General features: G+C 64.4%; 52 protein-coding genes and 1 tRNA gene (2 of these 53 cut by a window edge). 24 read left to right on the top strand and 29 right to left on the bottom strand.

All coding sequences use genetic code 11. The features are described from left to right. The 5 genes from ACEN2S_RS03075 to ACEN2S_RS03055 form a co-directional block, all read right to left on the bottom strand. Window positions 1-1,331 carry the 5' portion of a beta strand repeat-containing protein gene (locus tag ACEN2S_RS03075; protein WP_441862225.1) on the bottom strand. It extends 2,965 nt beyond the left edge of the window, so only the first 1,331 of its 4,296 coding nucleotides appear in the window; it begins with the start codon at window positions 1,329-1,331; its stop codon lies off the left edge, out of view. A gap of 145 nt (window positions 1,332-1,476) precedes the next feature. Further along, window positions 1,477-1,552, bottom strand: a tRNA-Thr gene (locus ACEN2S_RS03070). Between the two features lie 44 nt (window positions 1,553-1,596). Further along, window positions 1,597-3,120, bottom strand: coding sequence for a heme biosynthesis protein HemY (locus tag ACEN2S_RS03065; protein ID WP_441862222.1), 1,524 nt, complete (start codon window positions 3,118-3,120; stop codon window positions 1,597-1,599). A gap of 10 nt (window positions 3,121-3,130) precedes the next feature. Next, window positions 3,131-4,336 carry a COG4223 family protein gene (locus tag ACEN2S_RS03060; protein WP_441862219.1) on the bottom strand — a complete coding sequence of 402 codons (1,206 nt, stop codon included), beginning with the start codon at window positions 4,334-4,336 and terminating at the stop codon, window positions 3,131-3,133. A gap of 70 nt (window positions 4,337-4,406) precedes the next feature. Continuing rightward, on the bottom strand, window positions 4,407-5,138 hold the full coding sequence (locus ACEN2S_RS03055; protein WP_441862216.1) for a uroporphyrinogen-III synthase: 732 nt from the start codon (window positions 5,136-5,138) through the stop codon (window positions 4,407-4,409). A gap of 75 nt (window positions 5,139-5,213) precedes the next feature. Here ACEN2S_RS03055 and tsaD point away from each other — a divergent pair, with 75 nt between their 5' ends. The 5 genes from tsaD (at window position 5,214) to ACEN2S_RS03030 (ending at window position 8,959) form a co-directional block, all read left to right on the top strand. After that, on the top strand, window positions 5,214-6,308 hold the full coding sequence (tsaD, locus tag ACEN2S_RS03050; RefSeq protein ID WP_441862213.1) for a tRNA (adenosine(37)-N6)-threonylcarbamoyltransferase complex transferase subunit TsaD: 1,095 nt from the start codon (window positions 5,214-5,216) through the stop codon (window positions 6,306-6,308). Then, window positions 6,305-7,264: an NAD(P)H-dependent glycerol-3-phosphate dehydrogenase gene (locus ACEN2S_RS03045; RefSeq protein WP_441862211.1), complete on the top strand. Its 960-nt coding sequence runs from the start codon at window positions 6,305-6,307 to the stop codon at window positions 7,262-7,264. The genes tsaD and ACEN2S_RS03045 overlap by 4 nt, the downstream gene beginning before the upstream one ends. 3 nt (window positions 7,265-7,267) lie before the next feature. Then, a complete protein-coding gene (locus ACEN2S_RS03040) occupies window positions 7,268-7,537 on the top strand; it encodes a YciI family protein (RefSeq protein WP_441862208.1) in 270 nt (89 codons plus the stop codon). Continuing rightward, window positions 7,537-7,956, top strand: coding sequence for an EVE domain-containing protein (locus ACEN2S_RS03035; RefSeq protein ID WP_441862907.1), 420 nt, complete (start codon window positions 7,537-7,539; stop codon window positions 7,954-7,956). The genes ACEN2S_RS03040 and ACEN2S_RS03035 overlap by 1 nt, the downstream gene beginning before the upstream one ends. 289 nt (window positions 7,957-8,245) lie before the next feature. Beyond that, window positions 8,246-8,959 (top strand): sirohydrochlorin chelatase, encoded by a 714-nt coding sequence (locus tag ACEN2S_RS03030; protein WP_441862206.1) that lies wholly within the window; start codon window positions 8,246-8,248, stop codon window positions 8,957-8,959. On the opposite strand, the gene ACEN2S_RS03025 is transcribed toward ACEN2S_RS03030, so the two are convergent. Continuing rightward, window positions 8,938-9,735: a TIM barrel protein gene (locus ACEN2S_RS03025; RefSeq protein ID WP_441862204.1), complete on the bottom strand. Its 798-nt coding sequence runs from the start codon at window positions 9,733-9,735 to the stop codon at window positions 8,938-8,940. The two genes, ACEN2S_RS03030 and ACEN2S_RS03025, sit on opposite strands and share 22 nt — an antisense overlap. A gap of 156 nt (window positions 9,736-9,891) precedes the next feature. Here ACEN2S_RS03025 and ACEN2S_RS03020 point away from each other — a divergent pair, with 156 nt between their 5' ends. Further along, window positions 9,892-10,983 carry a LacI family DNA-binding transcriptional regulator gene (locus tag ACEN2S_RS03020; RefSeq protein ID WP_441862201.1) on the top strand — a complete coding sequence of 364 codons (1,092 nt, stop codon included), beginning with the start codon at window positions 9,892-9,894 and terminating at the stop codon, window positions 10,981-10,983. A 3-nt stretch (window positions 10,984-10,986) separates the two neighbouring features. On the opposite strand, the gene ACEN2S_RS03015 is transcribed toward ACEN2S_RS03020, so the two are convergent. The 3 genes from ACEN2S_RS03015 to ACEN2S_RS03005 form a co-directional block, all read right to left on the bottom strand. Further along, window positions 10,987-11,682 carry a fumarylacetoacetate hydrolase family protein gene (locus tag ACEN2S_RS03015; protein ID WP_441862198.1) on the bottom strand — a complete coding sequence of 232 codons (696 nt, stop codon included), beginning with the start codon at window positions 11,680-11,682 and terminating at the stop codon, window positions 10,987-10,989. Then, window positions 11,679-12,566 carry a ribokinase gene (locus ACEN2S_RS03010; protein WP_441862195.1) on the bottom strand — a complete coding sequence of 296 codons (888 nt, stop codon included), beginning with the start codon at window positions 12,564-12,566 and terminating at the stop codon, window positions 11,679-11,681. The genes ACEN2S_RS03015 and ACEN2S_RS03010 overlap by 4 nt, the downstream gene beginning before the upstream one ends. Before the next feature lie 66 nt (window positions 12,567-12,632). Then, window positions 12,633-14,900, bottom strand: coding sequence for an NADP-dependent malic enzyme (locus ACEN2S_RS03005; protein ID WP_441862193.1), 2,268 nt, complete (start codon window positions 14,898-14,900; stop codon window positions 12,633-12,635). A gap of 126 nt (window positions 14,901-15,026) precedes the next feature. On the opposite strand from ACEN2S_RS03005, the gene mutS reads away from it, so the two are divergent. Both mutS and gloA2 read left to right on the top strand, forming a co-directional pair. Continuing rightward, entirely contained in the window at window positions 15,027-17,675 is a 2,649-nt protein-coding gene (mutS, locus tag ACEN2S_RS03000; protein ID WP_441862191.1) for a DNA mismatch repair protein MutS, read from the top strand. Beyond that, the gene (gene gloA2, locus ACEN2S_RS02995; protein WP_441862189.1) at window positions 17,672-18,064 is read left to right on the top strand and encodes an SMU1112c/YaeR family gloxylase I-like metalloprotein; all 393 of its coding nucleotides are present in this window, start codon (window positions 17,672-17,674) and stop codon (window positions 18,062-18,064) included. The genes mutS and gloA2 overlap by 4 nt, the downstream gene beginning before the upstream one ends. Before the next feature lie 51 nt (window positions 18,065-18,115). On the opposite strand, the gene ACEN2S_RS02990 is transcribed toward gloA2, so the two are convergent. Beyond that, complete coding sequence (locus tag ACEN2S_RS02990) at window positions 18,116-18,658, bottom strand: nucleotide exchange factor GrpE (RefSeq protein ID WP_441862187.1); 543 nt, start codon at window positions 18,656-18,658, stop codon at window positions 18,116-18,118. Window positions 18,659-18,663: 5 nt separating this feature from the next. Beyond that, on the bottom strand, window positions 18,664-19,728 hold the full coding sequence (gene hrcA / locus ACEN2S_RS02985; protein WP_441862185.1) for a heat-inducible transcriptional repressor HrcA: 1,065 nt from the start codon (window positions 19,726-19,728) through the stop codon (window positions 18,664-18,666). 158 nt (window positions 19,729-19,886) lie between these two features. Between hrcA and rph the strand changes: the two genes are divergently transcribed. From rph to ACEN2S_RS02960, 5 genes are read left to right on the top strand one after another with little or no spacing between them, the layout of a single operon-like run. Then, the gene (gene rph, locus ACEN2S_RS02980; protein ID WP_441862182.1) at window positions 19,887-20,597 is read left to right on the top strand and encodes a ribonuclease PH; all 711 of its coding nucleotides are present in this window, start codon (window positions 19,887-19,889) and stop codon (window positions 20,595-20,597) included. Beyond that, a complete protein-coding gene (gene rdgB, locus ACEN2S_RS02975; protein ID WP_441862179.1) occupies window positions 20,597-21,208 on the top strand; it encodes an RdgB/HAM1 family non-canonical purine NTP pyrophosphatase in 612 nt (203 codons plus the stop codon). Before rph ends, rdgB begins: the two co-directional genes overlap by 1 nt. Continuing rightward, window positions 21,208-21,591: a RidA family protein gene (locus tag ACEN2S_RS02970; RefSeq protein ID WP_441862176.1), complete on the top strand. Its 384-nt coding sequence runs from the start codon at window positions 21,208-21,210 to the stop codon at window positions 21,589-21,591. The genes rdgB and ACEN2S_RS02970 overlap by 1 nt, the downstream gene beginning before the upstream one ends. A 5-nt stretch (window positions 21,592-21,596) precedes the next feature. After that, on the top strand, window positions 21,597-22,751 hold the full coding sequence (hemW, locus tag ACEN2S_RS02965; protein ID WP_441862174.1) for a radical SAM family heme chaperone HemW: 1,155 nt from the start codon (window positions 21,597-21,599) through the stop codon (window positions 22,749-22,751). Then, window positions 22,752-23,105 (top strand): YbaN family protein, encoded by a 354-nt coding sequence (locus ACEN2S_RS02960; protein WP_441862171.1) that lies wholly within the window; start codon window positions 22,752-22,754, stop codon window positions 23,103-23,105. Here the strand turns inward: ACEN2S_RS02960 and ACEN2S_RS02955 are convergent, their stop codons facing one another. The 7 genes from ACEN2S_RS02955 to hemJ all read right to left on the bottom strand — a co-directional run bounded on the left by ACEN2S_RS02955 (window position 23,106) and on the right by hemJ (window position 30,532). Beyond that, window positions 23,106-24,002, bottom strand: a complete 897-nt coding sequence (locus ACEN2S_RS02955; RefSeq protein ID WP_441862168.1) for a ParB/RepB/Spo0J family partition protein — start codon at window positions 24,000-24,002, stop codon at window positions 23,106-23,108. Next, window positions 23,999-24,823, bottom strand: a complete 825-nt coding sequence (locus tag ACEN2S_RS02950; protein WP_441862165.1) for a ParA family protein — start codon at window positions 24,821-24,823, stop codon at window positions 23,999-24,001. The genes ACEN2S_RS02955 and ACEN2S_RS02950 overlap by 4 nt, the downstream gene beginning before the upstream one ends. Continuing rightward, complete coding sequence (rsmG, locus tag ACEN2S_RS02945) at window positions 24,816-25,442, bottom strand: 16S rRNA (guanine(527)-N(7))-methyltransferase RsmG (protein WP_441862163.1); 627 nt, start codon at window positions 25,440-25,442, stop codon at window positions 24,816-24,818. The genes ACEN2S_RS02950 and rsmG overlap by 8 nt, the downstream gene beginning before the upstream one ends. Continuing rightward, a complete protein-coding gene (gene mnmG, locus ACEN2S_RS02940; RefSeq protein WP_441862160.1) occupies window positions 25,442-27,304 on the bottom strand; it encodes a tRNA uridine-5-carboxymethylaminomethyl(34) synthesis enzyme MnmG in 1,863 nt (620 codons plus the stop codon). Before mnmG ends, rsmG begins: the two co-directional genes overlap by 1 nt. Window positions 27,305-27,315: 11 nt before the next feature. Then, on the bottom strand, window positions 27,316-28,599 hold the full coding sequence (mnmE, locus tag ACEN2S_RS02935; RefSeq protein ID WP_441862158.1) for a tRNA uridine-5-carboxymethylaminomethyl(34) synthesis GTPase MnmE: 1,284 nt from the start codon (window positions 28,597-28,599) through the stop codon (window positions 27,316-27,318). Window positions 28,600-28,644: 45 nt separating this feature from the next. Next, a complete protein-coding gene (gene rho, locus ACEN2S_RS02930; protein WP_441862905.1) occupies window positions 28,645-29,916 on the bottom strand; it encodes a transcription termination factor Rho in 1,272 nt (423 codons plus the stop codon). Window positions 29,917-30,082: 166 nt separating this feature from the next. After that, window positions 30,083-30,532, bottom strand: a complete 450-nt coding sequence (gene hemJ, locus ACEN2S_RS02925; protein ID WP_441862156.1) for a protoporphyrinogen oxidase HemJ — start codon at window positions 30,530-30,532, stop codon at window positions 30,083-30,085. A gap of 411 nt (window positions 30,533-30,943) precedes the next feature. Between hemJ and ACEN2S_RS02920 the strand changes: the two genes are divergently transcribed. From ACEN2S_RS02920 to dnaQ, 4 genes are read left to right on the top strand one after another with little or no spacing between them, the layout of a single operon-like run. Continuing rightward, on the top strand, window positions 30,944-31,534 hold the full coding sequence (locus tag ACEN2S_RS02920; protein ID WP_441862153.1) for a Maf family protein: 591 nt from the start codon (window positions 30,944-30,946) through the stop codon (window positions 31,532-31,534). Then, entirely contained in the window at window positions 31,531-32,373 is an 843-nt protein-coding gene (locus tag ACEN2S_RS02915; protein WP_441862151.1) for a shikimate dehydrogenase, read from the top strand. Before ACEN2S_RS02920 ends, ACEN2S_RS02915 begins: the two co-directional genes overlap by 4 nt. Next, entirely contained in the window at window positions 32,370-32,975 is a 606-nt protein-coding gene (coaE, locus tag ACEN2S_RS02910; RefSeq protein ID WP_441862149.1) for a dephospho-CoA kinase, read from the top strand. The genes ACEN2S_RS02915 and coaE overlap by 4 nt, the downstream gene beginning before the upstream one ends. Beyond that, window positions 32,968-33,666, top strand: coding sequence for a DNA polymerase III subunit epsilon (gene dnaQ / locus ACEN2S_RS02905; RefSeq protein WP_441862147.1), 699 nt, complete (start codon window positions 32,968-32,970; stop codon window positions 33,664-33,666). The genes coaE and dnaQ overlap by 8 nt, the downstream gene beginning before the upstream one ends. A 58-nt stretch (window positions 33,667-33,724) precedes the next feature. Here dnaQ and xylA read toward each other — a convergent pair whose 3' ends face one another. The 5 genes from xylA to ACEN2S_RS02880 all read right to left on the bottom strand — a co-directional run bounded on the left by xylA (window position 33,725) and on the right by ACEN2S_RS02880 (window position 39,686). Continuing rightward, window positions 33,725-35,026 carry a xylose isomerase gene (xylA, locus tag ACEN2S_RS02900; RefSeq protein ID WP_441862145.1) on the bottom strand — a complete coding sequence of 434 codons (1,302 nt, stop codon included), beginning with the start codon at window positions 35,024-35,026 and terminating at the stop codon, window positions 33,725-33,727. Continuing rightward, window positions 35,023-36,459: a xylulokinase gene (gene xylB / locus ACEN2S_RS02895; RefSeq protein WP_441862143.1), complete on the bottom strand. Its 1,437-nt coding sequence runs from the start codon at window positions 36,457-36,459 to the stop codon at window positions 35,023-35,025. Before xylB ends, xylA begins: the two co-directional genes overlap by 4 nt. Beyond that, a complete protein-coding gene (locus ACEN2S_RS02890) occupies window positions 36,459-37,220 on the bottom strand; it encodes an ATP-binding cassette domain-containing protein (protein ID WP_441862141.1) in 762 nt (253 codons plus the stop codon). Before ACEN2S_RS02890 ends, xylB begins: the two co-directional genes overlap by 1 nt. An 11-nt stretch (window positions 37,221-37,231) precedes the next feature. Beyond that, complete coding sequence (locus tag ACEN2S_RS02885) at window positions 37,232-38,551, bottom strand: sugar ABC transporter permease (protein ID WP_441862138.1); 1,320 nt, start codon at window positions 38,549-38,551, stop codon at window positions 37,232-37,234. Between the two features lie 112 nt (window positions 38,552-38,663). Next, window positions 38,664-39,686, bottom strand: coding sequence for a substrate-binding domain-containing protein (locus ACEN2S_RS02880; protein WP_441862136.1), 1,023 nt, complete (start codon window positions 39,684-39,686; stop codon window positions 38,664-38,666). A 209-nt stretch (window positions 39,687-39,895) separates the two neighbouring features. Between ACEN2S_RS02880 and ACEN2S_RS02875 the strand changes: the two genes are divergently transcribed. Together ACEN2S_RS02875 and ACEN2S_RS02870 are read left to right on the top strand one after the other, a co-directional pair. Then, on the top strand, window positions 39,896-41,176 hold the full coding sequence (locus ACEN2S_RS02875) for an ROK family protein (protein WP_441862134.1): 1,281 nt from the start codon (window positions 39,896-39,898) through the stop codon (window positions 41,174-41,176). Continuing rightward, window positions 41,173-42,690, top strand: a complete 1,518-nt coding sequence (locus ACEN2S_RS02870; protein WP_441862132.1) for a CRTAC1 family protein — start codon at window positions 41,173-41,175, stop codon at window positions 42,688-42,690. Before ACEN2S_RS02875 ends, ACEN2S_RS02870 begins: the two co-directional genes overlap by 4 nt. Window positions 42,691-42,750: 60 nt before the next feature. Here the strand turns inward: ACEN2S_RS02870 and ACEN2S_RS02865 are convergent, their stop codons facing one another. Then, window positions 42,751-44,070, bottom strand: coding sequence for a cytochrome-c peroxidase (locus ACEN2S_RS02865; protein ID WP_441862130.1), 1,320 nt, complete (start codon window positions 44,068-44,070; stop codon window positions 42,751-42,753). Beyond that, window positions 44,067-45,101 (bottom strand): L-glyceraldehyde 3-phosphate reductase, encoded by a 1,035-nt coding sequence (gene mgrA, locus ACEN2S_RS02860; protein ID WP_441862128.1) that lies wholly within the window; start codon window positions 45,099-45,101, stop codon window positions 44,067-44,069. The genes ACEN2S_RS02865 and mgrA overlap by 4 nt, the downstream gene beginning before the upstream one ends. A 102-nt stretch (window positions 45,102-45,203) precedes the next feature. Between mgrA and ACEN2S_RS02855 the strand changes: the two genes are divergently transcribed. Both ACEN2S_RS02855 and ACEN2S_RS02850 read left to right on the top strand, forming a co-directional pair. Beyond that, window positions 45,204-46,034, top strand: a complete 831-nt coding sequence (locus tag ACEN2S_RS02855; RefSeq protein ID WP_441862126.1) for a YihY/virulence factor BrkB family protein — start codon at window positions 45,204-45,206, stop codon at window positions 46,032-46,034. A 56-nt stretch (window positions 46,035-46,090) separates the two neighbouring features. Beyond that, window positions 46,091-46,252, top strand: coding sequence for a DUF1328 domain-containing protein (locus tag ACEN2S_RS02850; protein ID WP_441862124.1), 162 nt, complete (start codon window positions 46,091-46,093; stop codon window positions 46,250-46,252). Window positions 46,253-46,358: 106 nt separating this feature from the next. Here the strand turns inward: ACEN2S_RS02850 and ACEN2S_RS02845 are convergent, their stop codons facing one another. Next, window positions 46,359-47,171 (bottom strand): response regulator, encoded by an 813-nt coding sequence (locus ACEN2S_RS02845; RefSeq protein WP_441862122.1) that lies wholly within the window; start codon window positions 47,169-47,171, stop codon window positions 46,359-46,361. A gap of 100 nt (window positions 47,172-47,271) precedes the next feature. Between ACEN2S_RS02845 and ACEN2S_RS02840 the strand changes: the two genes are divergently transcribed. From ACEN2S_RS02840 to ACEN2S_RS02830, 3 genes are read left to right on the top strand one after another with little or no spacing between them, the layout of a single operon-like run. Further along, window positions 47,272-47,427 (top strand): NepR family anti-sigma factor, encoded by a 156-nt coding sequence (locus tag ACEN2S_RS02840; RefSeq protein ID WP_441862119.1) that lies wholly within the window; start codon window positions 47,272-47,274, stop codon window positions 47,425-47,427. Next, complete coding sequence (locus ACEN2S_RS02835) at window positions 47,424-48,011, top strand: RNA polymerase sigma factor (RefSeq protein ID WP_441862117.1); 588 nt, start codon at window positions 47,424-47,426, stop codon at window positions 48,009-48,011. The genes ACEN2S_RS02840 and ACEN2S_RS02835 overlap by 4 nt, the downstream gene beginning before the upstream one ends. Continuing rightward, the gene (locus tag ACEN2S_RS02830; RefSeq protein WP_441862115.1) at window positions 48,011-49,744 is read left to right on the top strand and encodes a sensor histidine kinase; all 1,734 of its coding nucleotides are present in this window, start codon (window positions 48,011-48,013) and stop codon (window positions 49,742-49,744) included. Before ACEN2S_RS02835 ends, ACEN2S_RS02830 begins: the two co-directional genes overlap by 1 nt. 103 nt (window positions 49,745-49,847) lie before the next feature. Here the strand turns inward: ACEN2S_RS02830 and ACEN2S_RS02825 are convergent, their stop codons facing one another. The 3 genes from ACEN2S_RS02825 to ACEN2S_RS02815 all read right to left on the bottom strand — a co-directional run. Beyond that, window positions 49,848-53,510 carry a translocation/assembly module TamB domain-containing protein gene (locus ACEN2S_RS02825; protein WP_441862113.1) on the bottom strand — a complete coding sequence of 1,221 codons (3,663 nt, stop codon included), beginning with the start codon at window positions 53,508-53,510 and terminating at the stop codon, window positions 49,848-49,850. After that, window positions 53,510-55,321, bottom strand: coding sequence for an autotransporter assembly complex protein TamA (locus tag ACEN2S_RS02820; RefSeq protein ID WP_441862111.1), 1,812 nt, complete (start codon window positions 55,319-55,321; stop codon window positions 53,510-53,512). Before ACEN2S_RS02820 ends, ACEN2S_RS02825 begins: the two co-directional genes overlap by 1 nt. A gap of 113 nt (window positions 55,322-55,434) precedes the next feature. Further along, window positions 55,435-55,728: the 3' end of an ABC transporter substrate-binding protein gene (locus ACEN2S_RS02815; protein ID WP_441862109.1), read on the bottom strand. The gene runs 756 nt beyond the window's last position; 294 of the gene's 1,050 nt are visible here — the last part of the coding sequence; its start codon lies beyond the right edge, outside the window — the gene reads right to left on this strand; the stop codon is at window positions 55,435-55,437.

Below are 55,728 nucleotides of genomic sequence, written 5' to 3'. Positions count from 1 at the left end.
TAGCTCGCGTAGGGCGTGCCATCTGGCTGCCCGTCCGACAGGAAGAAGACAAAGTTGTTGCCCTCCGGCGTGGTGTTGAAGAAATCCACCGCATTGCCCAGCGGGTTGGCATAATTGGTGCCACCCGACGCCAGAAGATCACGCGCGGCCTCGATCACATCGGCAACGCCATCGCCATTGGTGTCCGAGGTGCCCGTGCCGACGGTCGAGACTTCGCTGTAGCTGTCAAACGGAATCAACGCGATGCGGACATTGTCGCCCAGACCGGCGGCATTGATCGACGCGACCAGCGCCTCAAACGACGCAATCGCCGCGTCAAGGTTGGTGTTGGCCACCCCGTCGCCGTTGCGGTCGCCGACAGTCGCGCCGCTGAAAGCATCGGCCATGCTTCCCGAAACATCCAGAACGAAGGCAAGGTTGAACGTGCCGCCATCCAGGGTCGAGTTGTTGACATAGCCCGACACGGTGGTGCTGTTGCCCGCCGTCACCTCGGGCAGGGTCATCGACAGGGTGATCGGCTCGGCCGGATCCTGCGGCGAGGGCGCGCTGACCGTGGTGGTCACGAATGAGGCACCGGCATCGCCGATCAGCCAGTCATCCCCGGCATTGCCATTGATCACGTCATGCCCATTGCCGCCCCGGATCGTATCGTCACCGCCATAGCCCGACAGCGTGTCATTGCCACGGCCACCGATGATGACATTGTCAGAGCCGTTGCCGATGCCGGTGAAATTGCTGCCCCCGACATAGGTCAGATTCTCGACCTCATTCGCCAGCGTGTGGCTGGACAAGGCGGTCTGCACCCGGTCAATCCCGCCTCCGGCCACCTCGAACACGCGGTCGTATTGCGAATTGACGATGTAGACATCATCGCCGCTGCCGCCAACCATACTGTCATTGCCGCCGCCGCCATCCAGCGTGTCATTCCCCTGATAGCCGAAGAGCCGGTCGTTGCCCGCGCCGCCATAGAGCGCATCATTGCCCTCATACCCACGCAGGGTCTCGGCCGCGCCCGTGCCGGTGACCGTGTCGCCGCCCGCCAGCAAGCCACGCAGGTCATCATTGCTCATCGCCGTTTCGAACTGGTCAAAGCCCCAGCCCAATGCGCTCAGGGTCACGTTGCGCAGGCCGCCATCGGAATGGGTCAGGCCCGAGATGGTGCCCGAGACCGGCAGGCCGCCGCTCAGCACGAACGCGCCGTAAATCACCAGTGCTTCGGAACCCAACCGATAGGTGATTGAGGTGCTTGTGGCGGTAACGGTGCCAAAGGCAAAATCGCCCAGATGCAGATTGGCAATATCGTAAGCGCGGTTGAGAGCAATGCGGGACATAATACCACCCATGAAGGCTGCGAAAATCGCCCTCACTTTGTCGGTGCTGCCTGAAAAAGTCGAGTCAGGTGTTCCCGACCCTTCCGCATGATCGCGCACAAATGTTTGCCCCGAAGGGCAAGGCAATCTTCGCGAAAAAGGGAAGTGGTGCCGCTGAAGGGACTCGAACCCCCGACCCCATCATTACGAATGACGTGCTCTACCAGCTGAGCTACAGCGGCCTGGTGGCGGTGCGATTAGCACGCACCGCGCGGGATGTGTAGCCCTATTTTTTCGGTTCTTGTCCGCGCGCCATCGCGACGGACACCGGCACCGCCAAAGGATCCACGGTTTCCGCCTCCGGGATCTCGGTGAAATCCATGCCCAGATCCTCATTCGTCTCCGGATGCGTCACGGATTCGGCCACAAAAGCCGGTTTTCCCACGATCAGCGGCAGCATTTCCGCGCCATTACCCAAGGGCACCCCGCCCTGCGGCGGCTCGCGCCAGCTCAGCGTGTCAAAGCCACCGCAATTGTCGCAGACCGGGCCCCATTCGGCCTGAATGTTCTGGCATTTGTCGCAGCACCATTGCGGGCCCCGGCTCGCGGTCAGCGCCCGCGCCAGCCAGCCGCGCACCACCGCATCATCGGCGCCCTCGCCCCGCTCGATCGCAGCCATGATGGTCAGGCCCCGCGCGGTCGGATGCACCTCATGCAGATCGCCCAGCGCGCGGCGCGCGGCGGGGAAATCTTCGGCGGCAATGTTCAGCTCGGCGCTCAGCAGGCGGCTTTCCTCGGCCTTCGGCTGCCGCGCGATCAACACCTCAAAGCGCTTGAGACGTTCAGCCGGCGTCTCTTCCGGCGCGATGGCGGCAAAGGCGGCCGCCAGATCAGGATGCGGCTGCGCCTCCCAGGCCTTCAAGAGCACCCGGGTGGCATATTTCGGCTTATCCGCCGCAATATAGCTCTCGGCGGCCATGACCGCGGCGGGAATCAGATCGGGCGAGGCTTTGTTGGCGGCAATCGCCGCTTCCCGCGCCTCGATGCTCGAGCCTTCGTCGATCACCACCTTGGCCTCTTGCAGTGCCAGCACCGCATCGCGCCGCTTGGCCACATCGCGCGGCAAGAGACCCTGTTTCGCCTTGGCACCGATGGTGGCGCGCGCGCCTTTCCAGTCGCCACTCTCGGCCTGCAGTTTCAGCAGGACGTTCTGCACTTCCTCATGCCGCGGCTTCAGCGCCCAGGCCTTTTCCGCCAGCTTCAGCGCCGTCGCCGTGTCGCCCTCATCCAGCTTTTGCTTCATCAGCCCGCGCACGCCCACAAACCGCGTGCGGTCATCCGCCAAGAGCCGTTTGTAGATCGTGGCCGCCCGCTTGCCATCGCCCGCAAGCTCCGCCGCCTGCGCCGACAATAGATTGGTCAGCTCCGGCCGGCCCAGATATTTCTCGGCCCGCGCCGCCTTGGATTGCGCCACCTTGCCCTCGCCCGAGGCGATCGCCATCATCCCTTCGGCCAGCGCCTCATAGCCCTTACGCTCGCGGTTGCGGTCGAAATAGCGGCTGACGGCGGTGTCATCCCCGTTGAGAAAGCGCAAAAACGCCACCAGAAGCCCCAACGCCTTGAGCACGATCCAAAGTGCCGCCATCGCGACAATTGCCGCGATCACCGCCTGCAGGGGGCCAAAGCTGTATTCCGTGCCCGCCACGACCAGACGGATGCCGGTGCCCATATCGGCCACATGCATCGCCCCCAGCGTCAGCGCCGCCACCAAAACCAGAAACAGCGCGATTTTCACGAATGACCAGATCATCGCCGCCCCCTCACTTCAGACCGGCAGAGAGCGCGCCCAGCGCATCCCCCGCCGCCTGATAGGCCTTGGCATCCGACACCCAGGCCGACAATTCCGCCTGCGCCGCCTCGGGCAGTGCCGCAATCTCGGTCAGCGCCGTCGCCACATCGCCGCTCTGCACCGCCGCCTCGGCGCGCGAGAGCACCGCATCCGGATCGCTGCCCTCCTGCGGGCTGAGCGAACGCGCGCCGGTCTGCGCCATGAAAAACGCCCCCAGCCGCTCCAGCGTGCCGCTGCCCGCGGTCTCACGCCGCGCCACGGCCAGCGCCTGCCGCGCCGGTTCCGCGAATGAGGCACGCAGCTCGATCAGGCTGGGCACCGGACCCGACAAAGCGGCGGGCAGTTCAATCCCCGCCTCGGCCAGATCGGCCTTGGCACTCTCGGCCGGTGCCCCGGTCTCAAGTGAGGCCCGCAGATGCGACAGCGCCGCCTGTGCCAGCGCCCGCTTGGCCGCCGCCTGGCTTTCCGCCTGCAAATCCTGCGCCTGTTTTTCCGCCGCCGCGATCCGTTCCGAGGCCGCCTCTGCCGCCGCGGCAATCTGCTCTTGCGCCGCCCCCGCGCCGGAGCCGTCCACAATCATCTGCCGCAACTGCGCAATCTCAGCCTCCATCGCGCTCATATCCTGCGCGGGGGCCGCAATGGCCTCGGCAGGCGGCGCGGCTTCCAAAGCGCTGATCCTTTCCTCCAACGGCGTCAGATCAACTGCAGGTGCTGGCTTGGCCGCCGCCGAAAGCTTTTGGGTCAGCTGCGCAATTTCGGCTTTTTGCGCCGCGAGTTCTGCCTCCAGCGGTGCGATATCCACCGCGGGCGCAACCGGCGGCAACCATTCGGGCGGCAGTTGCGGCAAAAGATAAATCGTTGCGCCCGCGCCCAGCGCCGCGGCGCAAACGCCCCCCAGTACCATGCCCAGAAACCCGCCCCGGCGCGCCGGAACGGCTTTCGCCGCCGATGCCTGAGACGCGGCCTTGCTGCGGGACGCCTCCGGTGCGGCCACTTTCGGCGCCTCGGGAATCACCGGTTCCGCCGCAGCATCCGGTTTTGCGGCATCCTGAGACATCGCCGTTTCCGCCTTCATATCCTCCGAAACGGGCGATTCCGGCGCTTTTTCCATGCCATCCGGGCGGGTTTCAGCGGTTTCATCGGTTTCATCGGTTTTCGGGGGAATTGGCTGGGTCACAGGATGTCCTTCCACTGGCGCCGCGCGGCAGAGCGCTTTGAAATCAATCTAGTCCGCCCGCCCACTGGTCTCAAGTCGGGTGGTCCGCATCCGGCGCCTCTGCGGCAATCAGTACCGCCAGCGCCTCCAACATCGCCCCTGCATCCGGTGTCGCCGCACCGACCTGCCGGGCGGCCCGCAAGGGTGCCGCTGCCCCACGCACCGCCGGGCTCATTGCCGCCAGCCAGAGTGGGGCGCGGCGGATCGGGCAGGCCTTTTGCAGCAGCTCCGCCGAGCGGGGCGAGAACAGCGGCAGCAGCACCGGCGCCTCTCCGGCCAACACGTCGGTCAGCGCCGCGGGTGCGGGCACAGCGATCTGGTCATAAATCACCACCGAAAGCGTCTCTATTCCGGCGGAATTCAGCGCCAGGGCCAGATCCTGCGCCACATGCCGCCCCTGTGCATGCAGCAAAGGGCCGTCAACCGCATCCGCCGCGCGGATCGCCGCGACAAGGCCCTGTGCATCGCCGGGGCCCTGCCGCACGGCAAATCCCGCCGCCGATGCCGCCGCCGCCGTGCGTGCGCCCACACACCAGGCCAAGGATGGGCGCGGCGCGGCAGCGGGCCAGAAGCGCACCGCATTTTCCGAGGTGAAGATCACCGCTGCTGCCGGGGGGATCTCCGCCGGAACCGGCACAATCTGCATCAGGGGCGCGATCAGCACCGGCCAATCTTCCCCGAATCGCCCGGCAAAGGCCGCCGCGAACCGGCGCGAGGCCGCCTCCGGACGGGTCAGTAGCAAAACCGGGCGCGGATCGGCCATCGCTTCCCCCCTGAGGATTGTGTGAAACCTTCCCCGGTGTTACCTGCGACGGGGAACCCTCGCAACCGGCAGAGCATGACACAGACCCTGACCCTCCTCGGTATTGAATCGAGCTGCGATGACACCGCCGCCGCCGTGGTCCGGCTGAACGGTGCACATGGAACGGTGCTCGCCTCCATCGTCGCGGGGCAGACCGCGCTGCACGCGCCCTTTGGTGGCGTGGTGCCGGAACTGGCCGCCCGTGCCCATGCCGAAAAGCTGGACCTCTGTGTAGAAGAGGCGCTGGCCGCCGCCGGGCTGAGCCTGCGCGATCTGGATGGCGTGGCGGTGACCGCCGGGCCGGGGCTGATCGGCGGCGTCCTTTCCGGTGTGATGTGCGCCAAGGGGATCGCGGCGGGGGCCGGATTGCCGCTGATCGGCGTCAACCATCTGGCAGGCCATGCGCTGACGCCGCGGCTGACCGACGGGCTGAGCTTTCCCTATCTGATGCTGCTGGTCTCGGGCGGGCATTGCCAGTTCCTGATCGTCAAAAGCCCCGAAGATTTCACCCGCCTGGGCGGCACCATCGACGATGCCCCGGGCGAAGCCTTTGACAAAACAGCAAAACTGCTGGCCCTACCACAGCCAGGCGGCCCCTCGGTCGAGGCCGAGGCGCAGCGCGGCTCCGAAAAAGCCTTCCGCTTTCCGCGCCCTTTGCTGGACCGGCCCGGCTGCGACATGTCCTTCTCCGGGCTGAAAACCGCGCTGTTGCGGGCGCGGGATGCGGTGGTGGCCGAGCATGGCGGGTTGCCGCAGCAGATCCGCGCCGATCTTTGCGCCGGGTTTCAGGCGGCGGTTGTCGCGGTTCTGGCCGAGAAATCACGCCGCGCTTTGGCAGAATACATGGCGCTTGGCCCTGCCGAACCCGCCTTTGCCGTGGCGGGGGGCGTTGCCGCCAACAAGGCCATTCGGGCCGCATTAGAGACGGTTTCTGTGGAAATGGGCGCGCGGTTTCTGGCCCCACCGCTGGGTCTGTGCACCGACAATGCCGCAATGATCGCCTGGGCGGGGATTGAGCGGTTCCGCAGCGGCGCGCGTGATGACATGACGCTGTCCGCACGTCCCCGCTGGCCGCTGGACAAAACCGCGCAGCCCATGCTCGGTGCCGGGAAAAAGGGAGCCAAGGCATGAGCATCGCGATTCTGGGTGCAGGCGCCTTTGGCACCGCGCTCGCCGTCACCCTCTCCCGCCAAACCCCGGTGATCCTCTGGGCGCGCGACGCCGAACAGGCGCAGCGGATGCAGAGCGGGCGCGAGAACCGCCGCCTGCCCGGCGTGACCCTGCCCGAAAACGTCACTGTTACAGCTGAAATGGCGGATATTTCGGCAGCCGAAGTGGTCTTGCTCGGCGTGCCGATGCAGCAACTCGCGGGGTTTCTGGCGCAGCATACCGCGCAGCTTGACGGCAAGATCCTGGTCGCCTGTTGCAAAGGCATCGACCTTGCCACCGGCAATGGCCCCTCCGCCCTGATTGCCGATGCCTGCCCCGCGGCAGTGCCCGCCGTGCTGACCGGCCCGAGCTTTGCCGCCGACATCGCCCGCGGCCTGCCCACCGCGCTGACGCTGGCCTGCGCCGATCCCGAGGTCGGGCCGCGGCTGCAGAGCCTGCTTTCCACCCCCGTATTGCGGCTCTATCTCAGCACCGATCTTCGCGGGGCCGAACTGGGCGGCGCATTGAAAAACGTCGTCGCCATCGCGGCGGGCGTGGTGATGGGCGCGGGCTTGGGTGACAGTGCGCGCGCCGCGCTGATGACCCGGGGTTTTGCCGAGATGATGCGCGCGGCCACCCTCTGGGGGGCGCAGGCGGAGACGCTCTCGGGCCTCTCGGGTCTGGGCGATCTGGTGCTGACCTGCGGCTCGGACCAGTCGCGCAATTTCCGCTATGGCCATGCGCTCGGCGCCGGCCAAGCCTTTGACACCACCACCACGGTGGAGGGTGCCGCCACCGCCCGCGCGCTCGTGCCGCTGATCGCGCGGCATGGGCTGGATCTGCCCGTCTCGCAGATGGTCGCCGCCCTTGTGGATGGCAAGATCACCGTTGAAAATGCCGTTACCGCGCTGCTCGCGCGGCCGCTGAAACAGGAGTAACCCATGCTTTTCGCCGTCATCTGCCGTGACAAACCCGGCCATCTGCAAACCCGCCTCGACACCCGCGCCGCGCATCTGGCCTATATCGAGGCGACCGGCATCGTGAAAATGGCCGGGCCGTTCCTGGAAGCCGGGCAGATGTGCGGCTCGCTCGTTGTGGTGGAGGCCAATGATCTGGCCGGGGCCGAAGCCTGGGCCGCAGGTGATCCCTATGCCGCAGCGGGCCTTTTCGAGAGTGTCTCGGTCACCGAATGGAAAAAGGTGATCGGCTGATGGCGAAATGGCTGTTCAAATCCGAGCCGGATGTCTGGGGCTGGGACGCGCAGGTCGCCAAGGGCGCGGTCGGTGAGGAATGGGGCGGCGTGCGCAACTACCTCGCGCGCAACAACATGCGCGCCATGCAGATCGGCGATCAGGGGTTTTTCTACCACTCCAATATCGGCAAGGAAGTGGTGGGCATCGTCGAGGTCTGCGCGCTCTCGCATCCCGACAGCACCACCGAGGATCCGCGCTGGGATTGTGTCGACATCCGCGCGGTGCGGCCGCTGAAAGTGCCGGTCACACTGGCGCAGGTGAAAGCCGACCCGCGGCTGAGCCAGATGGCCCTCGTCACCTCGATGCGCCTCTCGGTGCAGCCGGTGACGGAAGAAGAATGGAAGATCGTTTGCGAGCTGGGCGGCATCGAGCCCTGAGGCGACGCCGCCACGCAAAATATCCCCCGTCAAAAAACGGAGGGTCCCGGCACCCCTACCAGGACCCTCCACCACCCCACGTGCTCCCCTAACGCACCACACGTGAACTAAATTCGGGTTCTGGCCGTCCTGGCCGGATGTGTTCTGTATGCGGGAAGTTCTGAGTCGGGGCAAGAAAATGCTCTGTAAAATACGACACGAATTCATAGGCTTGCCGGTAATACTCGCTTAACACTTGCCGCCCGGCCCGCGCGGACCACATTCAGAGGCGCGCTTGCAGGAGAGAGATATGCCCGACGCCCTGATCATCGCCCACGGAGCCCCGGCCGACCCCGAACCGCAGGAGCGGCACCTGCAAGCCTTGGCACAATCGGTTGCCGCACAGCTGCCCGGCTGGCGCGTGCGGGGCGCGACGCTGGCCGCCGAGGGGGCATTGGCGGCCGCGCTGGAGGGGCTGCAACGCCCGGTGATCTATCCGTTTTTCATGGCCGAGGGCTGGTTCACCGGCACGCATCTGCCGAAACGTCTGGCCGAAGCAGGTGCGGTAAACGCGCGGCAGGTGGCGCCCTTTGGCGTTGATCCGGCTTTGCCCGATCTGATGGCGATTGTGGCCGAAAACGCCGCCAAGGCAGCTGGCATCCCGCCGCAGGCGAGCACGCTCCTCCTCGCCGCGCATGGCTCGAAAGTGTCGAAAACCTCGACCCGCTCCACCTATGACATGGCCGAGGCTTTGCGGCAGCGCACGGGCTTTGCCCGCATCCTCTGCGGCTTTATCGAAGAGGCACCGTTTCTGGCCGAGGCGGCGCGCGATCTGACACCGGCGATCTGTCTGCCGTTTTTCGCCCTGCGGGCCGGGCATGTGGCGGGCGACCTGCCCGAGGCGCTGGAGGAAGCAGGCTTTACCGGACCGCTTCTGCCCGCGATTGGCGAGCACCCGGAGGTGCCCGCCCTGATTGCTGCCGCGCTTTTGCGGGCAGAGGCTCAGACGCCCGCGGCGATGTAATCCATCGAGGCGCGCAGCGCGGCTTCTGGGTCCGCCAGCGCATGCACTTCGCTGGCGAAGGGCTCAAAGCTGCAGGGTCCGTCGTAGCCCGCCGCCAGCAAGGCTTTGATCTGGCTAACGTTATCCAGACGGTCCGCTGCATCCACCAGCACGCGGTGACTGTCGCGCATGTCGGGCACGGTGACGGCGGCATCAGTGACGCCCGAGATATGGATCAGCCCGGTCAGCTCCGGGAATGTCGCCGCTTCGCCCGCCAGATGGTGGTGGAACGTGTCATGCACCAGTTTGAAGACGCCACGCCCGTCCACCGCATCAATCGCCGCCACCGCTTCGGATTTGTTGCGCAGGCTGCAGAATTCAAAGCCCAAAGGCTCGACCAAGCCGATCAGCCCGCGCGCGGTCAGAATCGGCTTCAGCGCCGCGAGGGCTTCGACCAATTTATCCTGATCCGCCGCCGTACCATCGCAGACCGGCACCAGCACCAGCGCCCTGCAGCCGCAGGCCTGCGCGTAATCGGCAAGCGCGGTCGCCTCCGCTGCACGCACCGGCCCCCAATCGTTGAAACGCTGCTGCGCGTTGATCGTGTAAATCGTGACGCCTGCCGCCGCGGCCGCCGCTTTCACCGTGGCCGCCGGGGTGCCGTCCAGAATCGCATTCCCGTCGAGATCATTGCGGATTTCCACCTCGCGCATCCCGAGACGACCGGCCAGCGCAAAGAAATCCGTCACCGACAGCTGCGGCGTCGTCATGTGATTCAGGGCAAAGCGCAGGCTCATCAAAACACCTTTCGGGCGGTTTCGCGCGGGCGTCTGCCCGCGACATCAGGGAAATTGCCGCAGCCTCCACGCCGCGATGGCACGAGCATAGCGCGGGGTCGCTGCGGCAGCTTGTCCGGGCTTGACGAAAACCCCTCAAAGCCGCAGCTTCGCGCGATGGAAGAGGAAACCGCCCCCCCGCAAACCGCCGTGGCCCCGCACAAGGCCGCTACACCCCGTCGCAAACGCAGCCCGCGCCTCGATGAGATCGCGGCGGCGGCGGGCGTCAGTCTGGCCACGGTGGACCGGGTGCTGAATGAGCGTGACAGCGTCTCGGAAACCGCCCGCGCCAAAGTGGTTGCGGCGGCGCAAGCGCTGGGTGTGCGGCGGCTTTTGCCCGATGCCCGGCGGCAGATCGTGCATCTGGACATTCTGATGCCCCGCAATGAAACACCGTTCTTCCGGCGGTTGACGGCGGCATTGCGGGACGCGGCGGCAATGCTCGACCGCGGGATCACCGTTCACCGCCGTACTCTGCCCGAAGGCAATACCGCCGAGATGATCCGGGCGCTGGAAAGCCCCGCCTATCCGCGCGCGGGGGTGATTTTTGCCGCCCCGGACGAGCCTGCGGTGCGCGCCGCCATCGCCAAGGCGCAGGCGCGGGGCGAAAAGCTGGTGAGCATCGTCACCGATCTGCCCGGAATCGCGGGGCTGGATTACCGGGGGCCGGACAATCTGCAAGCGGGGGCCACGGCAGGCTTTCTGCTCGGGCGGCTGACGCCGCAACCGGGGCGGGTGCTCTTGCTGTCCTCGCGCGCCGATTACCGCTCGCATCAGGATCGCGTCGCGGGGTTTCGCGGGGTGATCGCGCGCAATTTCCCGCATCTGACGGTGGAAACGCTTGATACCGATACCCGCGACGACCCGGAGCGCTGCCTGCGGGCGGTGAAGGCGGCACTGACGCGTGGGCCGGTGGCGGCGCTCTACAACACCGGTGCGGGCTCGGCGGGCATTCATCAGGCGCTGCGGCCATTGGCCCAGCGCCCGGTCTGGGTGACGCATGAGGTGTCCGACGACCATGTCGCGCTGCTCAAACGCGGCGCGATGGATATTGTGATTGACCAGAACCCTGACGGTCAGGCGATGGCGGCGCTGCAAACCCTGCTGCACCGCTGCGGCTTGCTGGAAAACGGCCCGGCAGAGGCCGAGACCGAGCTGCGCATCTACACGCCGGAAAACCTGCCCCGGCGCAGTTATGCGCCGGGTTAGAGACTATTCTGCCGCCGAAAGGGTCAGGGAGACGGTTTCCAGCCCGGCGATCTCGCCCCGGATCTGATCGCCCGCGACCACCGCGCCCACACCCGCAGGCGTGCCGGTATAGATCAGATCGCCCGGCTGCAGATGATAGAGCGTCGAGAGATGGCAGAGGATCTCGGGCACAGGCCAGACCATGTCCGAGATTTTGCCCGCCTGACGCGGCGCGCCATTGACCGAAAGGGTGATCGGCTGATCGCCGGGGGTCCAATCTTGGGCCGGGGTCAGCGCGGTGATCACCGCTGCGTTTTCGAAATCCTTGCCGGTGTCCCAGGGCCGCCGCTTGTCCTTGGCCGCCGCCTGCAGATCGCGGCGGGTCATGTCGAGCCCCGAGGCATAGCCATAGACCGCCGCCATCGCCACCTCGGGCGTGGCGCGGAACAGCGGGGCCTTCAGCGCCACCACCAGCTCCATCTCATGGTGGAAATCCTGCGTGCCGGGCGGATAGGGCACCGCGCTGCCGCTGGCCACCAGAGCATGCGCCGATTTGGTGAAGTAGAACGGCGCTTCGCGGTCCACCTCATTGCCCATCTCGGCGGCATGTTCGGCGTAATTCCGGCCGACGCAAAAGATGCGCCGCACCGGAAAGAGGCCGCTTTGCCCCAAAACCGGCACCGTGGGCTGTTCGGGTGCTGTGATCACATGGTTCGTCATGCCTGCTCCTGGGTCGCCAAAAATGCCTCAACCTCCACCCGTACCGGGATCGCCTCGGCGGCACCGGCCCGGGTGACTTTCACCGCCGCCGCCGCTGCGGCGAGGCGCAAAGCCTCTTGCGGGGAGGCGCCGGAATCGCGGGCGGCGACGAAATAGCCCGCGAAAGTGTCACCGGCGGCGGTGGTGTCCACCGGTTTCACGGGAAACGACGGCTGGAACAGCCGGGTGCCCGCCGCCAGATCATACCAATCCGCGCCCTCTGCCCCCCGGGTCACCAGCACCTCGGCCACCGGCAGCGCCTCCAGCGTGATGCCCAAAGCGGCGGTCAGCTGCTCGGCCTCCACCGCGTTCAGCGCCAGCGTGGTGACATAGGGCAGAACCGCCCGCACCGCCTCGGCGTCAAAGGGCGCGGCGGAATAGACCACCCGCAGGCCATTTGCCTGCGCCAGCTGCGCCGCCTCGACCTGATAGGCGGTTTCATTTTGCAACATCAGCGTATCGCCTGCCGCGGCATGACACAGCGCCGTTGCCACCGCCGCGAAGTCAAAGTCACGGTTGGCACCGGGGAAGAGCACAATGACATTCTCCGCCCGCGCATCGACGCTGATGATCGCATGGCCCGTGGGCGTCTCGCCCACCGCCACCGCATCGCAGCCGACGCCAAAGCTGCGCAGCCGATCCAGCGTCCACAGACCATCGCGCCCGATTGCCCCCAGATGCTGCACAAAGGCGCCGCCCCGCGCGGCGGCCACCGATTGGTTGGCCCCTTTGCCACCCAGCCCCACCGCGTAGCTTTCGGCGGCCAGCGTCTCACCCGGTTCGGGCAGATGCGGCAAACGATACACATGGTCGATGTTCACCGACCCCAAATTCCAGATGGCCATGCTCTGTCCTTGCCCCTGCCTGGTTTGCGCACCGGGGGCCACCGCCCCCGGCGCCTGCTTTGCCCGTTACTTGTCCTGACCCAAACGGCAGGCGGCAATCGCCGCCATGTTCAGGATGTCGTTCACCGTGGAGACGGTCGAGCAGATCTGGATCGGTTTCGCCACCCCGGTCAGGATCGGGCCAATGACGGTCGCACCGGCCATTTCCTGCAAGAGCTTGACCGAGATCGAGGCCGAATGCCGCGCCGGCACCACCAGCACATTGGCCGGCGCGGTCAGGCGGCAGAAGGGATAATGCGCCATCTGCTCCATGTTCAGCGCCACATCCACGGTCATTTCGCCTTCATATTCAAAGTCGACTCCGCGCCGGTCGAGGACTTTCGCCGCCTCATACATCTTCGTCGCCCGCTCCGAGACCGGATAGCCGAAGGTCGAGAACGACAGGAACGCCACCCGCGGCTCGAGCCCAAGGCCGCGTGCCACCTGCGCGCCCCGTTCGGCAATATCGGCCAGATCGTTCTCGTCCGGCCATTCGCGCACGAGGGTATCGCCGATCAGCACGATCCGCCCTTTGAGCAACACAGCCGTGATCCCCACCGCGCCATCGGCGGGCTTGGCATCAAACACCTTGTTGATCAGTTCCAGCACATGCGCCGATTTGCGGGTGGCCCCGGTGATCAGCCCGTCGCCATGCCCATGTTGCAGCATCAGCGCCGCAAAGACATGCCGGTCGCGGTTGGCCAGCTGCGCCACCTCATGCCGGTCCACCCCCTGCCGCTGCAGACGCGCATAGAGGAAATCCTTGTAGGTCTCGAGATGCGGCGTGTTGGCTGCGTTCACCACCTCCAGCTCGCGCACCGCATCGCCAAGGCCCGCGGCCTCCAGCTTTTCCTTCACATCGGCTTCGCGGCCCACGACAATGGATTTGCCCTGACCCGAGCGCTGAAACGCCACCGCGGCGCGCAGCACGCGGGCGTCATCGCCCTCGGCAAAGATCATCCGCGATTGCGCCTGACGCGCCCGCGCATGAATGCCCTGCAGGATCGAGGCGGTCGGGTCCATCCGTGCCTTGAGGCTGTGGGCATAGGCCTCCATGTCGATGATCGGGCGGCGGGCGACGCCGGTATCCATCCCGGCCTTGGCCACGGCGGGCGGGATCACATAGATCAGCCGGGGATCAAAGGGGGTCGGAATGATGTAATCGCGGCCAAAGGTCAGCTTGCGACCATAGGCAAGGCCCACCTCATCCGGCACATCCTCGCGCGCGAGTTTCGCCAGCGCCTCGGCACAGGCGATTTTCATCGCATCGTTGATCGCGCGGGCATGAATGTCCAGCGCACCGCGGAAGAGATAGGGAAAGCCCAGCACGTTGTTCACCTGGTTCGGATAATCCGACCGCCCGGTGGCGACGATGGCATCTTCGCGCACGGCATGCGCCTCTTCCGGGGTGATTTCCGGGTCCGGGTTGGCCATGGCGAAAATCACCGGGTTCGGCGCCATCGAGGCCACCATCGCCGGGGTCACCGCGCCCTTGGCCGACACGCCGAGGAAGACATCGGCCCCCAGCATCGCCTCCTCCAGCGTCCGCGCATCGGTGCGCGCGGCATGGGCGGATTTCCACTGGTTCATCCCCTCGGTGCGGCCCTGATAGATCACACCCTTGGTGTCGCACATGATGCAATTGTCATGTTTCGCGCCCATCGCCTTGATCAGCTCCAGACAGGCGATCCCCGCCGCCCCGGCGCCATTCAGCACGATCCGGCAGTCCTCAATCTTTTTGCCCGAGATTTCGAGCGCGTTGATCAGCCCTGCCGCGCAGATCACCGCGGTGCCATGCTGATCGTCATGGAACACCGGGATGTCCATGATTTCCTTCAGCCGCTGCTCGATGATGAAACATTCCGGCGCCTTGATATCCTCAAGGTTGATGCCGCCAAAGGTCGGCCCCATCAGGCTGACCGCCTGAATGATCTTCTCCGGGTCTTCGGTGTCCAGCTCGATATCGATCGCATTCACATCGGCAAAGCGTTTGAAGAGCACGGCCTTGCCCTCCATCACCGGCTTGGAGGCCAGGGCCCCCAGATTGCCCATGCCCAGAATGGCGGTGCCGTTCGAGATCACCGCGACCATGTTGCCCTTGACGGTATAATCATAGGCGGTCTCGGGGTGATCGGCGATCGCCTGTACCGGCACGGCCACGCCGGGGCTGTAGGCCAGGCTCAGATCGCGCTGGGTCGCCATCGGGGTGGTCGCCATAATCTCATATTTCCCGGGCTTGGGATCGAGATGATAGGCAAGCGCCTCTTCCGGCGTGATACGGTTTTTGGTGGACATTGGGGCCATTTCCTCCTGCAAGCCCCGAAGTCATAACGCCCCGCTTCCATTGTCTCAATGCAATTGCGCCCCCCTTCCCCCGGCCGCCCCGGTTTTGTAGGGTCACGCTCAATCGCAGGGGGAAGCATGTCCGAACCGACCGTCACGCCGATGATGGCGCAATATATGGAAATTCGCGCCGCCAATCCGGGGGCCCTGCTGTTCTACCGGATGGGCGACTTTTACGAGATGTTCTTTGAGGATGCGGTGGCCGCCAGCGCCGCGCTCGACATTGCGCTGACCAAACGCGGGATGCATCTGGGCGAAGAGATCCCGATGTGCGGCGTGCCGGTGCATGCGGCCGAGGGCTATTTGCTGAACCTGATCCGCAAGGGCTTTCGCGTGGCGATTGCCGAGCAGCTGGAAGATCCGGCCGAGGCGAAAAAACGCGGGTCGAAATCCGTGGTGAAACGCGATGTGGTGCGGCTGGTCACCCCCGGCACGCTGACTGAGGAAAGCCTGCTCGAGGCGCGGCGGCACAATTTCCTGGCCGCCTGGGCCGAGCTGCGCGATGAGGCGGCGCTGGCTTGGGTGGATATTTCCACCGGCGAATTCCGGGTGATGCCCTGCCCCCTGGTGCGGCTGGCGCCCGAGCTGGCGCGGCTGGCGCCCCGCGAAGTGCTGGTGCCCGATGCCAAAGAGCGAGAGCTGGCCGAGATTGTCACGGATACCCGCGCGGCGATGACACCTTTGGCGCGGGCGAGTTTCGACAGCCAGAGCGCCGAAGGGCGGCTCTGTGATCTCTTCAAGGTCGGCACGTTGGAGGCCTTTGGCACATTCACCCGGGCTGAGATTTCGGCGATGGGGGCGATTGTCGATTACCTCGACATGACCCAGCGCGGGAAACTGCCGCTCTTGCGCGCGCCTTTGCGGGAAAACGCCGGTGAGGCGGTGCAGATCGACGCCGCCACCCGCCGCAATCTGGAACTGACGCAGGCGCTGTCGGGCGGGCGCGAAGGCTCGCTGCTGGCGGCGATTGACAGGACGGTCACTGCTGGCGGCGCGCGGCTTCTGGAGCGCCGGATCTCGGCCCCGTCGCGCGAATTGGCGCAGATCCGCGAGCGCCACACCGGCGTGCGTTTTTTGCTGGAACAGAGCCGCTTTTCAGAAGATCTGCGCACCGCCCTGCGCCGCTGCCCGGACATGGACCGCGCGCTGTCGCGTCTGGCGCTTGACCGGGGCGGCCCGCGCGATATGGCCGCGATCCGCGCCGGGCTGACCCAGGCGGAAGCGATTGCCGCCGCCCTCGGCGCCTCTGAGGCGCCACGGTTGTTGACCCGCGCCGCGACGGCACTGGTTGGGCATGAAGACCTTATTGCCTATCTCGATGCTGCCCTGATCGCCGAACCGCCGCTCTTGGCACGGGATGGTGGCTTTATCGCCAGCGGCTATGACGCCGAACTCGACGAGACCCGCGCGCTCCGTGACGAGGGGCGCGGCGTCATTGCCCGCATGCAGCAAGAGTACATCGAACAGACCGGAATCAACGCGCTGAAGATCAAGCACAACAATGTGCTGGGCTATTTCATCGAAACCACTGCCACCCACGCCGAGCGGATGCTGGCACCGCCGCTGAATGAGACCTTCATTCACCGCCAAACCACCGCCAATCAGGTGCGCTTCACCACCCTGCCGCTCTCCGAGATGGAAACCCGGATTCTGAATGCCGGGAACCATGCGCTCGAGATCGAAAAACGTCTCTATTCCAGCCTGAGAGAGGCGATTCTGGCCCATGCCGGGCCGATCGGGGATGCCGCGCGGGCGCTGGCCGAGATCGACCTCGCCGCCGCCTTTGCCGATATCGCCGCAGCTGAAGACTGGGCGGAGCCGCTGATCGACGACAGTCGCGCGCTGGAGATCGAGGCGGGGCGGCATCCGGTGGTGGAACTGGCGCTGAAACGCGCGGGCGAGCCCTTTGTTGCCAATGATTGCGGGCTGACTTCGGGCGATACCCCGGCGATCTGGTTGCTGACCGGTCCGAACATGGCGGGTAAATCCACCTTTCTGCGGCAAAACGCGATCATTGCGCTCTTGGCGCAGGCGGGGAGTTTTGTCCCCGCCCGCCGGGCGCATATCGGCCTGGTCAGTCAGTTGTTCAGCCGGGTCGGCGCGGCGGATGATCTGGCGCGTGGCCGCTCGACCTTTATGGTCGAGATGGTCGAGACCGCCGCCATCCTCAATCAGGCCGATGACCGCGCGCTGGTGATCCTGGATGAGATCGGCCGCGGCACCGCGACCTATGACGGCCTTTCCATTGCCTGGGCGGTGCTGGAGCATCTGCACGACAGCAACCGCTGTCGCGCGCTTTTTGCCACGCATTACCATGAGATGACCGCTTTGTCGGCCAAGCTGCCGGGGGTCGAAAACGCCACCGTCAGCGTCAAGGAATGGGAAGGCGAGGTGATCTTTCTGCATGAGGTGAAGAAGGGCGCGGCGGACCGCTCTTACGGCGTGCAGGTGGCGCGTCTGGCCGGGCTGCCGCAATCGGTGGTCGAGCGCGCCAAACTGGTGCTGGAGACGCTGGAAACGGGGGACCGCGAGTCCGGGCGCAAACAGACCATGCTCGACGATCTGCCGCTGTTCCGGCTGGCCCCGCCGCCCGCGCCGGCAGCGCCCAAGGCCGATCCGGTGGCGGCAGAACTGGCCGAGAGACTGGCCAGCATCCATCCGGATGAGCTCTCTCCGCGTGAGGCTTTGGCCGCGCTATATGAGCTGAAGGCGTTGCAGGCCAAATGACCCTGCTCCGCCTGCATCACGCGGCGATCATCGCGGCCGACTACGCGGCCTCGCGCGATTTTTACACCCGGATTCTCGGCCTGCGCATTCTGGCCGAGACGCATCGGGCGGCACGCGACAGCTGGAAGCTGGATCTGGCCCTGCCCGATGGCAGCCAGATCGAGCTGTTTTCCTTTCCCAACCCGCCGGCCCGCCCCAGCCGCCCCGAAGCCTGCGGCCTGCGGCATCTGGCCTTTGCGGTGACGGATCTCGACAGTTGGGTCACCCGGCTGGACGGGCTGGGCGTGACGGTTGAACCGGTCCGGGTGGATGAACTTACCGGCGCGCGTTTCACCTTCTTCGCCGATCCTGACGGTCTGCCGCTGGAGCTTTACGAAACCCACGCATGAAAAAGGGGGCCCGAAGGCCCCCAGATCCCGCACGGTTTCCCGTGAAACAGCTCAGCTTTTCGGGGTCGAAGAGACGCCCACCTGCGCCGCCCGCAAGAGACGGTCGTGCAGCATGAACCCCTCGGCCATCACCTGAATGATGTCGCCCGCCTTGGTGCCCGGCACCGGCGCTTCAAACATCGCCTCATGCTCTTTCGGATTGAATGTATCGCCCACCTGCGGCGCCAGCATCTGCAACCCATGCTTGGAAAACACATTGGTCAGCTCGCGCAGGGTCAGCTCAACCCCCTCGATCAGCGCCGTGGCGGCGGTGCGCTGCTCCTCGCCGACAGCGTCGAGCGCCCGGCGCAATGCGTCATACACCGGCAGCAAATCGCGCGCCAATTTCGAGCCGCCGTATTGCTCGGCCTCACGCCGCTCGCGGTCCGCGCGTTTGCGCAGATTCTCGGTATCCGCCAAAGACCGCATGAAACGGTCCTTCAGCTCATCCCGCTCGGCCCGCAGCGCGTCCATTTCGTCATACATCGCGGCCTCGGCCTCAATGTCGAACTGCGCCTGTTCCTCGGCGATTTCGTCTTTTTTCATGTCGCTCATGCGTCTTACCCCTTGCCGCGGCCGGAGAGCATTCGCCCCACCAGCTGCGCTGTATAGTCCACGATCGGAACGATCCGTCCGTAGTTGAGCCGTGTGGGTCCGATGACCCCTACAGCCCCGATGATCTTCCGGTCCGCGTTCATATAGGGAGAGACCACCAGAGAGGAACCCGAAAGTGAAAAAAGCTTGTTCTCGGAGCCAATGAAAATGCGCACCCCCTCGCCCGCCTCGGTCAAATCGAGGAATTCGGCGATATCCCGCTTGCGCTCCAGGTCGTCGAACAGGCTGCGCACCCGTTCCAGATCCTCGGCCTCGCCCTCGATCAGGTTGGACTGGCCGCGCACGATCAGCCGCTCCTGCCGCTCGCCGGGGGCCTCCCAGACCGCGAGGCCGCTTTCCACCATCTCACGCGCCAGCACATCGAGTTCCTGCCGCCGGACGCTGATCTCGCGGGTGATATGCGCGCGCAGCTCGGACAGGGTGCGCCCCTCGGCCAAAGCGTTGAGGAAATTCCCCGCCTCGCGCATCGACGAGGGCGTTTGACCGAGCGGCGGCGTGAACACGCGGTTTTCCACCTGACCATCGGCAAAGACCAGCACCACCAGCGCCCGGTCCGGCCCGAGGCTGACAAATTCGATATGGCGGATCGGCGCCTCATGCTTCGGCGTCAGCACCAGACTGGCGCCGCGGGTGATCCCCGAGAGCGCCGCCCCCACCCGGTCGAGCAGGCCACTCACCTCCGGCTCATTCGCGCCCGCACTCGCGTCAATGCGCGCACGGTCGTCGGCAGCGAGTTCGCCCACCTCCATCAGCCCGTCCACGAACATCCGCAGCCCCAGCTGCGTCGGGATGCGGCCTGCCGAAACATGCGGGCTGTCGAGAAGCCCCATATATTCCAGATCCTGCATCACATTGCGGATGGTGGCGGCGCTGACCTTCTCGCTCATGCTGCGGGTCAGCGTGCGCGAGCCCACCGGATCGCCACTGTCAAGATAGCCCTCAACCACCCGCCGAAACACTTCGCGCGAGCGGTCATTCAGATCTTGCAGCACTTTGCTTGCGTCATTCATCGCCCTATCTCCATCCAAGGAGTTAAGGTCTGCAGGGCCTCCGCGTCAATGCGCCACCGCACTTCGCACGACACCACACCAAGACCGGGCCCAACAAGGGTTGCATCGCCGCGAATCCCGCCTGTAATTGGCCCAAACACTGGGAAAGGACCCTGACCATGCGCCCCTCTGGCCGTAAGCTGAACGAAATGCGCCCGATCACCATCGAAACCGGGGTGACGAAACATGCAGAAGGCTCGTGCCTGATCAAAGTGGGCGACACCCATGTGCTCTGCACCGCCACGATCGAGGACCGCGCGCCCTCCTTCCTCAAGGGCACCGGGCTGGGCTGGGTAACGGCGGAATACGGCATGCTTCCGCGCGCCACCAACAGCCGCAACCGCCGCGAAGCCGCGATGGGCAAGCAATCGGGCCGCACGCAGGAGATCCAGCGGCTGATCGGCCGGGCGTTGCGCGCGGGCGTTGACCGTTCGGCCCTGGGCGAGCGGCAGATCGTCATCGACTGCGACGTGATTCAGGCCGATGGCGGCACCCGCTGCGCCTCGATCACCGGCGGTTGGGTGGCGCTGCGTCTGGCGGTGAACAAACTCATGAAGGCCGGGCTGATCACCTCTGACCCGCTGATCGACCATATCGCGGCGGTCTCCTGCGGCATCTATGCCGGGCAAACCATCCTCGACCTCGACTACCCCGAGGATTCGGAAGCCGGCACCGATGGCAATTTCATCCTGACCGGGCGCAACCGTCTGGTGGAAGTGCAGATGTCGGCCGAGGGCGCCAGCTTCTCGCGCGAGGAAATGAACCAGCTCCTCGATCTGGCCGAAGCGGGCATCGCCGAGCTGGTCGCCGCGCAGAAGGCGGCCATCTGATGCGGCGGTTCACCGGGAAAAAACTGCTGATCGCCACCCATAACGCGGGCAAGCTCGAAGAGATGTCAGAGCTGCTGGCCCCCTTCGGCATCACCTGCGTGGGCGCCGCGGAATTGAACCTGCCCGAGCCGGAGGAGACCGAGAGCACCTTTATCGGTAATGCGCGGATCAAGGCGCATGCGGCGGCCAAGGCCACCGGCCTGCCCGCCCTCGCCGATGACAGCGGGATCGAGGTCGACGCGCTGGACGGCGCGCCGGGGGTTTATACTGCCGATTGGTCCTTTACCCCGCAGGGGCGCGATTTCGTGCAGGCGATGACCCGCACCTGGACCGAGTTGGAAGCGGCGAGCGCCCCCTATCCGCGCACCGCCCGCTTCCGCTCAACCCTCGTCCTCGCCTGGCCCGATGGCCATGACGAAGTCTTCGAAGGCAAGGTGGAGGGGCAATGCGTCTGGCCGATGCGCGGCAGCATGGGGCATGGCTATGACCCGATGTTCCAGCCCGAGGGCTATGCGATCACCTTTGGCGAGATGTCGCATGAGGAAAAGAACCGCATCAGCCACCGCGCCGATGCTTTTGCCAAACTGATCCCCTGTTTTGAGGCTGAATGATGACTGAAGCGATCCTGATTTCAGGCGGTTCCGCCTTTGAAGCGACGATGGGCTATTCCCGCGCGGTGGTGAAAGGGCCCTGGTGCTTCGTCTCCGGCGTCACCGGCTATGACTACGCCACGATGGAGATGCCCGTGAGCATCGCCGATCAGGCGCGCAACTGCTTTGCCACCATCCGCGCCGCGCTGGAAAAGGGCGGCTTTGCGATGGAGGATATCGTGCGCGTGCAATACACCGTGACCGATGCCGCGCTGGTGCCCGAACTGGTGCCCGCCTTGGGCGAGGCGCTGAGCGTGATCCGCCCCGCCGCCACCATGGTCATCGCCGGGCTGATCAAGCCGGAGATGCTGGTGGAGATTGAAGTCACCGCGTTCAAGGGATGATGCAGATGGAGGATTGGCGGAACGGCGGCTTCGGGCTTTACCTGCATTGGCCGTTCTGCGCCTCCAAATGCCCCTATTGCGATTTCAACAGTCATGTCTCGGCGGAAATCGACCAAAACCGCTGGATGAGAGCCTATCTGAGCGAGATTGAGCGGGTCGGCGCCGAGACGAAAGACCGGGTTCTGAACACGGTCTTCTTCGGCGGCGGCACGCCCTCGCTGATGGACCCGGAGCTGGTGCAGGCGATCCTCGACAAGATCCGCGCCACCTGGCCCCAGGCGAATGATGTTGAGGTGACGCTGGAGGCCAACCCCTCCAGCATCGAGGCCGGACGGTTCCGCGCCTATGGAGAAGCGGGGGTCAACCGCATCTCGATGGGGATGCAGGCGCTGAACGACGCTGATCTGAAACGGCTGGGCCGCCTGCATTCCCTGGCCGAGGGCCGCGCCGCCTTTGACATCGCCCGCAACACCTTTGACCGCGTCAGCTTTGACCTGATCTACGCCCGCCAAAACCAGACCCTTTCCGACTGGCGGTCTGAATTGACCGAGGCCTTGTCGATGGCGGTCGATCACTTCTCGCTCTACCAGCTGACCATCGAGGACGGCACCGCCTTTGGCGCCCGCCACGCCGCCGGTGGCCTGAAAGGCATGCCCGAAGATGATGATGCCGCCGACATGTATCTGCTGACGCAAGAGCTCTGCGCGGCGGCCGGCTTGCCCGCCTATGAAGTCTCTAACCATGCCAAAACCGGATCGGAGAGCCGTCATAACCTGATCTATTGGCGCTATGGCGATTATGCCGGGATCGGCCCCGGCGCGCATGGCCGTCTGACGCTGAACGGCAACCGTTGGGCGACGGACACACCGAAAGCCCCCCTCGCCTGGCTGCGGCAGGTCGAGACTCAGGGCCATGGCGAGGCCCCGCGCGAAGCGGTGCCCCTGAAGGATCAGGCGGCGGAATATCTGATGATGGGGCTGCGCCTGTCCGAAGGGCTGGACCGGCCCCGCTATGAGGCACTGGCGGGCGCGCCCCTCTCGCCACGCGCTTTAGGGGAATTGCAGGATTTGGGGATGATACTGGTGGATGCGGAACGGATCAGAGCCACGGCGGATGGGCGCGCCGTGCTGAATGCCGTGATCCGGGAGTTGATGCTGTAGATGCGCATTTTGTGGCTGGCGGCGGGTCTTTTCTGGCTGGGGTTCGGGATCGTCGGCGCCTTCCTGCCGCTGATCCCCACCGTGGGCCCGATGCTGCTGGCCGCCTTCTGCTTCTCGCGCTCCTCCGAGCGGCTGCATCACTGGATCCTCACGCATCCGCAATTCGGCCCGCCGATCATCGCCTGGAATGAACATGGCACCATCAGCCGTCGGGCAAAAAAATGGGCCACCGTCTCGATGACGATGGCCTTGGGTCTGAGCCTGATTCTGGGTCTGCGGCCGCTGATTCTGGCGGTTCAGGGCAGCGTGCTCTGCGCGGTTGCCCTGTTTCTCTGGACCCGGCCGGAAGGCTGATCAGTTGCCGCCCGAGAGCAGTTGGCACAGCTTGTCCAACTGATCGAGATCGCGGTAGCTGATCGTCAACGTGCCGCCATCCTCTCCCTTGTGGTCGATATTGACGTTCATACCAAGGTTAGCGGAAAGATCACCTTCTAGTGCCCGCGTATCCGCATCCTTCTCAGTGCTGCGGTTATTGGTGCGCACATTGCCCTTGGCCCCACCCGGCACCTTCTTCGCCAGCGCCTCGGTTTCGCGCACCGACAGGCCCTTTTCAATCACCTCCCGCGCCAACGCCACCGGATCCACCGAGGTGATCAAGGCCCGCGCATGGCCGGCCGTCAGCAGACCTTCGCGCAACCAGGTCAGCACCTCCGGCGGCAGCTGCAGCAGCCGCATCAGGTTCGCAATATGGCTGCGGCTTTTCGACAGAGCTTCGGCCAGACGCTCTTGCGTATGGCCAAACCGCTCCATCAGCTGCCGATAGCCCATTGCCTCTTCCACCGGGTTCAGATCGGCCCGCTGGATGTTCTCGATGATCGCCACTTCGAGCACTTCGGTGTCGGAAAACTCGCGGACGATCACCGGCAATTCGTGCAGTTGCGCCATCTGCGCCGCCCGCCAGCGGCGTTCCCCGGCAACAATCTCGTAGAAATCATCCTTGCTCGGATGCTTCCGCACGATCAGCGGCTGAATCACGCCCTTTTCGCGGATCGAGGCGGCCAGTTCATTCAGCGAATCCGGCGTGAAATCCCGCCGCGGCTGATCCGGATTCGGCGCGATCTGCTCCACCGGCACCCGCATTTCAGCGCGCCGCGGCGCGGCTTCCTCACCCGCAGGCGCCATATTCACATCCGCCATCAGCGCCGAAAGGCCCCGGCCCAGCCCGCGGCGTTCAAATTTCTTGTCGCTCATCCTGCAATCCTTTCGCGATTGGACTGTGCATAGCGCGACAGGAGTTCCTGTGCCAGCGCGCGATAGGCCACCGAGCCCTTGGACGACGGATCATAGGTCAACACCGGCATCGCATAAGACGGTGCTTCGGACACCCGAACATTGCGCGGAATCATCGTCCGGCAGACAACTTCGCCCAAGGTCGCGCGGGCGTCCGCCTCAACCTGTTGTGAGAGATTGTTGCGAACATCATACATGGTGAGGACAACGCCCTCGATTCGCAGGTTGCGGTTCGCGGTTTGCCGCACTTCTCGGATCGTCAGCATCAGTTGCGACAGCCCTTCCAGCGCGAAAAACTCGGCCTGCAACGGCACGAGCACGGCATCCGACGCCACCATCGCATTGACCGTCAACAGGCTGAGCGAGGGCGGGCAATCGATCAGTACATAGTCAAAGCCAAAGCTCTGCATCGCCACCTGGCGCAAAGCGTCATGCAGCAAGAAGCTGCGCTTTTCATTGGCAACCAGCTCCATATCCGCCGAAGACAGATCGGCGTTTGCCGGGCAGAGCCAGACATTGGGCACCGCAGTGGCGACGATCACCTTTTCCAGCGGCGCATCATCGATCAGCAGATCATAGGTGGTGAAGCGTCGATCGGCGGGTTCCACCCCGAAACCGGTCGAGGCATTGCCCTGCGGATCCAGATCCACCAGCAAAACCCGCAGATCAAGCTCGGCCAGAGCCGCCGCGAGGTTGATCGCCGTCGTGGTTTTCCCCACCCCACCCTTTTGGTTCGCGATGGAGATGATACGCGGTGCGGCGGTGCGCGACAGATCAGACACGAGAGACTCCTTGAATTTTCAGGATGACCGCTTCGGGGTCCGTTACGCTGGGCTGCTCTTCGAGCGCGAATGACCAGATCTTGCGCGCCTCGTCCAGTTCGGTTTTCCAGGCGCTGCCCTTGGGAAAAACCGCAATGCCCGTGCCGGCCAAATGCATCTCGGCAAAGGCCAACAGTTGCGGCAGCGCGGCAAGCGCCCGCGCGCTCAGCACATCTGCAGCCAGCGGCGGCACTGCCTCAATGCGCTCGGCCAGCACCCTCGCCGTCACGCCCGTCTCACGCAGCACGGTCGAGAGGAAGGTCGCCTTCCGGCGATCGCTTTCCACCAAAGTGACCTGCAAATTGGGCGCGGTTTCCGCAGCGAGAATAGCAATGACCAGCCCCGGAAAACCGCCCCCACTGCCAAGATCCGCCCAATGTCGGGCGCCTTGCGGCAAGAGCGCGAACACCTGCGCCGAATCCAGCATGTGCCGCGACCACAATGTGCTCAGCGTGGATTTTGACACCAGATTGATCGCCGGGTTCCATTTCTCCAGCAGCTCCGCATACCGGATCAGCTTGTCGAGTGTTTCACGTGAAACATTCATCTGCCCGAAAGCAGCCTCAGCCTGTGCCAGCATCATGCGATCTTTGCCTTCGCGGCCTGACGCAGGCGCGCCAGGATCAGCGTCAGGGCCGCCGGAGTCATCCCCTCGACACGCGCCGCCTGCCCCAGCGAGACCGGGCGGGTTCTGGTCAGCTTCAACCGCAGTTCCGTTGACAGGCCCTGAAGCGTGTCAAAGGCGAAATCCGCCGGAATCTCAATGCTCTCATCACGTTGGATGGCGGCAGCATCGCGGCTCTGACGGTCAATATAGTTGGCATAGAGCGCGTCACAGCCCAGCTGCGTCAGGATCTCATCCGAGATCTCATCCAACGCCGGTGCCGCTGCTTTCAGCGCCTCAAGCGTGATGTCCGGGAAAGACATCAGCTCAAAAGCCGAGCGGCGGGTGCCGTCATTGTTCACCTTGATCCCGGCGGCCAAGGCCTCTTTCGGCGTGAAGGTCACGGCCTCCAGAATGGCACGGCCCGCAATCAACTGCTCCATCTTCTGCTCAAAAGCGACAGCGCGCGCCGGGGAGACAATTCCCAGATCGAGCCCCATCGGCGTCAGACGCTGGTCGGCATTATCCGCCCGCAGCGACAGGCGGAACTCCGCGCGTGAGGTGAACATGCGATAGGGTTCGGTCACACCACGGGTGATCAGATCGTCGATCATCACCCCGATATAGCTGTTGGTGCGGCTGAAGCTTACAACATCTCGGCCCAGAGTCGCATGCGCCGCATTCAAACCCGCCGCCAGCCCCTGCGCCGCCGCCTCCTCATACCCCGTCGTGCCGTTGATCTGCCCGGCCAGATACAGACCCGGCACGTCGCGCAACTCCAGCGTCGGCTTCAACGCGCGCGGATCGACATAGTCGTACTCGATCGCATAGGCTGGCTGCAAAATGGTGACATTCTCCAGGCCCAGAATAGACCGGACATAGGCCTCCTGCACGTCCAGCGGCAGCGAGGACGAAATCCCGTTCGGATAGATCGTGGGATCGTCCAGCCCCTCAGGCTCCAGAAACACCTGATGCGAGGTTTTGTCGGCGAAGCGCACCACTTTGTCTTCGATGGAGGGGCAATAGCGCGGCCCCACCCCTTCGATATGGCCGCCGTACATCGCCGAGCGGCCGAGATTGGCACGGATCACGTCATGCGTCCGCTCATTCGTGTGGGTAATGCCGCAGGCGATTTGTTTCACCAGCGGCCTGCGGTTCATGAAGGAGAACATCACCGGGTCATCATCGCCCGGCTGGCTGTCCAGCACATCCCAATTGATCGTCCGGCCATCGAGGCGCGGCGGCGTGCCGGTTTTCAGCCGCCCAAGCGGCAGACCAAAACTGTCCATGCGTTGCGCCAGCGCGATCGAGGGTTTATCCCCCATCCGCCCACCCGGCTGCTGTTGATCGCCGATATGGATGATGCCGCGCAGGAAGGTGCCCGAAGTCAGGACCACCGCGCCCGCGCGAATCTCGGATCCATCCGCCAAAGCGACGCCCGAGACCCGACCTTCCTGCATCAGAAAATCCGCAGCCTCGCCCTCGATGATCTCAAGGTTGGGCTGCGCTTCGGTCATCGCCAGCATCGATTGCCGGTAGAGTTTGCGGTCGGATTGCGCGCGGGGGCCCTGCACCGCCGGACCCTTGCGCCGGTTCAACAACCGGAACTGGATCCCGGCGGCATCTGCAGCGCGTCCCATAACCCCATCCAGCGCATCAATTTCACGCACCAGATGGCCCTTGCCCAGGCCGCCAATCGCCGGGTTGCAGGACATCACGCCAATGCCATCGCGGCGCAGCGTAACCAAGGCCGTGCGCGCGCCGGTACGCGCCGCAGCATGTGCCGCTTCGGTTCCGGCATGCCCGCCGCCCACCACGATGACGTCAAAATGTTTCACGTGAAACACTCCTACTTTCCGATACAGAAACTGGCAAAGATCTCATCGAGCAGATGTTCCACATCCACCCGTCCGACCAATGCCGCCAATGCCCGTGCCGCCCGGCGCAGCTCTTCGGCTGCCATCTCCACCCGGTCCGGGCCTTCTTCTACCTCTTTTCGCGCCGATTCCATAGCCTCGATCGCGCGGGTCACGGCGTCACGATGTCGTTCCCGGGTCAATACGCCCGCCGAAGCCGCACGCCCCGAAAGGATGCCGGAGATTTCAGCGACCAGCCGGTCCACCCCTGCCCCGGTTTTGCCGGAAACCGCCAGGCCTGCCGCCGATCCAAGGTCTGCCTTGCCCTGCACCACCAGATCGCCCGGCAAAGGCGCAATCAGCGGCACCTCTTCACCGTCGAGCAAGAACACCCGCAGATCCGCCGCCGCCGCCCGCTCCAGCGCCCGCTCGATGCCGATGCCTTCGACCACATCCGTGGTTTCCCGAAGACCGGCGGTATCGAGCACCGTCACCGGCAGCCCGCCCAGATCCATCCGCACCTCGATCACATCACGGGTGGTTCCGGCATATTCCGAGGTAATCGCCGCCTCACGTCCTGCCAAAGCATTGAGAAGTGTCGATTTTCCGGCATTTGGCCGCCCGACAATGGCCACTTCAAAGCCATCACGGATCCGCTCAGCGGCGCCATAACGGCGGAGTTCCGTCCGCAGGGCGGCATCGACGCGGTCCACCAGATGCAACACCTCTGGCGTCACATTCACCGGCACATCCTCGTCGGCAAAATCAATCGTCGCCTCGATCAAGGCCGCGGCGCGCACCAGATCGGCCCGCCATTGATCCGCCGCCTTACCCACCGAACCCGAGAGCACCTTCAACGCCTGTTTGCGCTGCGCCTCGGTCTCGGCCTCGATCAGATCCGAAAGCCCTTCGACCTGGGCCAAATCCAAGCGGCCGTTTTCCAGCGCCCGGCGGGTGAACTCTCCCGGCTCCGCCATCCGCAGATCCGGCTGCGCCCCCACCGCCCGCAGCACAGCGGCCACCGTCGCCATGGCCCCATGGACGTGCAACTCAGCCACCTGTTCGCCGGTAAAGCTGGCGCCCGCAGCAAAGCAGAGCACCACCGCCTCATCCAGCATTTCGCCATCCAACTTCAGCCGCCGCAACCCGGCCTTGCGCGGTTCCGGCAAGGGACCCGAGAGGGCCTCAACCGCCGCCCAGGACGCCGGACCGGACAGCCGAATGACCGAAACGCCCGCTTTTCCACGGGCGGAGGCCAGAGCATAGATCGTATCCATTTCGGTAACCCCTTGTCGTAAAACGACAATTAAGGCGATAGCGCCTTAGCCGTTCATGGATTCGAAGAATTCGCTGTTGGACTTGGTCTGTTTCAGCTTGGAAATCAAGAACTCGATCGCATCGGTGGTGCCCATCGGGTTCAGAATGCGGCGCAGCAGATAGGTTTTCTGCAGATCCTTCTGATCCACCAGCAGATCCTCTTTCCGGGTGCCGGATTTGAGGATGTCCATCGCCGGGAAGACGCGCTTGTCGGCAACTTTGCGGTCGAGCACGATCTCGGCGTTGCCGGTGCCTTTGAACTCTTCAAAGATCACCTCATCCATCCGGCTGCCGGTGTCGATCAGCGCGGTGGCGATGATGGTCAGCGAGCCACCCTCTTCGATGTTCCGCGCGGCCCCGAAGAAGCGTTTCGGGCGTTGCAGCGCGTTCGCATCGACACCGCCGGTCAGCACCTTGCCCGACGACGGCACCACGGTATTGAAGGCCCGGCCCAGACGGGTGATGCTGTCGAGCAGGATCACCACGTCGCGCTTGTGCTCGACCAGACGTTTCGCCTTCTCGATCACCATCTCGGCCACGGCCACGTGACGAGTCGCGGGCTCGTCGAAGGTCGAGGAGACCACCTCGCCGCGCACAGAGCGCTGCATGTCCGTCACCTCTTCCGGGCGCTCGTCGATCAGAAGCACGATCAGATAGCACTCGGGGTGGTTGGTGGCGATGGAATGCGCAATGTTCTGCAACAGCACGGTTTTACCGGTCCGCGGCGGTGCCACGATCAGGCCACGCTGGCCCTTGCCGATCGGCGCCACCAGGTCGATGATCCGGGCCGAGCGGTCGCGCACGGTCGGGTCTTCGATCTCCATCTTCAGCCGCTCATCCGGATAGAGCGGCGTCAGGTTGTCAAAGGCCACCTTGTGGCGGGCGCGCTCGGGATCTTCAAAGTTGATCTTTTCCACGGCGGTCAGCGCGAAATAACGCTCATTCTCGCCGGGGGCACGGATCACGCCTTCCACCGTATCGCCGGTGCGCATCGAATATTGGCGGATCATTTCCGGGCTGACGTAGATGTCATCCGGACCCGGCAGATAGTTGGCCGAAGGGCTGCGCAGAAAGCCGAAACCATCCTGCAGCACTTCCAGCACGCCATCGCCGCCGATGACCCAATCTTCTTCGGCATGCTCTTTCAGGATCGAGAACATCATCTCGCCCTTGCGCATGGTCGAGGCGTTCTCGATCTCCCATTCCTCGGCCAAAGTCAGCAGGTCAGCCGGGCTTTTGGCTTTCAGATCAGCAAGGTTCAAACGCTCAAGCGTCATGGGCATACCACCATCAGGGCCGCGATGCGGCACATTCTTTGCAAAATTGTCAATTCGGGAGCCCCCAAAGCCGGACGGCCGGGGTTTGGATATCGCAAATAGGGGTAAAGACCCCCTGAGTCAATCAAACTCGGTTTTGCGGGCAAATGCGGTCTTGCGGGCAACCTCAGAACTTCACGATCACCGAGAGCACGATCACGATCATCAACAGCGTCGGCGCTTCGTTCGAGATCCGGTAGGCGCGGCCGGTGAAGCGGTTCTGGCCCTCCACAAAGTCCTTGCGGCGCGCCGAGAGCCACATGTGAAACCCGCTCATGGCAATGACGCTGGCCGCCTTGGTCCAGGGCCAGACCATAGACCAGTCCACAATGCCCGGAGTCGCCACCAGCGCCAGCCCAAAGGCCCAGGTCGCGATCATGGCGGGGTTCATGATGGCGCGCAGCAGTTTGCGCTCCATGACCTGCAGCATCGCGTCTGATGCCGATCCGGGTTCGGCGGTCTCGGTGTGATAGACGTACAGTCGGGGCAAATAGAACAGCCCGGCCATCCAGGCGATGACGGACATCACGTGAAACGCCTTTATCCAAGGGTACCAGGTCGCCAGCAGGTCGGTCATCGCGTTCTCCAAACACAGGCATTCATCTTTAAATTTAAGAATATAGAAAGAAAAGATGATGATGATGTAAGGCCGGTGGATAACGTGGATTACAGCGATCCGCGCCGATTCCTCCACATTCCGGCGTCTTGGGCCGGAATCGGTGGATGGGCTGTGGATAAAACGCTTTCTTTCGCGGCACGGAGTTGAATCCCTGAGGGATGCACCTGCGCAAAAAAAATTTCCGGGCTGCGCCGTGCTGTGCGCAACCGGGCGACCTGCGGCTTCTCCACACCGACTGTGACTCCCCTCCCACAGGTGGAAAAAACCCGCGTGGTTTTGGCGACTCGGGTCGAAAAACGGTCACATCCCTGTCAAGCAGAGTCTCAAGACTCTTGCCCCCGCGCGCCGCGCCCGGATATCCACAGGCTCATGCACATCCTTCTTGCCTCCCAATCCGAAATTCGCGCGCAGTTGCTGCGCAATGCGGGCCTGACCCTCGACATCCGCCCGGCGCGGATTGATGAGGAAATGATCCGCCTCAGCCTGCAATCCGAAGGCGCGACGCCGCGCGATCTGGCCGATGCTCTGGCCGAGATGAAGGCGCGCAAGATTTCGGAGAAAGAGCCGGGGCCGATGGTGCTTGGCGCCGATCAGGTGCTGGCGCTGAAGGGCAAGGTTTTCGCCAAGCCCGAGACCCCGGAAGAGGCTGTCACGCAACTAACTGAATTATCAGGACAAATTCACCGACTTTTGTCGGCGCTGGTGGTCTATCAGGATGGCAAGCCGCTCTGGCGGCATGTGGGCGAGGTGCGGTTGCACATGCATGCGCTGTCGCAGGCCGAAATCACAGCCTATGTATCACGACATTGGGAGAGCATCCGCCATGCGGTAGGATGCTATAAATTGGAAGAGGAAGGCGTGCGGCTGTTTTCCAAGGTTGAGGGCGATTATTTCACGGTGCTTGGCTTGCCGTTGATCGAATTCCTCTCCTGGCTGCGCACCAGAGGAGATCTGAGATGACGGACGCGCATCCGCGTATTCCTGTGGCCTGTGTGATCGGCTCGCCGGTGGCGCATTCGCGCTCGCCTGCCCTGCACGGCTATTGGTTGAAGAAATACGGGTTGCAGGGGCATTACATCCCGCTCGACATCGCCGGGCAGGACCTGAAAGAGGTGCTGGTGGCGCTGCCGAAGGCCGGGTTTGTCGGCTGCAATGTCACCATTCCGCACAAGGAGGCGGTGCTGGCGCTCGCCGATCACGTCACCGACCGCGCGGCGCTGATCGGGGCGGCGAACACGCTGATCTTTGGCCATGACGGCAAGATTCACGCCGATAATACAGACGGTTATGGCTTCATCGCCAATCTGCGGCAAAACGCACCGGATTGGATCCCGGAGCTGGGGGCGGCGGCAGTGATCGGTGCGGGCGGCGCCTCGCGTGCGGTGGTTGCCTCGCTTCTCGAGGTCGGCGTGCCCGAGATCCGCATCGCCAACCGCACCCGCATCCGGGCCGAGAACCTGCGGGCCGAGTTTGGCGCGCGGGTGGTGGTTTATGACTGGGCGCAGGCCGGGAACATGATGGAAGATGCGGTGACGGTGGTGAACACCTCCTCGCTCGGCATGGTGGGCAAGCCGGAATTCCGGGTGCCGCTGGAGGCTTTGTCGCCGGATGCGGTGGTGAATGATCTGGTCTATGCGCCGCTGAAAACCGCCTTTCTGACCGAGGCCGAGGCCAAGGGCTGCACCGTCGTTGACGGTCTCGGCATGCTCCTGCACCAGGGCGCGCCGGGGTTTGAGCGCTGGTTCGGCGTCCGCCCCGAGGTGGATGACGAGCTGCGCGCCGCCGTTCTGGCGGTATGAGCGGCAAGACGCGCCCGTTCCGGCTGGGGCTGACCGGCTCGATCGGCATGGGCAAATCCACCACGGCGGCGATGTTTGCCGCCGAAGGTGTGCCGGTCTGGGATGCAGATGCCGCCGTGCACCGGCTCTATGCGGCGGGCGGGCCTGCCGCACAGGCGCTGGCCCCGCTCTTTCCCACAGCGATTGTCGAGGGCGCGGTGGACCGCAGCGCGCTGAAAGCCATCATTGCCGCCGATCCGACCGCCCTGCCCCGGCTGGAGGCCGTGGTGCATCCCCTCGTCACCGCCGACCGCGCGGATTTTCTGACGGTCCATGCCGATGCCCCCCTCGTGCTCCTCGACATTCCCTTGCTCTTCGAGACCGGGGCTGAGGCGCAGATGGATGCCACCCTCGTCGTCTCGGCCCCGCCCGAGGTACAACGCGCCCGAGTGCTGGCGCGGCCGGGGATGACGCCCGAACAGCTGCAGATTATCCTCGACCGGCAGATGCCGGATGCCGAAAAACGCGCCCGCGCGACCTATGTGATCGAGACGGTGACGCTTGAAGCGACGGCCCGTGCCGTGCAAGAGCTGATCCGCAAACTGGAGGCCCAAGATGCGTGAGATCGTTCTCGATACCGAAACCACCGGCTTTGAACCCTCCGAAGGGCACCGCATCGTCGAGATCGGCGCGGTTGAGCTCTATAACCACATGCCCACCGGGAAGGTGTACCACCAATACATCAACCCCGAGCGGATGATGCCGAAAGAGGCGTTTGAGGTACATGGCCTGGGCGATGATTTCCTGCGCCCGCAGCCGAAATTCGCCGCCATCGCGCAGGCGTTTCTGGATTTCATCGGTCCGGATTCCAAGCTGGTGATCCACAACGCCGCCTTCGACATGAAATTCCTCAATGCCGAGCTGGGCTGGGCGGGCAAGCCCTTGATCGGCAACGACCGCGCGCTGGATACCCTGCTGATCGCGCGGCGGAAATTCCCCGGCTCGCCGGCCTCGCTCGATGCGCTCTGCCGCCGCTTTGGGGTGGATAACTCGGGCCGCGAAAAACACGGCGCGCTGCTGGACAGTGAAATTCTGGCCGAGGTCTATCTTGAGCTGATCGGCGGGCGGCAGCCGGATTTCGGTCTGGCGCCGGTGGGTCAGCAATCGGGCAGCGGTGGCGGCACGACCGAGGTCTGGCGCCCGCGCCCGCGTCCCACGCCCCTGCCCGCCCGGCTGACCGAGGCGGAATCCACAGCGCATCAGAGTTTTGTGGATAAGTTGGGGGAGAAATCGATCTGGAAACGATATTCCTGATCTGAAATATAAAAAAAGCGGCCGATTTGGCCGCTTTTTTCAATGTGGATAACTCTGTTTATACAAAGCGGTTCCAGAGGTTTTCCAACCGCTCCTGACGGCCCGAGACCGGCTGCGGATTGATCCCGCTGGCCACCACCTGATCATAGATCGAGGCGAGGTCGGTTTTCATCAGCGCGGCCCCCTCCGGCTTGTCCCAGCCTGCGTAACGGGCGTTGCGGGCGGCCTCAAGGCTGCCGTCTTCCAGCAGTGCGGCGGCGGCCTTCAGCGCCCGCGCACAGACATCCATCGCGCCTGCATGGGACAGGATCAGATCCTCCGGGTCGAGGCTTTGACGGCGCACTTTGGCGTCGAAATTGGTGCCGCCGGTGGTAAAGCCGCCCGCGCGCAGCACCTCATAGAAGGCGCGCGCCATTTCCGGCACCGAATCCGGGAATTGGTCGGTGTCCCAGCCGGATTGGTAATCGTTGCGGTTCATGTCGATCGAGCCGAAGATCCCGAGGCTCGCGGCCAGCGCCAGCTCATGCTCAAAGCTGTGACCGGCGAGGATCGCATGCCCCTGCTCGATGTTCACCTTGACCTCATTCTCGAGGCCAAACCGCTTGAGGAAGCCATACACCGTTGCCACATCGTAATCATACTGGTGTTTCGAGGGCTCCTGCGGCTTCGGCTCGATCAGGATCGCGCCTTTGAAGCCGATCTTGTGCTTGTACTCGACCACCATTTGCAGGAAGCGGCCCATCTGCTCGGCCTCACGCCCGAGATCGGTGTTGAGCAGCGTCTCATAGCCCTCGCGCCCGCCCCAGAGCACATAGTTCTCGCCGCCAAGTTTCAGCGTGGCGTCCATGCAGGTTTTCACCGTTGCCGCCGACCAGGCAAAGACCTCCGGGTCCGGGTTCGTGGCCGCGCCCGACATGAAGCGGCGGTTCGAGAATAGGTTCGCCGTGCCCCAAAGGAGCTTGGTCTTCGAGCTTTGCATCTTCTCGCCGATGTAATCGACGATGACGTTCAGATTATGGGTGTTTTCCGCGAAAGTCGCGCCTTCGGGGCGGATATCGGCATCGTGGAAGCAGAAATACGGCGCGTCGAGAATGTCGAACATCTCAAAGGCCACATCGGCCTTCAGTTTCGCCAGATCCAGGCTCTCGCCGAACCAGGGCCGCTCAAAGGTCTGGCCGCCGAAGGGATCGCCGCCCGGCCAGGCAAAGCTGTGCCAATAGGCGACGGCAAAGCGCATATGGTCTTCCATCCGCTTGCCCATCACCACCTCATCGGGGTTGTAATGGCGGAAGGCGAATTCATTGCGGCTTTCCGGCCCCTCATAGCGGATTTTCGGGATGCCTTTGAAAAACTCGGTCATGTCAGTCCTCGGATAGCGGCCGCTGCGGCACGGTAGCGCGCATGGCCTTGGTCAAATGCGTCAGTCAGGGCGGCCACGGGTTCAATCACCCGTTCAATGGCCGGTTGCACGGCAATTTCGGCCCCGGCGCCGGTGGCGGCCATCAGCCCCAGCCGCGCCGCGCCAAAAGCGCCGCCGAAATCGCCCGCCACCGGCAGCGACACCGGAATCCCGAGCGCCGTGGCGATGGCCTGCAGCCAGTAGTCAGAGCGGGTGCCGCCGCCCACCGCCAGCAGTGTGTCGATGCGGGTGCCGGTGGCGGCCAGAGCGTCACGGCAATCGCGCAGCGCGAAGGTCACCCCCTCCAGCACCGCGCGGGTGGCGGCGGCTTGGTCGGTGGCATGTTCCATGCCGATGAAGGCCCCGCGAATGGCGGCATCGTTCAGCGGGGTGCGCTCGCCGCCGAGATAGGGCAAAAACCGCGCCTTCCCGGGGGCTTGCAAGTCACCGAGACTGCCGGTCAGCGTGGCGGCATCCGATCCGGCCAGCCTGGCGAACCAGTTCAGCGCATCGGTGGCGGCAAGGATCACCCCCATCTGGTGCCAGGCATTCGGCAGCGCGTGGCAAAAGGTATGCACGGCGGTGGCGGCATCCGGCTGATAGCCGTCATTCGCCGCAAAGAGCACGCCGGAGGTGCCAAGGCTGACAAAGGCCTGCCCCGCCTTGACCACGCCGACCCCAATGCCGGAGGCAGCATTATCCCCTGCCCCGCCCGCGACCACCACGCCCGAGGGCAGGCCAAAGCGCGCCGCAAGCTCGGGGCGCAGGACGCCCGAGACTTCGGAACCCTCCACCAGACGCGGCATCTGCGCCCGGCTCATCCCGGATTTCGCCAGCAGCACATCGGACCAGTCGCGGGCGCCGGTGTCAAACCAGCTGGTGCCCGCCGCATCCGACATCTCGGCCACATGCTCGCCGGTCAGCCAAAGGCGCAGGTAATCCTTGGGCAGCAGGACCCGGGCGGTTTTGGCGAAAATCTCCGGCTCATGCCGCGCGACCCAGAGGAGTTTCGGCGCGGTAAAGCCCGGAAACACGATATTGCCCGAAATCGCCCGGAAATCCGGATCGCTGTCCAGCTCTGCGGCTTCCGCATGGCTGCGGGTGTCGTTCCACAGAATGCAGGGCCGCAGCACATCATCGGCGGCCGAGAGCAGCGTGGCGCCATGCATCTGCCCCGACAGGCCAATGCCACGCACCGCGCCAAGACCCCTGGCGGCCAGCTCTGCCAGTACCGCCTCAGCGGCACCAATCCATTGCGCCGGGGCCTGCTCCGACCAACCCTCTGCCGGGCGGTTGACGGTCAGCGGCGCCGAGGCCTCGGCCAGAACCTGCTGATTGTCATCAATCAGCAGGCCCTTCAGCCCCGAGGTCCCCAGATCAAGACCGAGATACATCAGGCCACCTTTTCCGGCTTTTTGCCGAGGATGATCATCGCCAGAATGTCGTCATCGGTGACTTCATTCACATTCACCGTGCCAACCATCTGACCGTTTTTCATCACGCTCGCACGGTCACAAAGCTCCATCACCGCGTTCACATCATGCTCGATCAGGAAAATCCCCAGACCCTGACGCTTCAGCTCTTGGATCAGCTCAGCCACCATCTGGGTTTCATGCGGCCCAAGCGCGGCGGTCGGCTCATCCATGATCAGGATTTTCGCGTTGAAATAGACCGCCCGCGCAATGGCCACCGATTGCCGCTGCCCGCCCGAAAGCGCCGAAACCGGTTCCGCGAATTTGCGGAAGTTCGGGTTCAGCCGCGCCATGATCTTGCGCGTCTCCGCCTCCATCCGCGCATCATCGACAAAGCCGCCCCGGCCCACCAACTCGCGCCCCAGAAACAGGTTCGAGGCGGCATCGAGGTTATCGGCCAGCGCCAGCGTCTGATAGATCGTCTCGATGTTATAGCTGCGGGCGTCGCGCGGATTGCGGATCTCGGCCTTGTCGCCGTTGATGTAAATCTCGCCGCTGTCCATCTGATAGGCGCCCGAGAGGCATTTGATCAGCGTGGATTTCCCGGCGCCGTTATGGCCCAGAAGCCCAACGACTTCACCGGGATAGAGGTCGAGCGAGACGTGATCGACCGCCTTGATGCCGCCAAATGAGATCGAGATGTCGCGCAGCTCGACCAGCGGTGTGCCTTTGTTCATATCCATGGCTCCGGCCCTCACTTCGATTTGCGGCGGTAGAGAATGTCGAGATAGACCGCGACGACCAGAACACCGCCGACCACGATCTGCTGCATGGCGGCGTCAAAGCCGATCAGCACCATGCCGGTCTGCAGGCTCTGCATCACAAAGGCCCCGAGGATGGCGCCGTAGATGGTGCCGACACCGCCCGCGAGCGAGGTGCCGCCGATCACCGCCGAGGCGATAACATAAAGCTCATCCAGCGTGCCAAGCGCGTTGGTGGCCGAGTTCAGGCGCGCCGAAGCCACGACCGAAGAGAGACCGCAGAGAAAGCCCATCAGCGCAAAGATCTTGACGGTCATCCAGCGGGTGTTGATCCCGGCGAGTTCCGCCGCATCCGGGTTGCCACCGATGGCAAAGACATAGCGGCCAAAGCGGGTGCGGTTCATCAGGATGGTCATGGCGATGCCGACCACGGCCAGGATCAGCACCGGAATGGCAAAGCCATGGCTGATGAACAGGCCCTCGGCCGGTACCTCGATGTTGTTCGCGGCGGCATATTGCCGGACGATGCCCTTCGGCCAGGGATAGGCATTGACCAGCAGAACCGCGCCGATCACCACGCCACAACCCAAAAGGCCCAGCGTGTATTCCGCCCACATCGGGCGCAGCGCGAATTCAAAGGTGCGGCGCTGTTGGCGGCCGCGCACCAGCATCCAGATGATGCCGATACAGGCCAGAATGCCCACAACCCAGCTGCCGGTCGCGCCGACAGCGCCGTAAGGCCCGCCGCCGAGCAGCGTGAAGGTAGGGTCCAGCGGCGAGATCGTCTCGCCCCGCGCCACGAGGAAGGCACAACCACGCCATACCAGCAGGCCGCCCAGCGTCACGATAAAGGCCGGAACCTTGCCATAGGCGATGATCGCGCCCTGAAACGCGCCGATCAGCGTGCCAAGCGCCATGCCGGTGACGGCGGCGATGATCCAGATCATCGGATGGCCGAGGCCCAGGACCGGCGGCAGTATGTAGGATTGCATCATCCCCATGAGAATGGCGCAGAACCCGAGGATCGAGCCGACCGAGAGGTCGATGTGGCGGGTGACAATCACCAGCACCATCCCCGTCGCCATGATGCCGACCGAAGAGGTCTGCACCGAGAGGTTCCACAGGTTGCGCGGCGTCAGAAAGGACCCGGATCCGTTGACCAGCGCGCCATAGAAATGGAAGCCGACCCAGATCAGCACCAGCGCGCCGACCATGCCCAGCAGACGTGTGTCGATTTCGGTGGCACGCAGGAATCGGGTAAAAGCGCCGCTCTGGCCCGCGGAGGCGGACGGCGTCGAAGTGTTCTGGCTCATGAGAATGCCCGTTTTTACGGTTATGGCGCCGCAGCTCCGGCGTCGGATACGGGCGGCATCCGCCCGTCGGAAAAATCCGATGCCGCCCGGTCAGGCGGCATCGGTGGTTCGCTTATTTACAGGCAGCCACGTCGGCCATCGCGCCTTCGCAGGCCTGATCCTTGGAGATGACACCGGCGTCGATCACGACGTTCAGGTTCTCTTTGGTGATCGGGGTCGGCGCGAGGAAGATCGCGTTCATTTCAACGCCTTTGTCGCCGCCGCTCCATTTTTGCGCGCCTTCAACCGCGTCGAGCGCAGCGCCACCGGCCATCGCCACGGCGATATCTGCCGCCGCTTTGCCCAGCTGGCGCGAGTCTTTCCACACCGAAACGGTCTGGGTGCCGCGCGCCACACGGTTCAGCGCGGCGAGGTCGCCGTCCTGGCCGCCGATCGGCACGTTCAGGCCCTGCGCCGAGAGGGCGGCAATCGCGCCACCGGCCATGCCGTCATTTTCAGCCAGAACCGCGTCGATCTTGTTGTCGTTGGCGGTCAGGATCTGCTCCATGTTCTTCTGGGCATTGTCCGGTTTCCAGCCATCCGAGAAGCTCTCGCCGACGATCTTGATCTTGCCGTCGTTGATCGCCGGGCTCAGCACTTCCATCATGCCTTCCAGCAGGAAGGCGGCGTTCGGGTCACCCTTGTCGCCTTTGATGATCGCGTAATTGCCTTCGGGCTGCGCGGCCTGCACGGTTTCCGCGATGATCTTGCCCACGCCTTTGTTGTCAAAGGTCAGGTAGAAAGCGCGCGGATCTTCGATCAGGCGGTCATAGCCCACAACCGGAATGCCTTCGGCGGCGGCTTTGTCGATGGCCGGGCCCACGGCATCCTTGTCGACCGACAGGATGATCAGCGCATCGGCACCCTGGGTGATCAGCGCTTCCACGTCGGTCAGCTGTTTCGCAGCCGAGTTCTGCGCATCAGCCGAGATGTATTTGTTGCCCGAGGCTTCCAGCGCGGCCTTGATCGCGGCTTCGTCGGTTTTCCAGCGTTCTTCCTGGAAGTTGGACCAGGACACACCCACGGTCATTTCCGCAAAGGCCGACGTCGACAGACCGGCCGTCAGCACGACGGCGGCCAAAAGAATCTTTTGCATATCTTCCTCCCATAGAAGGGGCTGCGCGCCCCGGCCGACCTAACCAGTCGGACTGGGCGAAATTTGCGGGGAATAAATTCAGTTGTCAAATTAAAAAACTCGGGTCAAACATCAAACCCAGGGAGAACTGGGACAATATTGCCGCAGTGCGGCGCTATGGACCGGAAATTGATGCTGCAACTGCAGATATTTCTTTGGGGGGTGAATAAATGAAACCGGATCGGGGTGCCCGCAAGGTGCTGCGTGGTGTGCCGGACCCGGGTTGTGGTCCGTTGATCCCGCCGCTGTCGGAAACCGCGCGCCCGCTGCGCCAGCAGATCTTTGAGCGTGTGCGGGCCGCAGGCGCTATTGCGCGGGTGCAGGTGGCCAAGGACCTCTCGGTCAGCCCGGCTTCGGTGACGATGCTGACCTCTGAACTGATCGAGGCGGGATTGCTGGAGGAGGTGCAGACCACCCGCGACGGTGACGGTGGCCGTGGCCGCCCCGCCGTTGCCCTGGGGGTGCGGGCCGGCGCCTATCATGTGGCCGGGATCAAGCTGCAGGACCGCGAACACACGGCGGTGATCGTGGATTTTTCCGGCAAGCTGATCGCCAGCGTCGCCATCCCCCGGCGGCCCGGGGCAATGGAACTCTCGCATCTGCTGGATGCCACCGAAACGCTGCTGCACCGGGTCTGTGAAAAGGCCGGCCTGCAGCGTTCGGACCTGACAGCTTTGGGGCTGGGCGTTCCGGGGTTTGTCGATACGAAACAAGGTGTTGTGCATTGGTCTCCGGTTTTGATGAACCGGCATGAGCCGCTGGCGGCGGCGCTGTCGCAACGGTTGGCCTTGCAGGTCTATATCGACAACGACGCCAATCTGGTGACGCTGGCCGAGCTGTGGTTCGGCGCCGGGCGGACCCTGTCGGATTTCGCCGTGGTCACCATCGAACATGGTGTCGGCATGGGGCTGGTGCTGAACCACCGGCTCTATCGCGGCGCGCAGGGCATGGGGATGGAGCTGGGGCATACCAAGGTGCAACTCGATGGCGCGCTCTGCCGCTGCGGTCAGCGGGGATGTCTTGAGGCCTATGTCGCCGACTATGCGCTGGTGCGCGAGGCGCAGACCGCGCTGAACCTCTCGCATTCCGACAATCAGACGGTGGGGGCGCTGCTGGAAAGCCTGTTCGACCACGCCAAGGCGGGCAATTCCGCCGCGCGCTCGATCTTTCACCGGGCGGGGCGCTATCTGGCGCTGGGGCTCTCGAATGTGGTGAACCTTTTTGACCCCGAGCTGATCATCCTTTCGGGCGAGCGGATGCGCTATGATTACCTCTATGCCAAGGAAACCCTGTCGGAAATGCAGGGGATGACGCTGAACACCGAACGGCCGATGCCGCGAATCGAAACCCATGCCTGGGGCGATATGCTCTGGGCGCATGGGGCGGCGGCGCTGGCGCTTTCGGAGCTGACCGAAGGATTGCTGACGCAGGGCAGGGAGGCCGCAGCATGAAAATTTTCTTTTGCATCATCGGGATGATCGGCGCGGCAGGCACGGCGGCGCTGGCCGATCCGGCCTTTGTCGACGACAGCAAGGCGCTGCCCGCCGAGCAGATTTACGGCGGCGGCTGGGAGCATTTCGTCGGCGGCGGCGTCGCGGTTTTTGACTGCAACGGCGATCAGCGGCCTGATCTTTACGCGGCGGGCGGCGGCAATCCCTCGCGCCTGTTTGTCAACAAAAGCGCGCAGGGCGGGCCGATCCGTTTTGACCTCGGACAGGTGCCCGAGCTGACCGAGGTGACGGGTGCCTATCCGATCGACATCGACAGCGATGGCGCGCTGGATCTGGTGGTGCTGCGGGTCGGGCAGAACGCGCTGTTGCGCGGCGATGGTCATTGCGGTTTTGCTGATGCGACGCAGGAATGGGGCCTGACCGCGCGCGACGCCTGGACCACCGCCTTCACCGCCACCTGGGAAAAGGGGCAGGACTGGCCGACGCTGGTTTTCGGCAATTACGTCAACCGCGCCGATCCGAACGGCCCGTTTGAGGCCTGCGACACCTCGGAGATGATCCGGCCCAAAGGCCGCGAATATGGTGAAACAGAGACGATCCGGCCCGGCTATTGCGCGCTGTCGATGCTGATTTCCGACTGGCAGCGCAAGGGCACGCCGGAGCTGCGGATCTCCAACGACCGGCATTATTACGTGCGCGGCGGCTATGAGCAGATGCTGCAGCTGAACCCGCTGGCCGAGCGGGCAGATTGGCCGAAAATCTCGCTCTGGGGGATGGGGGTCGCCAGCCGCGACATCACCGGTGACGGGCTGCCGGAAGTGGTGATGACCTCGATGGGCGATCAGCTCTTGCAGTTCAACCGGGGGGACGGGTTCGAGAATGCGCCCTACAGCATCGGCACCTATGCGCAGCGGCCGTTCTTTGGCGATGACGGGCGGCCCTCAACCGGCTGGCATTCGGAATTCGGCGATATCGACAATGACGGGCGGCCGGATCTGTTCATCGCCAAGGGCAATGTCGATCAGATGCCGTCGAATGCGATCCATGACCCGAACAATCTGCTGATGCAGCAGCCGGATGGCACCTTTGTCGAAAAGGCGGATGTCGCGGGGGTGGCCACGGCCGAACGCTCGCGCGGCGCTTCGCTCTCGGATCTGAATGGCGACGGATTGCTGGATCTGGTGGTGGTCAACCGGCGCGCCCCGCTGGAGATCTGGCGCAATGTGACGGCGGATGCCGGGCATTGGGCCGAGATAGAGACGATTCAGCCGGGGATGAACCGCCGCGCGGTGGGATCCTGGGTTGAGCTGCGCAGTGGGGACCGCGTGCAATCGCAGGAGGTGACCATTGGCGGCGGGCATGCCAGCGGCGAGGCTTTGCCGCTGCATTTCGGGCTGGGATCAGCGGAAAGCGCGGAAGTTCGGGTGATCTGGCCCGACGGGCAGGTGGGGGATTGGCTGCCGGTGGTGGTGAATGCTTTGACCAAGGTGGAGCCTGACCGCACCGGTGGCTAAGCGGTGAGGCCGGGGGCTGTCTGCCCCCGGACCCCCGAGGATATTTTCAACGAAGCAAGCCTATTTATCCATCTTCAGGCCGCTCGGGACACTTTCGGGCACGCCGAGGCGGCCTTTGATCGCGGTGGGATCGGTCAGACTGTCGAGGAAGGCGAGGATCTGCGGGATCTCGGCCTCACTCAGCGGGCGGGTGTGCAGGGAGGCGGCCTCAATCGCCGCCATTTCGGCGGGATCTTCCAGAATGGCCCAATCGGGTTTGGTTTTTGGGAAAGCGGGCAGGGTGGCCGTGGCGGTGTAGGCCGCGAGGCTCTCGGGCTGACCATGGCCGCGCAGGAAAGCGGCGAGATCGGTGGCGCCGCCCGCATGGCCCCAAGGGCCGGTTTTCATCACATTGCGCAGGGAGGGGGTGCGGAAGGCAAAGCGGTCTTTCGGATTGCCGGTGACCCGCATCCGCCCTTCGTCGCGGCTGTGATTTTCAAAGCGTTCCGCCTTGCCGGGGCCGAGTTGTGGCGCCGCCATCGCGTGGAAATCATGGTCGGTTTGCAGCGCGCCCGCGTGGCAGCTGCTGCAGCCGGCATCGCCGTAAAAGAGGTCGGCCCCTGCTTGCGCCTCGGGCGAAAGCGGTGTTTCGCCGCGCAGGGCGGCGTCGAACGGGCTGGTGTCCGAGCGCCATTCCTCGGCGACAAAGGCGGCGATGGCGTTGGAGATTTGCGGGAAGGTCAGCGGCGCTCCCGTGGTCAGTTCGGGGTGCAGCGCCTCAAACCGGCTGCGGTAGGAGGGGATCGCCCAGACCCGTTGCGCGATGATGTCCCAGGCACCGCCGGGGCCGGTGATGCGGCCCGAGCGCACAGCCTTGGAGACGTCGTTCTCCTGATAATGCCCGGCCATTTCGTCGGGCGAGAGCACCGGGAACATGTTTTGCGCCGAGAGGATGCCGGAAAACCCGGTGAGCATCTCATCTTCCAGTGGCGTGCGCAGGCCATTGGCATGTTTGGGATCTTGTTCGACGCGGCCGTCGTGGAAGAGGCGGGTGAATTGTGTCGCCCCCAGATTGAACAGCGCGGGGGAGTTCCGCGGTATCCGCTGCTCGGGCAGGTCATTCGGGTCGGGGTGCCGCGCGGGGCCGAGGCCGATGCCGCCTTCGCCCATGCCCAGTGACAGCCCGTCGCCGGTGGCGAAATCCGGATGGTGGCAGGTGGCGCAGCTGATGTTGCGGTTGCCCGAGAGAATCGGGTCGTAGAAGAGATCGCGGCCGAGGCGGGCTTCGGCCTGATCGATGGCGGTGTAATCGGCATCGGTCATCGGCGCGGGCATCTCTGCCCAGGCCGCCGTGCCAATCAGGGCGCAAAGCCCGGTCGAGACCCAGAGCGCGGGTTTCATTCCGCAAGCTCCGCCGAGCGCGCCCAGAGGTTGATCGCCTCATCCTGCGCATGGCTGTCGATTTCGGCCAGCTCGGCCTCGGTGAACTCGAGATTGCCGATGGCGCCGCAGCAATCGGTGACCTGCGCCGGTTTCGAGGCACCGATCAGCGCCGTGGTGATGCCGCCGCCACGCAGCACCCAGGCGATGGCCATTTGCGCCAGCGTCTGGCCGCGCCGCTCGGCAATCGCGTTCAGCGCCGTGATCTTGGCAAGCGCCTCCGGGGTGATCGTGCCGGGGTTGAGCGATTTTCCCTGCGCCGCGCGGCTGTCTTCGGGCGTGCCGTTCAGATATTTCTTGGTCAACAGCCCCTGCGCCAGCGGCGTGAAGGCAATCGAGCCGACGCCAAGATCGGCCAGCGTCTCTTTCAGGCCGTCGCGCTCGACCCAGCGGTTGAGCATGTTGTAGCTGGGCTGGTGGATCACGCAGGGCGTGCCCAGATCTTTCAGGATCGCCACCGCCTGTTTGGTCCGCTCGGCATTATAGGACGAAATCCCGGCATAAAGCGCGCGGCCCGAGCGCACGATATGGTCGAGCGCGCCCATGGTTTCCTCAAGCGGGGTCTCCGGGTCGAAGCGGTGCGAATAAAAGATATCCACATAGTCGAGGCCCATCCGCTTGAGGCTTTGATCGCACGACGCGATCAGATATTTGCGGCTGCCCCATTCGCCGTAAGGGCCGTCCCACATCTCATAGCCTGCCTTGGAGGAGATGATCAGCTCATCCCGGTACCCGGCGAAATCGGTTTTGAGAATGTCGCCAAAGGCTTCTTCGGCGCTGCCTGGCGGCGGCCCATAGTTGTTGGCCAGATCGAAATGGGTGATTCCATGGTCAAAGGCGGTCTGGCAGATCGCGCGTTTGGTGGCATGCGGTGTGTCATGGCCGAAATTGTGCCACAGCCCCAAGGAAATGGCGGGCAGTTTCAATCCTGAGTTGCCGCAGCGCCGATAGGTCATGCGGGAATAGCGGTCCGGAGCCGGTGTGTAACGCATCTGAATTCCTCCCTGTTAGCGCAAGCGAACCAGAAACCGCGTGCGCGTGCAAGTTGCACCTGAGCGGATCGCCGCTAAGTTAGGGGAAACAAGGACTTTGAGATGATTGTATCGACCTGGCGCTTTCTCGTCGCAATTGCCACCCGGATGGGCGAGGGCCATGTCGGCCTCGTGGCGGCGGGGATCGCCTTCTATGCGATCTTTGCGATTTTCCCCGGCATGGCGGCGACCATCGCGATCTGGAGCCTCGTGGCGGATCCGGGGGTGATGCAATCCTATCTGCATGTGGCGGCGGAATTCATCCCGCCCGAGCCCTGGGCCATCCTGAATGAGCAGATCGGTGCCCTGTTGAGCGCGCCGAAAGCCAGCCTGGGCTGGACCACCGGTGTCTCGGTCGCGGTGGCGCTTTACTCGGCGCGGGCCGGGGTCTCGGCCTTGGTGCAGGGGCTGAACGTGATCCGCGGGACGCCGCAGCGCAGTGGTCTTTGGGCTTATGTGTTCGACTATACGCTGACCCTGGCGCTGGTGGCGGTGATGCTGGTGGCGCTGACCCTGGCGGTGGTGGTGCCGATTGTGGTGAACTTTTTGCATCTGGGACAGATCGGCAGCTGGACGGTGGCGGCGCTGCCGATGGTGGGCAGCTTCGTGCTGATCCTGACCGCGCTGGGGATGCTGTTTCGCTTTGGTCCCACCGGGGGCAGTCGCGATGGCTGGCTGACACCGGGGTCGGCGCTGGCAGCGCTGGCCTGGTCTGCCGTCTCTCTGGGGTTTACCTATTACCTCACCAATTTCGGGGCCTATAACCGCATCTATGGCTCGATCGGGGCGGTGATCGCGCTGCTGATGTGGCTGTATCTTTCCTCCTACGTCGTGTTGCTCGGGGCCATCGTCAACATTGAAGTTGAACGGCTGCGGGAACTCCGGCGGGGCTGACAGCGTTGCATTTTCAGAGCGTCTGACGCATCCCACATTCTGAAAAGGAGCCTCTCATGTTGTCCTGGGCCGTGACCTTCTTCATCATCGCCATCGTTGCCGCTGTCTTTGGTTTTGGCGGCATCGCCAGCGCTTCTGCGGGCATCGCACAAGTGCTGTTCTTCATCTTCCTCGTGCTCTTCGTGATCACGCTGGTGATGCGGGCCGTGCGCAGTTAAGCGCCCCGCGCCCTGCACTGACACCGCGAAAAGGCAAAGGCCGGATCAAACGATCCGGCCTTGTGCTGTTTGGCGTGGAGGAGCGGTGAATAACGCCCCGCGTCTCTCAGAGGCTCAGCCCTTCGGTCGAGGCGAAGAACATCGCCTGGCTGACCGCGGCGCGCACCTGCTCTTCGTTATAGGGTTTCGAGATCAGGAAGGCCGGTTCCGGCCGCTCGCCCGTCAGCAGACGCTCCGGGAAGGCGGTGATGAAGATCACCGGAAGATCGCCCATTTCGGCCAGCAGCTCATTGACCGCATCAATGCCCGAGGAACCGTCGGCCAGCTGAATGTCGGCCAGGATCAGCTGCGGACGCTCTTTCGCGGCCAGGGTGATGGCGGCGGAATGGGTACGGGCGACGCCGGTCACCGAATGGCCCATCGCCTGCACGATGCCTTTAAGGTCCATCGCGATGATGGTTTCGTCTTCGATGATCATCACCCGGCCCGCCATCGCGCGGCCCATCTCATCCAGCGCGATCTGCACCAGCTCTTCCGCCTCGGCCAGTTCAACCCCCATCACGGCGGCGATCTGTTCGTGGCGCATCCCCTCGACACTGCGCAGCAGCAGTGCCTCGCGGGTGTTCGGCGTCAGCGACCGCAAATGCGCCTGCGCGCGCATCGCGCGGCTGTCGTTCTCGGGCTCGGCCACCGGCGCACCCGAGCTTTGCCAGATCGCGTGGAACACATGGAACAGGGCAACACGGCTGTCTTTCTCGCGTTCAAAAGCGGTGCGGTCGGACAGAATGGCCTCCAGCGTGGCGGCAGCGTAATTGTCGCCGGCGTCCTGACTGCCCGTCAGTGCGCGCGCGTAGCGGCGAAGAAAGGGCAGGTCGCGGGCAATCTTGGTAGCCAGATCGACGGTTGCAGCCTCGGTCATGATCTCTCCGAAAAAAGTTTGTTATTTCTGGAACCGAACGCAGGCGGATCGCGTTGGGTTCCCGTGCACAGGAATTATTTCGACCCGGGACACCCAAAACATGACCAACAAGCGTGACAATCGCAAGCAGACAGCAATCGAGCAGCAGATCGATGAGAATTTACGGCTTGTGTATCAAGAGCAGGCCAAGGAAGAGGTCCCGGCGAAATTTCTGGATCTTTTGCAGCAACTGCGCGCGCAGGAGCCAAAGGCATGAGCCAACCCCCCAATACGGCGGCCCCCAATACGGCGGTCGCTGATCCGCGCGATCAGCTGGTTGAGCATCTCTCAGCGCTGCGGGCTTTTGCCATCAGTTTGACGCGTGATGGATCCTCGGCGGATGATCTGGTGCAGGACACCATCGTCAAAGCCTGGTCGAACATTGACAAATTTCAGGTGGGCACCAACCTGCGGGCCTGGCTGTTCACCATCTTGCGCAACACCTTCTACTCGGCACACCGCAAGGTGCGGCGCGAGGTGTCGGATACCGATGGCATTCATGCGGCCAAACTGGCCACCCGTCCCGATCACGACGGCCGCCTGGCGCTGCAGGATTTCCGCAAGGCTTTCGAGCAACTGCCCGATGAGCAGCGCGAGGCGCTGATCCTCGTGGGGGCCTCGGGCTTCTCCTATGAAGATGCGGCGGCGATGACCGGCGTGGCGATTGGCACGGTGAAAAGCCGTGCGAACCGGGGGCGTAAACGTCTGGCCGAACTGCTGAAACTGGAAGACGGCGAAGAAGCCGTGATGAGCGATGCGGCCTGTATGGCGGTGATGTCGGCCAGCGGCGCGGTGAGTTGATGAAGGCCGGGCTGAGCGCGCGCCTGCGTTTTACCGACCGGGTCGGGTTTCGGATGGGGATGATGCTGACGGTGGCGCTGCTGCCGCTCGGCATGATCGCCGTTTTTCAGACCTGGCGGATGGCCGATCAGGCCGGGTTGATGGCCGAAGCGGCGCTGACCGGGCGCACCTCGGAGGCGGCCACCCGCGAACGGGCGATCATTCAGACCGCGCTCGGGGCCGCCAGCATTCTGGCGGATTCGGTGGCGCGGCCGGAAACCACGGTCGATGCCTGCACCACGCTGATGAGCGATCTCGTGGACCGCAGCGCCATCTATGTCTACGCGGGTTATGTGAACACCGAGGGTCAGGTGGTCTGCTCGTCCGGTTCGCGCACCACCGATGTGAGCAAATCACCCACATATCTGCGTTTCACCGCCAAGCCGGGGCCGACGATCGTCGCCTCAAGCGCGGGTGCGGCCACCGGGCGCGCCGTGCTTGCCGTCTCGCAGCCGGTCGCGCGCGAGGGGGTGCTGCTGGGGCTGGTGGTGCTGTCGATTCCGCAGGATATGGTCAGCGTCCGCGCGCCCGGCAGCAATCCGGGCGAGGGCGCGGATCTGCTGTTGTTTGACACGGAAGGCAATGTGCTGACCGCCACCGGGGGCCTGGACAAGGCCGCCGCCATTTTGCCTGCCGACCATGACCTCAAGGAACTCGCGAATATGCAGGAGACCAGCTTCCGCGGCCTGTCTGCCGGGGGCGAAGAGCGTGTGTTCAGTGTGGTGACGGTGGTGCCGGGCCTCGTGCAGGCCCTGGGCAGCTGGAAACCCGCCGAAGTGAAGATCAACGGGCCGATGACAGGCGCCACCGCGCTCTTGTTTCCGCTGATGATGTGGGTGGTCAGCCTGGGCGTGGCCTGGTTTGCCGTCTGGCGCCTGGTGATCCGCCATATCCGCGAATTGCGCGGGCAAATGCGCCGCTTTGCGCTGGGCCAGCGCGACAGCGCGCCGCCGGTATTGCGCAGCGCGCCGGGCGAGATCGCCGAAGTCAGTCAGACCTTTCACAACCTTGCGCGGATCTTGATCCGGGATGAGGCGGCGCTGGAGGCGTCGGTGGAGGAAAAGACCGTTCTGCTGAAAGAGGTGCATCACCGGGTCAAGAATAACCTGCAGCTGATCGCCTCGATCATCAACATGCAGGTGCGCAATCTGCGCGATCCGAATGCCAAGCGGGTGCTGAAAAGCGTGCAGGACCGGGTGGCCAGCCTCGCCACCATTCACCGCAATCTGTATCAGGCCGAGCAATTGGCGGCGGTGCCCGCCGATCAGCTGGTGGGCGATATCGTCAATCAGATGGCGGTGGCCTCGCTGCCGCCGGGGTCGGCGCTGCGGGTTGAAACCGATCTGCATCCCTTGACGCTCTATCCCGATCAGGCGGTGCCCCTGGCCTTGCTGGCCACCGAAGCATTCACCAATGCGATCAAATACGCCGCTCCGCAGCGCCCGGGCGAGGCGCCCTGGGTCCGGCTGGAGATGCGCCCGCATGGCGGTGCCAAGCTGTTGCTCGAGATCACCAATTCGATTGGTTCGGACGGGCAGCTGCCCGAGGACCGCGACGGTGGCACCGGATTGGGCAGCCAGTTGATCGAGGCCTTCTCAAGCCAGCTGGACGCGGAACTGCATCAAGGCACCGAGGAGGGGGTCTGGCGCGTGCAGATCATCTTTGAACTGGATGCCTTTGACCCGCAAGGCTGAGGCCATGTGATCAGCGTCACAATCACCAACAACCACAAAGGCCCCCGATCCGGCTGCGGACGGGGGCCTTTTTTGCGGTCATCCGGACGCGGGCCAAACGGGCCTAGTAGTCCTTTTCCAGATAGATCCCGATCCCGGTCGAGCCATCATCGGCCACCGTGCCCCGGGCCTTGATCGATTTGGAGATGTCGAGGTTCAGGTTGATCTCCGTCTGCCCCTCACTGCCGACGGTCACGTCGGTATAGACGTTCTCGGACAGGTACTTGCCGATTTTCAACGTCGCATTGCCGTTGTCATCCGTGCCGATGTCGAGGTCATCCAGCCCGAAGTTCTGCCGCAGCTTGGAAACGATGCCTTCGCCGCTCTTGCCTGCCAAAGTCGCCACGGCCGACGCAAGCTGCGCCGCCTGCAGTGGTGACAGCGAGGTCAGATCATGCCCGAACAGCAGATGCGACAGCACCTCTTCCTGCGGCAGTTCCGGGTTGGAGCTGAAGGACAGTTCCGGTGCCGAGGCATCGCCCTCGATCAGGATCGTGCTGGTATAGCCGTCACTCGTGCTCGAGGCGCTGAAATGGATCCAGGGCACCAGCGCGCCTTGCAGCGCCACTTCGCCCTCGTCCAGCGTGAAGCGTTTGGACAGGATATCCAGACGCCCGCGCACCAGATTGAACTTGCCGATCGGCACCACATTGGCGGTGCTGCCCCCCAGCCGCAGGGTGCCGCCTAGTTCGGCATCCAGCCCCCGGCCGCGCACGAAAATCCGGGGCGCCGCAATGGAAATGTCGAGCGGATAGTCCGGCCCGCTGGCGCCGCTGCCGCTGCCGCTGTCGCCGCCCAACAGGCCGGCTCGGGCGCGGGTGGCGCGTCCGGCGGCGGTTTCGGCCACATGCGTCATCTCGGGAATCTCCGCCGCGCCGCCAAGTCCGGTCGAGGGCACGCGGATTTCGGTGTCTTGCAGCGTCAGCGCGCCGCCGATCCGGGCACCGCCCATAAGAGCGCCGTTGACCGTCAGCTGCCCGGAAATCCGGGTGTCATAGAGCTCGGGGTCGCGCAGCCGCAGCTGATTGAGTTTCGCCACCAGATCGGCGGCATAATTCCCCGACAGGCTCACCGGTCCGCTGATGTCCAGTGTGCCGCCACTGCTGAGCGCGCCGCCCAGCGACAATTGTGCCCGCCCGCCCGAGAGGTTGGCGTCCAGCGTGACATTGTCGAGGCTGAGGCCAAGCGTCGGCGCCACGAGGCGCGCATTGCGGGTCGAGATTTTCCCCGAGAGCGCCGCCAGCCCCGGCGCGCCGTTCAGCGCCAGATCAAAGCTGAGCGGCCCCTGCACCGAGCGCGGCGCGATGAACGCATTGGCGAGCGAGGTCTCGGCGCTGCCGGTGATTTTGAGATTGGCGGTGGCGAAATCGCCTGCGACGGTGCCGCTGACCTTGGCCTGCGTGCCGCCCGGCCCGGCGCCTTGTACATCAACGCCGTAGCCGCTGCCGTTTTGCGCCACATTGCCTGAAACGGTCACCGGCCCCGGGAAACCGGGGGCCAGAAGCGCCGCATTGGCCAGCCGCGCCTCCAGCGTCAGATTGCGCGCGCCCTCGGTCAGATCGCCCGAGGCTTTGGCGCTCAGCTGCGGGTTGCCGATCGAGAAATTCTTGAGCGTGATGGCCTCGCCACGTTGCTCCACCGCGATTTGCAGATCACTGGTGCCCGCCAGCAGACGGTCCAGCTCGGGCTGACCGAGCGCGAGGCTGCGGCCCGTGCCGGTGACCGTGGCCAACGTTGCGCCATTCTCGGTGGTCACTTTCGCCTCTGCCGTCAGCCCGCCGCGATAGGCGGGGTCGAGCCGCGAGAGATCGTCAAAACTGGCATCGGCGGTCAGGTTGACCGAAGCGCTGTCCAGCCGCCCCTTGGCCGCCACCGAGAGGCCCGGCGCGGTCACGGTGAAATCACGCAGGGTCACCCCCGTCTCATCGCGCTTGGCCGAGGCAATGATGTTGGTCTGACCCGAGAGCAGCCGGTCGAGCTGCGGCTGCTCCACCGTGATGTCATTGCCCTGCACACGGGCGATCACGTCAAAGGCGCCGCCCAGCAGATTGGCGCTGCCCTCGATCCGGCCTTCGGCTTTGCCCGCCAGCTGCCGTCCGGCCAGGGTGGAGAATTGCGCCAGATTGTTCAGCGTGACATTGGCATCGCCCGAGAGGTCAAAGCCTTCGGTCAGCCCTCCCAGCGCCAGCTTGCCGTTCAGCGCATAGCCCTGACCGATCAGCGTCAGCTTGCTCAGCCGCAGGTCTTCGCCTTCCTGCCAGCTGAAATTCCCCCGTGCGGTGGCAAAGGCGCCCAAGGCTTCATCCAGGCCCTTGTCGCTCATTTCCAGACCGCTGGCGGTCACGTCGAGAATGCCGCCAAGCGCGGCGGGCAGGCCGACGCCCTGCCGCAACTGCCCCGACCCGGCCAGTTTCAGCGAGAGCATCTTGGCCGTGGCCGAGCGGAACCCGGTGACACGGCCATCCAGCGACCAGTTGTCCGAGGTGCCGCGGCCATAGAGCAGTTTCAGCTCGGCATGGCGGATCCAGTTGTAGCTGCCCGCGACCGGCAGCAGCACTTCGGTGGCATCGGGCAGCCCGATGCTGAGCTGCAGATCGGCGCTTTGCGGCAGATTGTCGGCATTCAGCTCGACCGCGCCGGTCAGATCCAGCGCGGCGCTGTCGATGGAGAGCACCGGCAGGCTGAGCCCGCCCGCGGCCGTGCGGCTGCCCTGCACCTTCAGTTTGACCGAATTGCCGAAGAAGGTCTGATATTCCGCCGGCAACAGCGGGCTGATATCGCCGCCGAGATCGGCGGTGAAATTCAGCGCGGTCGGGGCGGGCGTTGCGGTGCTGTCGGTGGTGGTTGTGGCCGGGTCCACCTCGGCGGCGGCCTCTTTCAGCGTCACTTTGCCCGACAGGCGCGGGCGGCCATCGGTGCTCAGCTGAATATCGGCGGCGAAATCCTTGATCTGCCCGGTGCCGCTCGCGGCCAAAGACAGGGCGGGATAGCCGGGCAGGCCGATCAGATGCGCGGCAATCCCGTCTTTCCCCTCCGACACCAGAAGGTCGATGCCCAGCACCTGCGTGGCATTGGCATAGCTTGCCGTCAGCGAGACAGTGCCCTGTTTCGCATCCACCCGTTCCGCCGAGAGTTCGGCATGCCCTTCGCCATTCGCCAGATCCAGCGCGCCCGAAAGGCTCAGACTGGCGGCCTCGCCCAGAAGCGCCTCGCCCAGCACGGCCTTCTTGATCTCGAATTTCTCGATTTTCACCGAGACCGGCAGATCGGGCAGCGAAAACGGTTTCGCCTCCGGGCTGGCGGTGATGTCGCTCGCGGCGCTGGCGGGGGTGCGCGGCAGATCCACCTCGCGCGCGCTGAGTTCCGCAATCTCCAACCGCCCGCGCAAGAGGGCGCTGCGGTTCCAGCTGATCGCGCCGTCGAGAATGGTCAGCCAGACGCCGTTGTCATCGGCAATTGTCAGGCTGTCAAAGGTTGCGCGCGAGGACAGCGCCCCGGCAAAGCCATCCAGCCGCACCGTCATGCCCTCGCCGGAAAGGTTATCCTCGATCAGGCCCGTCAGATAGGAACGGTCGCGCGCCTGCTCGGCGGCATCGGCGGTTGGTGCGGCCTCGGGCGTGGTTTCGGCGACGGGGGCGTCCTGCGCCCGCAGCATCTGCGGCAGCAAAACCGGTGCCAGCAGGGGAGCCAGCGTCAGAAACGGCAGCGTCAAAAGAAGTTTGCGCATCAAAAGGCCTGTCCGATCCCAAGGTAGAATTGCACGCCGTCGCCGGTGGTTCCCGAGACGGGGGTCGCGACGTCAAAGCGGATCGGGCCGATGGCGGTTTTGTAGCGCAGGCCGATCCCGGCCCCGGCATGGCTGTCGCCATCATCGCCAAAGAACCCGTCATCCGAGACGAAACCCGCATCATAAAAGCCGACCACGCCGATGCTTTTGGTGACCATCGCCCGCAGTTCCAGCGACATGGCGGCAAAGCTGGTGCCGCCCGAGCCCTGCGCGCCGCCGTTTAGCACATTCACCCCGAGGGATTGATAGGGCTGCCCCCGCACAGTGCCGCCGCCGCCCGAGTAGAACAGATAGTCGCTGGGCGTGGTGTCGATGGTTGAGCCGCGCACGGCGCCAAGTTGCCCGCGCGCGGCGATGACAAAGCGGTCATCGGCAAAACCGCGATAGGCACGGGCATCGCCTTTGACCTGCGCCCCGCTTTCGGCCAGGCCGATGCCGTAATAGGGCGTCACCGTGCCGGAGAGGTAATAGCCGTTATGGGCATCCAGCTTGTCGTCGCGGTCATCGAATGTCGCCGAGATCGGCAAGGCCAACACTTTGTAATCAAAGGTCGCAAAGCCAAAATCGGCCTTGATGAACTTGTAATCGAGGCCCACCTCGGCGCTCAGCTTGTCGCTGAATTCACGCGTCAGACCAAAGCCGATTTCGTAACCGGTGGCGGTATAGTCCTTTTCATCCAGACGGATGCCTTCGGCAAAAACATAGCCCGAGGTGTCGGGGCCCAGCGTCGCCGGGCGGTCAACCCGTGTCCCCAGCTTGTAATCAATGCCGCCGGTGCTGCCGCCGATGCCGTTGACCTCGCCGTAGATTTTCAGCCTTTCCGCCCGGCCCCGCAGGTTGCGGTGCAGCCAGTAGCCGTTCAGGTTCAGCCCGTCCATGCTGTCCAGTTCCGCCCCGAAACTGTAGCGGCGGCGCGGTTGCTCCACCACGTTCAGCGTCATGTCGAGCGTGCCATCGGGATTGGGGGTCTCGGCCTCGGTCAGCGTGATCGAGCTGAAAATCTCGGTTTTGCGCAGACGCTTGCGCACCACATCCAGCTTTTCGGGCGAATAGACCTCGCCCGTGGGAAAGCCGGCGATCTGCTCCAGCCGCGCGGGGCGCAGCCGCTCATATCCCTCAAGTTTCAGGGTGCCGAACCGCAATTCAGGTCCGGGCGCCAGTGTGATCGCGGTGTCGAGCGTGTTGCTGCGGTGATCGGCGATGATCTTCTGGCTGGCAATATCGGCCTTGGCATGGCCCGCCTCGCGCCAGGCATCCACGCCCACGGTCGCCGCTTCGCGGATCACCGTGCTGCGGGCGGTCTTGCCGATGGCAAATCCTTCGGGCAGTTCGGTCTTCGGGGCCAGCGGGGCGATCGAGGCCCGTGAAAAGGTCGATTGCGGGCCGGGTGTCACGGTGATGGCAAGGCTGCTGATCTTGCCGGGAATATCCAGCGGCGCAATCGCTGCCGCCTCGCGCCCGTTCACCAGAATGTTGATGGTGCCGCTGTAATACCCTTCGGCGTAGAGCGCCCCGAGAATGCGGGCGTAATCGGCGCGGGCGGCGGCAAAGATCTCTTGTGCGTCGGTGCTGGCCTTGCCTTCGCTGTCAGAGAGCGAGGCGGAGAGCAACGCGTTGCGCAGCGCCTCATCGGCGCCGGGTGTGTCGAACTGATAGGCGTCGAGGGCCAGCACGGGGCCGCTCCCAAGGGCGATCATCAGCGCAAAAGGTGCCAGTGCACGGCGGGAAGTTTCAAACAAATGGCGCGTCATGGCTGACCCCGAATAATTCCCTCTGACTTTTGCAGGAAACCGCCGGTCTGGCCAGCCTTGCATCGGAAAAAGCGGGGAATTTCGCCGGTCGTGGCCCCGCCGCCGCCGCGGGGTCAGGGCTGAATCACCGCCGCCCGCCATTCTTCCAGAAATGCCTTGCGTTTCAAGGCATCCAGATAGACCAGCAGGCCGGAATCCAGCCGGATCGGCCGCAGATGCGGCTGCGCGGCGAGGGCGGCGGCATCAATCGGCGGCAGCCCGGCCTGCGCGCTGATCAGGCTGCGCCCCTCCGGGCTGAGCAAAAAGTCGAGAAAGGCGCCGCCCCGCTCCGGATGCGGCGCGGCGCGCGGGATCAACCCGGTGCGCAGCAGGGTCAGCGTGTGGTCCTGAAGCTCGATGATCGCCAC

Origin of the sequence: Phaeovulum sp. W22_SRMD_FR3 (genome assembly GCF_052113705.1) — a bacterium.
GTDB lineage: Bacteria > Pseudomonadota > Alphaproteobacteria > Rhodobacterales > Rhodobacteraceae > JBGQOG01.
The sequence above is the reverse complement of the archived record's forward strand: the minus strand, read 5'-3'. Positions and strand labels throughout refer to the sequence as shown.

Bases quoted from the DNA above. Each gene is read 5' to 3' on its own strand.
- rsmG (WP_441862163.1), bottom strand. From the start codon at position 25,442: ATGCTGGCACAGGCTGAGGCTGCTTTCGGGCAGATGAATGTTTCACGT.
- ACEN2S_RS02955 (WP_441862168.1), bottom strand. From the start codon at position 24,002: ATGAGCGACAAGAAATTTGAACGCCGCGGGCTGGGCCGGGGCCTTTCG.
- ACEN2S_RS03015 (WP_441862198.1), bottom strand. From the start codon at position 11,682: ATGACGAACCATGTGATCACAGCACCCGAACAGCCCACGGTGCCGGTT.
- ACEN2S_RS02820 (WP_441862111.1), bottom strand. From the start codon at position 55,321: ATGACGCGCCATTTGTTTGAAACTTCCCGCCGTGCACTGGCACCTTTT.
- ACEN2S_RS02880 (WP_441862136.1), bottom strand. From the start codon at position 39,686: ATGCAAAAGATTCTTTTGGCCGCCGTCGTGCTGACGGCCGGTCTGTCG.
- rph (WP_441862182.1), top strand. From the start codon at position 19,887: ATGCGCCCCTCTGGCCGTAAGCTGAACGAAATGCGCCCGATCACCATC.
- ACEN2S_RS03005 (WP_441862193.1), bottom strand. From the start codon at position 14,900: ATGTCCACCAAAAACCGTATCACGCCGGAAGAGGCGCTTGCCTATCAT.
- hemW (WP_441862174.1), top strand. From the start codon at position 21,597: ATGGAGGATTGGCGGAACGGCGGCTTCGGGCTTTACCTGCATTGGCCG.
- ACEN2S_RS02845 (WP_441862122.1), bottom strand. From the start codon at position 47,171: ATGACCGAGGCTGCAACCGTCGATCTGGCTACCAAGATTGCCCGCGAC.
- ACEN2S_RS02840 (WP_441862119.1), top strand. From the start codon at position 47,272: ATGACCAACAAGCGTGACAATCGCAAGCAGACAGCAATCGAGCAGCAG.
- coaE (WP_441862149.1), top strand. From the start codon at position 32,370: ATGAGCGGCAAGACGCGCCCGTTCCGGCTGGGGCTGACCGGCTCGATC.
- ACEN2S_RS03030 (WP_441862206.1), top strand. From the start codon at position 8,246: ATGCCCGACGCCCTGATCATCGCCCACGGAGCCCCGGCCGACCCCGAA.
- ACEN2S_RS02960 (WP_441862171.1), top strand. From the start codon at position 22,752: ATGCGCATTTTGTGGCTGGCGGCGGGTCTTTTCTGGCTGGGGTTCGGG.
- ACEN2S_RS02865 (WP_441862130.1), bottom strand. From the start codon at position 44,070: ATGAAACCCGCGCTCTGGGTCTCGACCGGGCTTTGCGCCCTGATTGGC.
- ACEN2S_RS02970 (WP_441862176.1), top strand. From the start codon at position 21,208: ATGACTGAAGCGATCCTGATTTCAGGCGGTTCCGCCTTTGAAGCGACG.
- xylA (WP_441862145.1), bottom strand. From the start codon at position 35,026: ATGACCGAGTTTTTCAAAGGCATCCCGAAAATCCGCTATGAGGGGCCG.
- ACEN2S_RS03025 (WP_441862204.1), bottom strand. From the start codon at position 9,735: ATGAGCCTGCGCTTTGCCCTGAATCACATGACGACGCCGCAGCTGTCG.
- ACEN2S_RS03035 (WP_441862907.1), top strand. From the start codon at position 7,537: ATGGCGAAATGGCTGTTCAAATCCGAGCCGGATGTCTGGGGCTGGGAC.
- rdgB (WP_441862179.1), top strand. From the start codon at position 20,597: ATGCGGCGGTTCACCGGGAAAAAACTGCTGATCGCCACCCATAACGCG.
- ACEN2S_RS03040 (WP_441862208.1), top strand. From the start codon at position 7,268: ATGCTTTTCGCCGTCATCTGCCGTGACAAACCCGGCCATCTGCAAACC.
- hemJ (WP_441862156.1), bottom strand. From the start codon at position 30,532: ATGACCGACCTGCTGGCGACCTGGTACCCTTGGATAAAGGCGTTTCAC.
- rho (WP_441862905.1), bottom strand. From the start codon at position 29,916: ATGACGCTTGAGCGTTTGAACCTTGCTGATCTGAAAGCCAAAAGCCCG.
- ACEN2S_RS02885 (WP_441862138.1), bottom strand. From the start codon at position 38,551: ATGAGCCAGAACACTTCGACGCCGTCCGCCTCCGCGGGCCAGAGCGGC.
- ACEN2S_RS03020 (WP_441862201.1), top strand. From the start codon at position 9,892: ATGGAAGAGGAAACCGCCCCCCCGCAAACCGCCGTGGCCCCGCACAAG.
- ACEN2S_RS02920 (WP_441862153.1), top strand. From the start codon at position 30,944: ATGCACATCCTTCTTGCCTCCCAATCCGAAATTCGCGCGCAGTTGCTG.
- mgrA (WP_441862128.1), bottom strand. From the start codon at position 45,101: ATGCGTTACACACCGGCTCCGGACCGCTATTCCCGCATGACCTATCGG.
- ACEN2S_RS02915 (WP_441862151.1), top strand. From the start codon at position 31,531: ATGACGGACGCGCATCCGCGTATTCCTGTGGCCTGTGTGATCGGCTCG.
- ACEN2S_RS02890 (WP_441862141.1), bottom strand. From the start codon at position 37,220: ATGGATATGAACAAAGGCACACCGCTGGTCGAGCTGCGCGACATCTCG.
- ACEN2S_RS03045 (WP_441862211.1), top strand. From the start codon at position 6,305: ATGAGCATCGCGATTCTGGGTGCAGGCGCCTTTGGCACCGCGCTCGCC.
- ACEN2S_RS02850 (WP_441862124.1), top strand. From the start codon at position 46,091: ATGTTGTCCTGGGCCGTGACCTTCTTCATCATCGCCATCGTTGCCGCT.
- mutS (WP_441862191.1), top strand. From the start codon at position 15,027: ATGTCCGAACCGACCGTCACGCCGATGATGGCGCAATATATGGAAATT.
- ACEN2S_RS03010 (WP_441862195.1), bottom strand. From the start codon at position 12,566: ATGGCCATCTGGAATTTGGGGTCGGTGAACATCGACCATGTGTATCGT.
- ACEN2S_RS02830 (WP_441862115.1), top strand. From the start codon at position 48,011: ATGAAGGCCGGGCTGAGCGCGCGCCTGCGTTTTACCGACCGGGTCGGG.
- ACEN2S_RS03055 (WP_441862216.1), bottom strand. From the start codon at position 5,138: ATGGCCGATCCGCGCCCGGTTTTGCTACTGACCCGTCCGGAGGCGGCC.
- mnmE (WP_441862158.1), bottom strand. From the start codon at position 28,599: ATGGATACGATCTATGCTCTGGCCTCCGCCCGTGGAAAAGCGGGCGTT.
- ACEN2S_RS02990 (WP_441862187.1), bottom strand. From the start codon at position 18,658: ATGAGCGACATGAAAAAAGACGAAATCGCCGAGGAACAGGCGCAGTTC.
- dnaQ (WP_441862147.1), top strand. From the start codon at position 32,968: ATGCGTGAGATCGTTCTCGATACCGAAACCACCGGCTTTGAACCCTCC.
- ACEN2S_RS02835 (WP_441862117.1), top strand. From the start codon at position 47,424: ATGAGCCAACCCCCCAATACGGCGGCCCCCAATACGGCGGTCGCTGAT.
- tsaD (WP_441862213.1), top strand. From the start codon at position 5,214: ATGACACAGACCCTGACCCTCCTCGGTATTGAATCGAGCTGCGATGAC.
- xylB (WP_441862143.1), bottom strand. From the start codon at position 36,459: ATGTATCTCGGTCTTGATCTGGGGACCTCGGGGCTGAAGGGCCTGCTG.
- gloA2 (WP_441862189.1), top strand. From the start codon at position 17,672: ATGACCCTGCTCCGCCTGCATCACGCGGCGATCATCGCGGCCGACTAC.
- ACEN2S_RS02875 (WP_441862134.1), top strand. From the start codon at position 39,896: ATGAAACCGGATCGGGGTGCCCGCAAGGTGCTGCGTGGTGTGCCGGAC.
- ACEN2S_RS02870 (WP_441862132.1), top strand. From the start codon at position 41,173: ATGAAAATTTTCTTTTGCATCATCGGGATGATCGGCGCGGCAGGCACG.
- ACEN2S_RS03065 (WP_441862222.1), bottom strand. From the start codon at position 3,120: ATGATCTGGTCATTCGTGAAAATCGCGCTGTTTCTGGTTTTGGTGGCG.
- hrcA (WP_441862185.1), bottom strand. From the start codon at position 19,728: ATGAATGACGCAAGCAAAGTGCTGCAAGATCTGAATGACCGCTCGCGC.
- ACEN2S_RS02825 (WP_441862113.1), bottom strand. From the start codon at position 53,510: ATGCGCAAACTTCTTTTGACGCTGCCGTTTCTGACGCTGGCTCCCCTG.
- ACEN2S_RS02855 (WP_441862126.1), top strand. From the start codon at position 45,204: ATGATTGTATCGACCTGGCGCTTTCTCGTCGCAATTGCCACCCGGATG.